This window comes from Paractinoplanes polyasparticus (assembly GCF_019710575.1).
Taxonomy (GTDB): domain Bacteria; phylum Actinomycetota; class Actinomycetes; order Mycobacteriales; family Micromonosporaceae; genus Actinoplanes; species Actinoplanes polyasparticus.
The window spans coordinates 57672-115342 of record NZ_JAHWFK010000005.1; the positions used below are offsets into that span (position 1 = coordinate 57672).

Consider the following 57671-nt stretch of genomic DNA (forward strand, 5'->3'; position numbering starts at 1 on the left):
GCTCGGCCATCACCTTCGACACCACCCGTACAGCATCCTAGGAACCTAGTTCATTTGCGTTGGCTTCGCCGCCGCGTGCAGCGCGGTGGCAGCGCATGGTGAGCGGAGGCCGGCGTATGGCGGGTGCTGGGCGCCGGCTGCCGCGTGTCGGGGGTGCCGGGCGTCACGCAGCGCACCGTCGGTGGCGCGCGCCGCTTGACCGGCGGCGCTGCATAGCGGGCGTCGGCTGCCCCCTGCCGGGTGCTGGGCCAGCTGCCGCGTGCCGTGTGGCGGGGTGCCACGCAACGCGCGTTCGGTGGCGGCCGGTGGGTGTCGGCTGCCGGGTACTGGGGGCCGCGCGCCACGTGCGGGGCGCCATGCAGCGCGCGCTCGGCGGTCGCATCGCAGGTGCCGGCTGCCCGCTACAGGCTGCTGGGGCGCGTGCCGGACACCACGCAGCGCGCTCGGCGGCCGAGTGGCGGCCGCGGCAGGGCGGGTGCTGGCCGCCCGCTGCCGGGGGCCGCGTGCCGGGCTCCACGCGGCTCCGTGCCGGTGCCGGCCGCCACGCGGCGCGGGGTGGGCAGCGGAATGGCAACCGCCGCACGGCGGGTGTCGGCTGCCGGCTGCTGGAGCCGCGCGCCGCGTGCGGGGCGCCACGCAGCTCGGTGCCGGGCATCACGTGGCGCGCGGCGCGTGGCTGGGTGCTCCGCTTGGCGGTGGCGAGAGGCGATGGCTCTGCGGCCTACCGTCTTCGCGATCGACGGCTCTGGCACGCCGTGACTTCGATCAGCAGCGAGCACTCAAACCGCGTCGTCAAGCGTTGCTTCCGGTCCCGCGTCCTCGACAGCTACTGGGCACGCGAGCCGACACTCCCCGTCCCGTCGCCTTCCGTTGGGGTCCGACGCCGGACACGGGCGGCGGAGCAGGCCTATGCGTCACGACGGTGCAGGAGCAGGGCGCCGAGTGCCAGGGCGCCGGCCGACCACGCCGCCACGACGCCGAGTGCTGACCACGGGCCCAGGGGCAGTATCGCGTTGTCGACCGTTGTGGTGAGAGCCTGGACGGCTGTTGCCGGGGTCGTGCGGTACAGGATCCGTTGCCAGTCGGGGTCGGGGAGCATGCGCAGGAGCATGGGCATCAGATAGAGCAGAGACAAAACTATGCCCATGGCCGCGGCCGAACTGCGCACGACGGCGGCCACGCCGAGGCCGAGCAGACCGATCAGGATCAGGTGCAGTACGGATCCGAAGGCGGCCCGAATCAGTCCGCTGTCCGGGCTCAGGCCGAGCACCGCGACGCCCACGCCAAGCACGGCCGCCGGAGTCACCAGTGCGGTGAGTAGAGCCGCCTTGGCTGCGAGCACGTCAAGCCGGCGCGGGACTGCGAGCAGAGTCATCCGGATCAGTCCACTGCCGTACTCGGTGGCCAAGATCTGCACGCCCGCCGCGGCCACCGCGGCCTGGCCGAGGCGGACACCCAACAGCCGCAACTGCACCGGGTCGACCGAGCTGCTGCCGAGCGCCAAGCCTCCGGCAATGAGCAGTACCGCCAGCGCCAGCGGCACTGCCAAGCCGGCTCCTCCGGTGAGCAGCTTGGCCCACTCAGCCCGCCACGCCGCCCTCACGCCGCGCTCCACGGCAGCCGCCGAACTGCCACCACAGCGCGCCCCGCCGGCCACGACGCCACAGCACGCCCCGCCAAACGCCACGCCGCCCTCCGCCGCAACCACGAGGCCACCAGCACAGCGCGTCCCGTCAAACAGCGGGCCGCCCTCACGCTGCGCTCCGGCGTAGCCGCCAGGTCGCGGCGGCCACGGCAGCCAGTGCCCACAAAGCCAGCACAGTCAGACCCGCCCAGGGCGGCAGCGGGAAGTAGCCGTCAGCCACCGTCTGCGGGCGGGACAGCTGCGGGTAGGCGGCGACGCTCTGCTGGATGGCGAACGCGGCGGCCGGGGTCAGGCGCAGCAGCCAGGCGCCCACGTCGGCGGGCAGCACCGAGGTCACGGCCAGGATCGGAGGCGCGACCAGCAGGGCGGTCACCGCCAGGACGGCGGGCACGGCCCGGCGCAGCAGGGAACCCACGCCGTACGCGAAAACGCCGGCCAGGGCCAGCAACACTGCCGTGCCGAGGGCGACCCGCAGCATGGTCGGCCACGACACGGACAGGATGACCACGGCGTTCGCCCGCAGCATCCGGGTCGCCACCGGCAGCGTCACCCCGACCGCCACCAGGCCGGCCGCCAGCGACACCGCGCCCACCACCGCGGCCTTGGCCGCCGATACCCGTGCGGGGTGCGGCATCGCGGCCAGCGTCGTGCTGATCATCCGGTGCCGGAACTCGGTCGTCCCGCACAGCACCGCCACCACGATCAGCGGCAGCAGTCCGGCGAACACCCCGGTCAGCACCCGCTCGACCGCCATGCCACCCTCGGTGTCGAGGCCGATCTCGCCCGCGCCGGCCACCGTGATCACGCCGCCGGCCTCGGTGTGGCCCGGCGGATGGGTCTGCTCCCAGGTGGTGCGGTAGTCCGAGTAGCCGACCAGGCTGCTGGTCCACCCGCCGGCCGGGCTGATCCGGGAGAACTGGGCAGTTGCCTGAGTCCAGCGGGCTTGCACGGCATGGCCGCCCTGCGGGTTCTCCTCGACGGTCAATCCGTTCGGCGACGTCACGAACAGGCCGATCTGCACGGTGGGGGGCAGGTCGTCCAGGCGTACGGTCTCGATCTTCTGCCAGGTTGCGCCGTCGGCCGACGCGTACCCGGTGATGTCGTCGCCGTCGCGGGTGAGGCGCAGCCAGGCCTCCCGCACCGGCAGCGAGGCCTTGTCGTGGGTGAAACCCGATTGCATGCGTACGCCGTGAGAACCCGTCACCAGCACGGCCGCGTAATCCGCGCCGGGTTCCGTCCCGTCCTTGACCATCAGGCCGGCCTTGGCCCACGGCACCACGCCGCGCACGATCTCGTCGTGGCCGGGCGGCGGATACGTGATGGTGCCGTCGAGGTGGCCGACCTTGGCGGTGATCGACCCGTCGCCGTCCAGGGCCCGGTGCACGAACGTGAACCGGTCGGACACCGAACGGCCGGACGAATCGGTCGGCGGCGCCGGACAGTCGACCTCGCGGGTGCCTTCCATGCACGACATCGTGACGCTGGTCGCGGCCAGGCAGCCCAGCCCGATGACGATGAGCGCGGCCGCCGCGAGGCCCGCGGCCCACCCGCGTACGGTGCGGAATTTCAGCCATTCGGCCCGCAGGATCATCGGATGCCCCCGACGCCCGCGGTGAGCTCCAGATAGGCCGCCTCGAGCGACGCGTACTCGCCGATCAGGTCGTCCACGCCGGCGTCGGCGATCACCCGTCCTTGAGCGACCACGATCACATGCGCCGCCATGTCCTGCAATTCGCTCATCAGGTGACTGGAAACGAGCACCGAACGGCCATCCTCGGCCAATCCGCGCAACAAATCGCGCATCCAGACGATGCCGGCCGGGTCGAGCCCGTTGAACGGCTCGTCGAGCAGCAGGACGGGCGGGTCGCCGAGCAACGCGGCAGCGACCCCGAGCCGCTGCCGCATGCCCAGCGAGTAGCCGCCGGCCGCCCGCCGCCCGGCCGCGGCCAGACCGGCCTGGGACAGCACCTCGTCGACCCGGCTGTCCGGCAGGTCCTGCGAGCGGGCCAGCCAGCGCAGGTGGTTGCGGCCACTGCGGGACGGGTGCAGCGCGTGCGGGTCGAGCAGCGCACCGCTGTGCCTCATCGGGCATGGGAGCTCGGCGTAGCGGTGGCCGCCGAGGGTCGCGGTCCCGGCGTCGGGCCGGTCCAATCCGACGATCATGCGCAGCGTGGTGGACTTGCCCGCGCCGTTGGGCCCGACGAAGCCGGTGACGTGGCCGGGCCGGACGACGAACGTCATCCCGTCCAGGGCGACCGACGGTCCGAACCGCTTGCGCAATCCGTTCACTTCGATGGTGGTCATGCCGCGAAGTTCTACGCAGCAACGCCTAACCCGGGCGCGACGGAAGCTGTCATACCGCTGTCACGTCCGGCCGGGCATGCTGTGCGGATGGGCGTCCGGCTGCGTTTCACCCTCCTGTACGGCGTGCTGTTCCTGGTCTCGGGGGCCGGGCTGCTGGCGATCGTCGCGGCCTTCTCCGTACGGGCGTCGCGCCCCGCCGGCGAGCCGCTGGACCCGGCGGCGTTGCAACAGATCGATGCGGCCGCCCAGGCACACAACCGGCAACTGGCGGTCGGCGTGGGAGTGGCCCTGCTCTTCATGTTCCTGACGTCGCTGCTCCTCGGCCGGGCCGCCGCGGGCCGGGTGCTGCGGCCGCTGCGCACCATCACGGCCGCCACCCGCCGCATCAGCGCCGACAACCTGCACTCGCGGCTGGCCGTGACCGGCCCGGCCGACGAGGTCAAGGACCTGGCCGACACCATCGACGACCTGCTGGGCCGCTTGGAGGAGTCGTTCGCGGCCCAGCGCCGCTTCGTGGCCGACGCCTCCCACGAGCTGCGCACGCCCCTGGCCACGATGCGCGCCGCGGTCGACGTGGCCTCGGCCAAGCCGGCGCCGCCACCCGAGGTGGTGCGGCTGAGCGGCCGCGTACGCACCGAACTCGACCAGTTGGAGCGGCTGCTCGAGGGCCTGCTGGTGCTGGCCCGCACCCAGCACGGTGCCCTCGACGGCCGCACGCCGATGGCGGTGCGCTCGCTGATCCCACCCGGGACGCCGGTCGAGGGCGACGACTTCCTCACCGTCGGCAACCCGGTGCTGCTGGCCCGGATGGTCTCCAACGTGGTCGACAACGCCACCCGCCACAGCCGTCCCGGCGGCTGGATGCGGGTGACCCTCTCCCCCGGCGCGCTGCTCATCGAGAACGACGGCCCGCTCCTCGACCCCGGCGAGGTGGCAACGCTGGGCCGCCCGTTCCGACGCCTCGGAGTGTCCCGCACCGGCGGTGCCGGGACAGGGCTCGGCCTGGCGATAGCCTCCGCGGTGGCGTCGGCGCACGGCGGCTCCCTGAGCTTGCAGCCCCGCCCGACCGGCGGGCTCCGGGTGGAGATCCGCCTGCCGCCCAGCAGCCAGCCACCAAAGAACGGCAGCCCATCACCCCAACGGAACAGCAGATCCCCGGCCGGCGCGGCGGAACAGCAAGACAGCGGCCCGCGCACCCAACACGACAGCAAATCCCCAGCCGACGCGACGGAACAGCAGCACAGCGGACCACGCGCCCAACAGGACAGCAGATCCCCGGCCGGCGCTACGGAACAGCAGCACAGCGGACCGCTGGACGCGAAAGCGGATGGTGAGCGGGAGGCTGACCGGTGAGGGTGCTGGTGGTGGAGGACGCGGTCGCCCTCGCCGAAGTGGTGGCCGAAGGGCTGCGGGACCAGGGGATGGCGGTCGACGTGGCGCTCGACGGCCTGACCGCCGCGGCGAAGCTCGACGTCAACGCGTACGACGTGGTCGTTCTGGACCGTGACCTGCCCGGCCTGAGCGGCGACACACTCTGCGAGATGATCACCAGGCGGTCCGAGCGGGCGATGGTGCTCATGCTGACCGCCGCCGGCTCGGCCGACGACCGCGTGCGCGGTCTGACGCTCGGCGCCGACGATTATCTCGCCAAGCCCTTCCACTTTCCCGAGCTGGTGCTGCGCGTGCGCTCCCTGGCCCGCCGCCGCCCCGCCGCGACACCCCGCACGCTCATCGTCGGCGACCTCGAGCTCGACCCCATCCGCCGCACCGCCACCCGTCGCGGCGCGGGCTTGAACCTGTCGGTGAAGGAGTTCGCCGTGCTCGAGGCGCTGATGCGGGCCGCGCCCGGCTACCTGAGCAGCGAGGCCCTGCTGGAGCAGGTCTGGGACGAGAACGCCGACCCGTTCACCAACACGGTCACCGTGACCGTCGGACGCCTGCGCCGCAAACTGGGCGACCCCGCAGCCATCGTCACCCTGCCCAGCGTCGGCTACCGCATCGACGGGCGGCACTGACACCGGCGTCCGCCATCCGCATTACATCGATGTTTCCGAATGGTTGACAACGCTGTCAGCGGTCACGCAATCTGGGAGCGCTCCCAAACCATCGGACCAGAGGTGATCTCATGAGCAAGCGAAGAAGTTGGCTGGGTGGGCTGGCCGCTGCGGTTGTCGTGGCCGGGCTGGCGCTGGCCGCCACCGGCCAGCCCGCGGCCGCGGCGACCGGGATCAAGGTCAGCGGCACACAGATCCTCGAAGGCAACGGCAATCCGTTCGTCATGCGCGGGGTCAACCACGCGCACACCTGGTACGCCGATCGGTTCTCGTCGCTGGCTGACATCAAGGCGATGGGTGCCAACACCGTTCGCGTCGTGCTCAGCACCGGGGACCGATGGACCAGGAACGACGCCGCCGACGTCAGCCGGGTGATCGCCGAGTGCAAGCGGTTGCGGCTGATCTGCGTACTCGAAGCCCATGACACCACCGGGTACGGCGAGGACGCGGCGGCCACCACTCTCGCGCGGGCGGCCGACTACTGGATCAGCATCAAGAGCGCGCTGGACGGGCAGGAGAACTACGTCGTCCTGAACATCGGCAACGAGCCCTACGGCAACACCAACGCCAGCGGCTGGATCGCCGACACCAAGAGCGCCATCAGCCGGCTGCGGGCGGCCGGCTTCGCGCACGCGCTGATGGTGGACGCGCCCAACTGGGGGCAGGACTGGCAGTTCATCATGCGCGACAACGCCGCCTCCGTGCTCGCGTCCGACCCCCAGCGCAACACGATCTTCAGCATCCACATGTACGGGGTCTTCGACACCGCGGCCGAGATCACCGACTACATCGGACGGTTCCAGAGCGCGGGGCTGCCGCTCGTGGTCGGCGAGTTCGGCCACAACCACTCCGACGGCAACCCGGACGAGGACGCCATCCTGGCCACCGCCCAGGCCCGCGGCATCGGCTATCTCGGCTGGTCGTGGAGCGGGAACGGCGGCGGCGTCGAATACCTCGACATGGTGACCGGGTTCAACCCGGCCGCGCTGACCTCGTGGGGCACCCGGCTCTTCAACGGCGCGAACGGCATCAAGGCCACCGCCCGCGAGGCCACCATCTACGGCGGGACGACCCCGACCACCCCGCCGACCACGCCACCCACCACGCCGCCGACGACACCGCCCACCACCCCTCCCCCGACGGGCGGCTGTACGGCCACGTACGCGGTGACCGGCTCGTGGGGCAGCGGCTTCCAGGGCGCGGTGACAGTCACCGCGGGCGCGGCCGCGATCCGCGGCTGGACCGTCACCTGGACGTGGCCGAGCGGCCAGCAGTTCAGCAACACCTGGAACGCGACGGTCACCACCGCGGGCAGCGCTGTTACTGCGCGGAACATGTCGTACAACGGCAGCCTCGCGGCCGGCGCCGCCGCCTCGTGGGGATTCACCGCCTCCACCACCGGGACCAACACCGCCCCGGCCGTCAGCTGCGCCGCCGCCTGACCGTTGGCGCCGGGCTCCCGGGTACGCATGAAAATGGGAGCCCGGCGCACATGCGCACCAGCTCCCACTTAAAGTTATAGCGGAGTGCCCGTCTTGCGGCAAGACCCCCGGTTTCGCGCACAATCTCCCCGAAGCCGAGGGGGAAGACGAACCATGACCAGCTACATCCTTGATCTGACCGAGATCCGCCCGACCGACGTCGCGCTCGCCGGCGGCAAGGGCGCCAATCTGGGGGAACTGACGCGGATCGACGGTGTCCGGGTGCCGCCCGGGTTCTGCGTGACGACCGAGGCCTTCGAGCGGGTCGTCGCGGACACACCGTCGGTCGGCGCCCTGCTCGACACATTGAGCCAGCAGATCGATGACCAGCAAGCGATCCAGGCCGTCGGCGCCGGACTCCGCGACGCCGTGCGGGCCGCCGTCCTGCCCGACGGGTTGGCCGCGGCCGTCATGCGACGGCTGGACGAGCGGTCCACGTACGCCGTCCGGTCCAGCGCGACCGCGGAGGACCTGCCCACGGCCTCGTTCGCCGGCCAGCACGACACGTACCTCAATGTGCCCGGCCCGGACGTGCTCGATCACCTCCGGCGGTGCTGGGCCTCGCTGTTCACCGACCGGGCCATCAGCTATCGCCGGCACAACAGCGTCGACCACCGCCGGGTCCGGATGGCCGTCGTCGTGCAGCGCCTGGTGAACCCGCGGGCGTCCGGCATCCTGTTCACGGCCGACCCGGTCACCTCCGACCGTACGGTCAGCTCGGTCGACGCCGGGTTCGGTGTCGGTGAGGCGCTGGTGTCGGGCCTGGTGAACCCGGACGTCTACCGGGTCCGCGACGACACGATCGTGGCACGCACGGTCGCCGCCAAGCGCATCGCGATGCATGCCGTGGCGGGTGGCGGAATCGAGGAACGGGCGGTCGAGCCGGAGCGCCAGGAGCAGGCCGCTCTGACCGATGGTGAGGTTCTTGACCTCGTACGGCTGGGAAGGCGCATCGAAGCTCACTTCGGCCGCCCCCAGGACATCGAGTGGTGCTGGGACGACGACGGGTTCGCGATCGTGCAGAGCCGCCCGATCACCACCCTGTTTCCCGTTCCCGGGACCGGCGACGACGAGAACCACGTGTACGTCTCGGTCGGCCATCAGCAGATGATGACCGACCCGATGAAGCCGCTCGGGCTGTCGTTCTGGCAGATGACCACGCCGCGGCCGATGGCCGTGGCCGGCGGCCGGCTGTTCGTGGACGTCACCGAAATCCTGGCCCGGCCCTCGAGCCGGGACAACCTGATCAATGCCCTGGGCACGTCGGATCCGCTGATCGGCGGCGCCCTGCGCAGCATCGTCGCCCGCGAGGGCTTCCTGCCGGACCGCCCGGACGAGGGCAAGGCGGCCTGGGTGCCGCCCGGCAGCGGGGCCGAGACGATCGCGACCGATCCGGCCGTCGTCACCGAGCTGATCGAGCTGGCCGAGCAGTCGCTGGCGGTCCTCAAGCGCGACATCAGCCCCCTCGAAGGGGCGGCGCTGCTCGACTTCATCCGGGCCGACCTGCCGATCCTGCGCAAGACGCTGCAGGAGCCGCGCAGCATGCAGGTGATCATGGCCGGCATGGCCGCGGCCACGTGGCTGAACGAGCACATGCGGGAGTGGCTCGGCGAAACGAACGCGGCCGACACGCTCACCCAGTCCGTGCCCCACAACATCACCTCGGAGATGGGGCTGGCGCTGCTGGACGTCGCGGACGCCGTTCGCCCGTACCCCGAGGCCGTGGCCCTTCTGGAACGCGTTGAGGGCGACGACTTCCTCGACGAGTTGCCCGCCCCGGCCCGGGACGCCGTCCGGGGTTTCCTCGACGTGTACGGCATGCGCTGCGCCGGCGAGATCGACATCACCCGGCCCCGGTGGAGTGAGCGCCCGTCGACCCTGGTGCCGCTGATCCTGGGCAACGTCCGGAACTTCGAGCCCGGCGCTCACGAGCGGCTCTTCGCGCAGGGCCGTCGTCAGGCGCTCGACAAGGAGCGGGAACTCCTGGCGCGCCTGGATGAGAAACAAGCCGAAGAGACCAAACGGATGATCGACCGCGTACGAACCTTCAGCGGCTACCGGGAGTACCCGAAGTACCACATGATCGCCCGCTACTTCGTCTACAAGCAGGCCCTGCTGGCCGAGGCCGATCGGCTGGTGGCGGCGGGCGTGCTCGCCGACCGGGAGGACATCTTCCACCTGAGCTTCGACGAACTGTCCGACGTGGACAGCGCGAAGCCTCTGATCGGCGAGCGCAAGCAGGCGTACGAGTCCTATCTGGCCCTCACGCCGCCGCGGGTCTTCACGTCGGACGGCGAGGTCGTCACCGGCGCGTACGGCCGTGACGACCTGCCTCCGGGCGCGCTGGCCGGACTGGGAGTCTCGGCCGGCGCCGTCGAGGGGCGGGCGCGCGTCGTCCGGGACATGGCCGAGGCCGACCTGGGACCCGGCGACATCCTGGTCACCGCGTACACCGATCCCAGCTGGACCCCGGTGTTCGTCACGATCGCGGGACTGGTGACCGAGGTCGGCGGCCTGATGACCCACGGCGCGGTGATCGCCCGCGAGTACGGCCTGCCCGCCGTCGTCGGCGTCGAGCAGGCCACCCGGCTGATCGCGGACGGGCAGCGGATCCGGGTGCACGGCACCGGCGGATTCGTCGAGATTCTGCGCTAGACGAGGGTTTTCCCCATTACGTACACGTACGCGGCCTACGACCGCACCTACAAGGGCCTCCCGGTCAAGGGCGGCGACTTCGTGGTGGTCACCGACGACGCCGGGCAGACCCGGTACACGTCGGTCGCGCAGAGCAGCCCGAGCGCCGAGGGCATCAGCCGCCTGACCGTCGACGTGGACGCGGCGACCGGCGCCGTGCTGGCCACCCAGGAGCACGTCACCGGGGACCCGGCACGGGCGCCGGCTGGATCAACGGCTCGGTCCCGCTCAACACCACCCAGTCCGGCACCACCTATTCGCTCAAGGACCCGGCGGTCACGAACTTGAGCTGTCAGGACGCCTCGACCCGGGCGACGTTCAGCAGTTCCGACAACGTGTGGGGCAACGGGAACGGCACCAGCAAGGAGACGGGCTGCGTGGACGCGCTCTACGTCGCCCAGAAGCAGCACGCGATGCTCTCGTCGTGGCTGGGCCGCAACGGCGCCAACGGCAGCGGCGGCGCCTGGCCGATCCGCGTCGGGCTCAACCAGCAGAGCGCGTACTACGACGGCACGCAGGTGCAGATCGGCAAGAACACCGCCGGACGCTGGATCTCGTCGCTCGACGTGGTCGGCCACGAACTCGGCCACGGCATCGACGACCGGACCCCGGGCGGCATCTCGAAGGGGCGGCATGAAGATCATGTACAACGCGATGCTGCTGAAGACCTCCAGCTCCTCGTACGCGAAGTACCGGGTGCGGACGCTGCAGGCGGCCAAGAACCTGACCCGGGCAGCTGCACCCAGTTCAACGCGGTCAAGGCCGCCCGGAACACGGTCAGCCTGCCGGCTCAGTCCGGCGAGCCCACCTGCTAGTCCGTCAGCCCACTGCTTCTCCCGCTCCAAGACCGGCCCGGGCCGGCGCGTCCCCCGACGCGCCGGCCCGGTCCCGCGTTCAGCCGGCGATACCGGTGGCAAGCAGATGGCAGCTGGCGGCGGCAAGGTCCCGCTCGGCGCTGTAGAGACGGGCGAGCTGCAATGCAGCGTCGAAGACCACTGAGGCCGAAGGGCCATGGCGGGCCGCCTCGGCCGCGGACCAGGCCGGGCCCTCGACACCGTGCAGCGCCACATCGGCCAGGCCGGCCTCCGCGCACTCGGCGAGAAGCTCGGGCACCCGGTGAAAGTACGCGTGGGTGAAGCCACCGCCGACGATGTTGTTGCCATCGCTGATCAACCGCCGCGACTCGGCGAGCATGCGATCGTCGAACCGGGCGGTGGACGCGAAGTCCACCGGCCCGGCGAACCGCGAGATCGCCGCCACGACAACCGGACCACCCCGGCGGGTCACCCGGATCGCCTCCCGGATCGCCCGCACCCGGTCGGCCCGGTCCTGCAGGTGGTAGACCGGCCCGAGCAGCAGGGTCGCGTCCCACGCCCCGTCCAGCTCGGGCAGATCCCGGGCGTCGCCGACAGCCGCGTCGATCGCCGGTGTCCCGGCCCGCGCTTGAGCGACATGAGCGGGTACGAGATCGATCAGCCGCACCTGATGGCCGTCCGCCATCAACTCACGGGCGTACGCGCCGGGCCCACCGCCGACATCGAGCACCCGGGCCGGCGCCGCCGGAAGCAGCTCGCGGAGCAGCTCGAGAGTGCGGGTCCGCTCCAGCCGGGCCTGCGGGCGCCCGTCCAGCCGCCCGGCCTCGGAGTACCTGTCCTCGTAGAAGGTGACGATCTCGGTCGTCGGCTCGCTCATTCCGGCATCCTCCGACGCCGGGCCGCGGCGGGGCCAACGGTTTACGGTGGCGCCTTCCCTAGTCGATGCGCAACCGGTCTCTTGACTAGTAGTCATGCGCACGGCATGCTGTGCGTCGCGCCGGTGGTCGGCGCGGAGGAGGAACCATGACCGACAGCGTGCCCGCCGATGTCGTCCCTCCGCCGTCGACGCCGGCCCGCGACTTCGACGGCTTGTACAAGGCGCTGCTGGAGGCCCACCCGCGCGACGCGCTGCACCTGCTGTGCGGCGCACGACTCGACGGCCGGGCTGTGGTCCTCGACGGGCCGACCGAGCAGCCGCGGCAACGCAGCCGCCAACGCGACAAGGTGTTCCTGGTGCGCCACAACAACGGCGTGCCCGCTGACATTTACCACGTCGAGGTCCAGGTCCAGCGCACCGACGACTTCCAGGAGCGGATGGTGGCCTACTGGGCGGCCCTGGCGCTCAAGTACCGCCGCGCGGATCACCGCATCCACCAAGTGGTGCTCTGGCCGCTGGGCGGAGGGTATCCGGGCCGTTTCGAGCGTGATCAGGCCCGCCTCGATTACCGGTCGGTCAGCGTTCCCGACGACCTGGACCCCGGCATGCTCCTGGCCAGCCCTCTGGCGCCACTCGCGTTGTGGTCACTGAACCCGCCCCACGACCTGGCGGAGCGGGTCGCCGATCGGATCGCCGCGACCAGCGCGCTCGAGGAACAGCTGGTCCAGATCGAGCTCGGTATGCTCGTGGGAGGGTCACTGGCGGTCCAGGTTCTCGAAGCACTGCGAAGGAGAGGCATGAACGAGGTTCTCGAGCAAACCGAGTCGGGCCGCGAGATCGCCCGCCGAAACCGGGAGCAGGGCCTGGAGCAAGGCCTGGAGCGGGGCCACATCGACGGGATGCGCGCACTCCTGCGGGCCCGATACGGCGAGCTGGCCGACCTGGACGACCTTGCCCGGCGACTGGCCGCCAGCGACCACGACGGGAACATCGCACGCATCGTCGCCGGCGCGACCCTGGCGGAGCTGCGTGCCTGAGCGGGTGCCTGGGGCGCCGCCAGATCGGTGTCGGGTACAGCAGGCTGTACCGAGAAGAGGGTAGTCAGCCGGATCGATCTTGGTCGCTGGCGTGAATAGCGTTCTTGGCATGACGACGACGAAGAATTTCCGCACACTGACGATCGGCCTCACCGCTACCGCCGTCCTCGCGGCGGGCGTGGGGGTCGCCAACGCCGGCCTCCCCGAGACCGGGACCGCAGCGGCGGCAGCTCAGCAGTCGGGGTGGGACGGCGTCACCCGCGAGCAGGTGCGGATCGACTTCGGCAAGGGCTGGGTCACCGACGCCGAGCTGACCTATCCGACCGGTTCCAACGGCCGCCTGCCGCTGGTTGTCTTCCTCCACGGCAGCGGGCACAACGACATGAACCAGACGCTGCCGGAGGGCAAGGGCTCGACGTTCGTGCCGCTGGCCCAGGCCGCGAGCCGCGAGAACTTCGCCACCCTGCGCTTCAACAAGCGCGGCGTGACCGGCATCGGCCCCGTCGAGACCACCGACCCGGCCCAGCTGAACCCGAAGAACCCGTACCGCCAGATCCAGCTCGACGCCGCCTCGGTGGTGCGGTTCGCCGCCAAGTCGCCGAAGGTGGACCCGTCGAAGATCTTCCTGCTGGGTCACAGCGAGGGCACCAACGTGGCCGCCAACCTCGCGGCCCAGCCGGCGAAGTTCGGGATCCCGAAGCCGGCCGGGGTGGTCGAGATGGGCGTGGTCGGCCTGCCCATCGAGCAGCTGCTGACCCTGCAGATCTTCGGCCGGCTGCTGCTGCAGATGCACGACGAGTTCGACGTGAACGCTGACGGCCGGCTGACCGCCGCCGAGGCGTCCGACGGCCTGGTCGGGCAGCCGAAGGAGGTCGCCGACCAGTACCGTTCCATCCTGCTCGACGGCCGGAAGGTGCTGCGCAGCACGGACAAGAACCGCGACGGTCAGATCGCCATCGACGCCGAGGCCGGCCCGGCGCTGCGGAAGATCACCCACATCGACGACTACCCGAACCTGCCCGACCTCGACCAGCCCACCATCGACTACGTCAACGACATCGCCCGCTACCCCACCGTGTCGCAGGCGCTGCCGAAGTTCGGCGGCCCGACCCTGATGCTCAACGGCGAGAACGACCTGCAGACCCCCGCCCGCGCCGCGCTGGTGGCCGACGCCGCCGTCGCCGCCGCCGGCAACAAGGACCACAAGATCGTCATCTACCCGGGCATGGCGCACACCATGAACATCACCCCGAAGTTCACCCCGGAGTTCGGCGAGCCCGACAAGCAGGTCATCACCGAGATCCAGGGCTGGCTCAAGGCCCGCCGCTGACCGATCCGACGAAGCCCGGCCCGTCCGGGACTTCGTTCGCGAATCCGCCCCGTCGCTGTGAGCGACGGGGCGGATGATGCTGACCGTCCAAGGCCGCCTCGCCCGACTGCGTCACGCGGCTCGCGCCAGGAGCGCGTGCGGAAGATCGCGCAAGTCGCCGACGACTCTTGGTGCGAATTCGGCGAAAGACTCTGATGAACCCCCTGCTACCGGCAGCTGCGTGTAGCAAGTGTGCGGCGAATCAGACCGAAGGGTTCCGGGCCCACCCCCAGTTGCACCTTCCAGCGGCGGCATACCCAGACACACATCGGGCCCCTTGTTGCCTAGATCACATGCCTGTTTGGACCGCTTCCTTGCGACCGGCACGCGCCGTTAGTTCGACGCTTAATCCATACCTTCCCAGCTAGATCACATCCCGGTGGCCTGTCCGCCGTACAGGACGGCGTACGGCCGGGAGGCCACCGCATCCCCTCACCCTCAGTTGAGGATTGCGCAGCCCATCGTCATCCATCTATGGTCAGAAAGGCCACGCAGAACCCCCTGAATGGGTTCTTTTCGGGCTATCACGGGGAGGTGACATGAAGCTTTCGACGGGTGTTTCGACCGTGCCGACGATGCCGGCCGCGCTGCGCATCGAGACCTACAAGCACTGCGCCGAGTGACCAACGCACCAGCAACGTGGCGGTGGTGGCATCTCAGCCACCACCGCCACCGCTCCACTCAGGGAGATCATCTACCCGTGCAGACGGTTACCGTCATCCCGCGCAACATCCCGTTCGCCGCTACCCGCCCCGTGCTGGCGGCTCTTGACCCCGATGGCCATGCCGGTCAGCTTCCTTTCATCTGGCACCTCGTACCGGATGCAGCCGAAGAAACCGGTGAGCTCAAAAGCCAACTGCGTTATCGCAACGCAACCCGGGCCCTGGTGGATGCCCGCGGCTATGCCGCTCGGCTTGCCGCGCGGGCCGGCCATCTGACGGTAAATCTCCGCGGGCCGGTTCACGAGAGCGATGTGACTCTGCTCGGTCTGCTGCGCGACCGGGGCGTACTCACGCTGCTGCTGCACGGCACCAGCGGCTCGGAAGAGCCGCAGCAGGTCGCCGACGAGGAGACTGCAGCCGCCGACGCCGACGCCGAGTGGGTCCGCGAAAACCTCGTAGGCAGCAGCGACTGGACGCAATTGCGCCGGCGGGTAGCCCGTTACCTGCGTTGCGGAGACTCGTGGACGGCCCGGTGGCTGCTCGAACAGGCCCTTCAGCAACCAATACGCCCGCCCGGCGCCGTACTGGACCTTTGCGGGCTGGTGTATCAGCTGCAAGAGATGCCCGAACGTGCGGCGTTCTTCTACCAGTTGGTCGTGGAGTCCGGTGGACGTGAAGCGGTGAGCGCCGCCAATAGCATCGCCATGCTCTACGCCCGCCACCTTCCGCCCTCGCTACGCGACCTGAACCGCGCCGAGCACCACCTCGCGATCTCACGCGAGCTGATCGAGCAGCTGGCCGACACGGTGGACACCGCACTGGACCAGGCGTTGAACGCCAACTCCCGGGCCTACCTCAAGCTTCTCGCCGGTCAGGCATCGGACGCGCTGGCCATCTCGCGCGCCGCGTTGCAGACGTTGCCACGCGCGGCCGAAGGGACGCAGGCGCATGCGGTGCTGGCAAACAACCTCGGCCGACTCCTGTCACGCACGGACCCGGGTTCGGCGGAGATCGAGCCGCTGCTGCGGCTGGCCACCGAGATCGAGCCCCGGCATCCCGAATTCAAGCTCGACCTGGCACTCGCTCTCACCGGACAGAACCAGTTCCACGAAGCCCTGAGCGAAGCAACCGCGGCCAACGCACTTACCGGCGTCATCGCCGAGATCCCGGCGCTGCGGGCCTATCTGTTCGGCCGGCTCGGGCAGCATCGCGACGCCATCGACGAGTATCTGCACGCCTTGATGATCGACCCCCAACAGCTGAGCCACCTGGTCGATGCGTGCCGGTCCGCCTCCGCCGCCGAGGACTACCCACGGGTCATCGAACTCGCGTCGTGGGTCGATGTCTCCGAGGCGAGCAGTGACGTGCAAGCCGCGCTCGCCGTCCTGATGCTCGAGGCCCGTTCGTTCGTCGAGGATCTGTCGATCGAGCAACTACGCGACGAACTGGACGCCCTGCATCGTCGTTACCCCGACGCCGCCGATGTCACGCGGAGCAGGATGCTGGTTGCGGAGCAGATGTCGTGACGCGCCGCTTCCTGCGGGATGCCTACCGCCGGGCGCACGTCGACCCATCCGAACTCGGCGTGGACGACGCCCGCGCGGCCGGACTCGACGTATCCGCGGAGGCCGATCGATTCGCCGCACTCGTGCAGAAGTACGGCCTGGCCCGTTCGCTACCTGTCCACTTCCGCGGACCCTACACTCGGTACGCTCTCACCGGCGCCGTCCTGGTCGTCACCGCCGCCGCCGTACCACCGGCGATCACCGCCGCGGTCACGCAGACGACCGACAGCGCGCCCGGCCAGTTCCGGGCACTGACCACAGTCTCGCTGCTGATCGTTGTCTTCTCCATCGTCCGCTGGCTGATGACCTGGCAGGTCCGGCACCTGGTCCTGCACACCACCTTGCTCACCCAACGGCTGGTGTTTCGGCGCCTGCAGCTGGTCGATCCCCAGTGGCTCGCCGCCAGCGGCAAATCAACCAGCTCCTACCTGATGGCCTGGCCCGACCAGATCTCCCAGCTGGTCTTCGCCGTCGAGTTCGTCATCTACAGCGCCCTCGCTGCGGTCCTGGCTGTCCAGCTGGTTGCCGCCTTCGGGTGGGTCGGTGTCCTGGTGATGCTGCTGGTCGCAGCCATCACCGTCGGGTTGCGGCCGCTGGGAGTCGCCACCGTGCGCACCGGCATGCGCTACCTCGACCTCGACCACGCCCGCTCACAACTGGTCGACGACATGGCCCGGCAACGGCGGCAAATTCACCGGTACTCCCTGACCACAGCCTTCCTGGCCGCCGTTACGCGGGTGCGACGACCGCAGCTCCACGTGCTGCGCCGCCGCGCGTACCTCGCCGGGGCGTACGACGCCGCCCTCGACGCACTGCCGGTAGTGTTCGCCGCTGCCCTCATCGTCGCGGTTCAGATCAACAGCGGCCTGGTGGCCAGCGCGCAACTCGCCGGCATCCTGGTGGCCAGCCGGTTGATCGTCGGGGCGATCAGCGAGAATCTGGCGACCATCCGGGTCGTTCAGAGCGGCACCGCCGCCGCGCGCGGCATCGACTCGCTACTGCGCGACGCCCCCAGCGTTCACGCGTCCGCAAGCGTTGCGGGCTCCCTGCCGGGAACAGTGGTCCTCGCCCGCGGCAGCACCGAACTGACCGTCAGACCCGGCCAGCGGGTCGCCGTCATCGGTGCCGACAGCTCACGGTTGCTGCGCAGTATCGTGGTGCCCGACTCGGCACCCGACGGCTTCCGCAGCCGCCACACCGGAACGGCGCAGTGGGTCGGACGTGACCACAGGCCCTTCGACGGCGCCATCGGGCACGTCACCACCCTGTGGGACACCGACCCCGACGACAGCCGGTACGTGTTCGCGTTGCAGCGAACGGGACTCGATCGCGAGCTGGCCGCCCGACCCTCCGGCGACGCCGACAACCTGTCCTCGAGCGGACGGATCCTGTCCGACGGCCAGTCCGTTCGTCTCGCCCTGGCCCAGGCGTTGTACGGGCGAGGCGACATCTATCTGCTGGACGACGTTTTCGCGCCGCTGGACGCGCTCAACGCCGACACGGTCGCCACCAACCTGTTCGACGGCGGAACATCGACGTGGATCTTCAGCGCGGCGCGACCGGAACTGCTTCGTCACGCCGACATCGTCGTCATCGCCACGGGCGGAACACTGCGCGCGACCACCCCGCAGGAACTGATCACCACGGGCGCCGCTTCAGAAGCCGTCCTCGACGCCGACGCCACAGCCCGGCTTGATGCCGCCCTGGCCGCAGAGCCGAACATCACCCCGGGAGCCGTGCCTGAGGCCGGCGAGCAGTACCGGCAAGCCGACTTGACCGACCGGTCCGTCGTGACAGCGTCATTGGACACCCACGCAGCCGAACCGCAGAACAGCTCCACCGCCGCGCGGCTGTTCCAGATGATCTTCGGCCTGCGGTGGTCGACCGTGATGATCATGGCCGCCGTCGCCGCTGTTCTCGGTGAGCTGTACCTGGCCAGCAACAACGGCGCAAACGGCAGGTCCGCCGCGCACGCAGCCGCTGTCTACAGCGTCGTCGCCGCGACCGTTGCCACCGCGTACCTCGTCCGGCACCTGATCTCCTACCGCGGATCCGTTACCGCCGTCGACGGTCTGCACCACAAGGCGCTGGCCCATGTCCTGCGCCGTGACGACACCACAGACCCCGCAGCGATCGGCGGGCGCATCGGGCGGGACTTCACCACCGCGGAAACCCAGGCGCCACGGGTACTGTCCCTCATCGCAGTCGGAGTCGCCGCTCTGGCCCTGAGCATCACGGTCGTCGCCGCGGGCGACCCGATCACGCTGATCCCCTCAGGCCTGCTGTGCGCCGGCCTCGGCGCCGCCTATCTCCGCAGCCGGCAGGCGACCAAGGCCGCGACACAACTGGCCGGGGCTGCGCGCGCACCGTCGGTCAACTTCGCGGTCGCCGCGATCGGATACCTCGGATTCCACATCAACGACCGGGTGCGCACCGCTGTCTCCCACCGCTTCGACGAACTGACGGCGATCCGCGCCGGCGCCGGACATCGGTTGCAATGGGTGCGGCTGCGGTTGCTGCTTCAGGTCGAACTGGTCGGCGCGGGATTCTTCGTCGCCAGCGCGTGGGCGGCGCCGCTGACCACCTCGGTCATCTCCCCCGCCGTACTGCTCTACATCGCCTACTCGCTCACCCAGCAAGTCGTCACCGTCGTCGAACGCGCTCAGTCCGGTGAAATCGCCTCACGACAAGTCAGCCGAATTCTCGCACTGCTCGGCGGGCGGACCCCGAGCCGCACCGAACTCGTTCACGCCGCTGCAGACATTGCAGCGCCCGCCGCTGCCGGGCCGGCCACTGTGACGCTGGCGCATGTGGTCGTCGAAACCGTGGGCGACAGCCGGATGACCGCAGAAGTAACCCTCACCTGCCCACCGGGAAGCACCACGTGGATCAACGGGCCGTCCGGCATCGGCAAGAGCACCCTTCTCGACACCATCGCCGGTCTGCGCCCCCCACGATCCGGACACGTCATCGTGGAGAGCGTCAGCGGAACGGCAACCACACTGCTGGTCGGCAGCGACCTACCCGCCATGGCGATCACCGTCGGCACCCTGTTCAACGACTCCCTCGGCGCCCTCGAGGAGGTCTATGCCATCGCCGGCCGATCAGCTCCCCACCCGGACACGACAGTCACCGACCTCGACCACCGCGACCGGCAACTGACGGCACTGGCCCGCGCCCTGGCTGTTCAGCCGTCCCTACTGCTGGTCGACGAAGCTACATCAACGCTGGAAGCCCCGCTCGAACGAAATCTGCTGGCCCGGCTGTCCGCCGTCGGTACCACCCTGATGGTCGTCTCGCACCGGCCGGACAACGAAGACCTTGCCGACACCGTGCTCACCCTCACCGGCTCGACCGCCGCAATCAGGTCACCGGCAACCCGCATGAAACACCCTTCGTGACTGCAAAGGACCGCTACGTTGACCCGCATCGCCGTCGCCGGGGACATCATGTTCACCCGGAGCATCGACAAAATCGCCGACGTACCGCGCCTGGCCGCGATCGCCGACAGCCTGCTCGGCGTCGACGCAGCCGTCGCCAACCTGGAGACACCGCTGCACGACTATGAGCACCCACCCGCCCACGAATCCGGCGGAACCTGGCTGCGAGGTCCGCGAACGACCGGCGCCACCATCCGGGAACTCGGATTCAGCGCCGTCGCCCTGGCCAACAACCACCTCGGCGACTACGGCGCCGGCGCCATCCACGAAACGCTGGCCACACTGCGTGACGCCGGCCTGCCCGGCGCAGGTGCTGGGCTCAACCTCAGCGACGCCGCCGCACCCACAGCTGTTGCCGGCGTCCTCAGCCTGGTCGCCGGGACCACGACGTTCCCCGCTCACAGCCTCGCCACCGACGAACTCAACGGATCCGCCAGCCGGCCAGGAGTCAACGGCATCACCGTGCCCTGGTGGTCGATCCTGCCCGACCGTTTGTTCGAACCCATGCGCGAGATCGTTGTGGCGCTGGGTGGCGACGATGGAACCGACGAAGTCGAGTTCGGCCGATACATCATCCGCCGCGGCCGGGCAGCCGGCGCCGGCACCGAGGCCGATGCGACCGACGTGGACCGGATCTGTGCCGCTGTCAGCGACGCAGCCGCCACCGGCCTGCCCGTCGTGGTCAGCATCCATTCCCACGAAGGCGACGGTCAGGAACAGAACCCGTCACCAGCACTCATCACGATCGCCCACGAGGCAATCGACGCCGGCGCGAGCATCGTGTCCTGCCACGGCCCCCACCGCCTGCGCGGCGTCGAGTTCTACCGGAAAAGGGTGATCTTCTATGGCCTGGGCTCGCTCATCTTTCAGCTGCGGCAAGTGACGCGACTACCCGCACAGCAATTCACCGCCACCGGCCTGTCGCCCGACGCGACGATGGACGATCTGTGGGCACGACGGCACGACTACCTCGCCCGCGAAGCGGGCCGAGAGACCATGATCGGGTTCTGTGATGTCGACGAACGCGGCGACGTCACTCATTGCTCAGCCGCCGCCTGGGTATTCGACCACGTCAACCACCACCACCCCGACCACGGAATCCCCCACGCCGCCACGGCAGACGAACTCATACGTATCGCCGACCGGCTCACCCAGCTCTCCCAGCCCTGGGGAACCCAGGCATCCGTGTCGGGTGCTCGACTCGACCTGCGGCCATAACTACCGAAGGCTCCCGCCGAGCGCGGCCGCTTCGGCCGGCGCACTACATCCGGATCCCCCGGCCCACTTCGCGTACAGGACGGTGGCCGCCGATATGGGCACCTTCGCTGACCATCAGCTCACCGATCCGGCTGTCAGCGTCCGGGCCGAACAGAAACCCGGCGGCGCCGCCGGCACTGCGATCTGGCAGCCGTACGGGCGGCGTCCGGTCCCTAGCCGTACTGCCCCGGCCCGCCCGGCGACCGCGACGGTGTCTTTCGCAGCTCGCGCACGAGTTGATCCGCGGCGGCCGACAGTGCCTCCGGATAATGGAGGGCGAGCTGCATGTCGCACTCCTCCGCCGATCCGCGGCTCAGGGCCAGGGCGATCAGCCGGCGGTGGTCCTGCGTAGCGTCGGGCGGCAGCGCGGCGGCGGCCGAGGCGAGAACGGCGGCCTGGTCGTCGGGGTCCGGCTGGCGCAGCGCGAGCGCCTCGGCGTACGGGGAATCGCCGATCGCCACCGCCCGGGCGGCCAGCCCGGCGAGCAGCTCGAGCCCGTCGAGGCCGGCGCCCCGCTCGACGGCACTCGTCTCCACGTCGATGAACAGGGACCGCGCGTACTCGGGCCGGCCCGCCTCGATCGCCGCGCCGATGAGCTCCAGGAGCATCGGCGCACGGTCGGCCGGGTTCTCGAGCCGGTCGATCAGCAGACCGGCTGAGTCCAGCATCTCGGGCAATTCCTCCGGATCGGCGACGGGGATCAGCATGCACATCATGGACACGATGGTGGCGAGGTCCGTGATGTGCTCGGTGACCAACTCGTCGGTGAGGATCTCCGCCCACTCGTCGTCCACCACCGCCACCACGGGTATCAGCCTGAGCAGGCACCAAGCCCGGTCGTTCGCATCGTCGATGGTCCGGACCAGTGCCTGGGTCCGCCTCAGGTCGGCCGGAGCCGTGATCAGCCGATCGAAGGCGGACCGTAATGTCTCAGAATCGGTCACGAATCGGAAGATGGTCTGGGCGAACTCGTGCTGGCCGGCTTCAAACGCCTCGTCGAACAGGTGTTCCACGCCCCGTTTCGCGTTGTCGTGCGCGCGCAGGCTCTCGCCGAACAGGCTCTCCGCCCGTTCCCGATCGTTGACGGTGATCGCGGCGGAGACCAGTTGGAGCAGGCCATGGGCCCGATGCAATGGATCCAGCCGGTCGCGAGCCATGCGTATCGCGCGCTCCGGGTCGCCGGCCTCGAAGACGGCCTTGAGGAGACTGGGGTCCCTCGGCCGGTTCGGTAGCCCGTCGGGGAAGGCCGGCACGGCCGCCTCGACCTCGGCCATGACGTCGGCGGCGAAGCCGGTCAACCCGGCCTTCGCCGCCGGATCGACCAGGCGTAGAAGGGCAACGGCCGATTCGATGTCCGGAGCCAGTTCCCGCGCCGCGTTCCGCGAGTCGGTCAGCAACGTCTCGGCAAGGGCTGGATCGTCGCCGTCGATCGTGGTGTCGGCCACGAAGAGCCATGCGGCGGCCCGCGCGGCCGGGTCCGCCAACTCGCGTACGGCCGTTCCCGCGGCCGTTGCGATGGTCCGGCCCCGGTCGCGATCACCGGCCCGGTACGCGGCATCGGCCAGGTCGCGCAGCCCCGGGTAGACGCCCACGGTATCGACCGCCTCAGGGATGAGAGGCACCGAGCCCGCCACGATGCGGGCGACCCGATCGAGGTCACCTCGCCGAGACGCGCCGATGAGGACGGTGTGCACCGCCGTCACCCGATCGTCCAGTTCCGGAATCACGGCCGCGTACGCGTACGCCCGGTCCAGGTCGCCGGTCCGCATCACGGCGGTGATGAGCCGATCCGAGGACTCCCGCCGGTCCTCCGCAAAGTCGAGGCCGGCGATCATTTCCGACGCCCGTTCCCACTCGCCCGTCTCGATGAGTGCCTCGACCAGTGCACGGCGCAGGTCCGTTGACCGGTAATAGGTCTCACTGTCGACCGTGGTGACCGCGGCGTCGACCACGGCGGCTGCCCGCTCCGCGCCGGCCACCGACGCCGTCGCCCGGATCAGGGGCCGATGGTCGGGCAGGAACCCGATTCCGCGATCGGCGTCCCGATAGGCCGCCTCGATCTCGGCGAGGATCCGGTCCGCCTTCTCGGTCCGGCCGGCCGCTACCGCCGCTACCGCCGACGATGCCAGCGCGTCCAGCCGGGCATACCCGGGCCGGAGCCGCGAGAGCAGGGCCGCCGCGACCTCCTCCCGCCCGGCGCCGAGTAGTTCGGTGACAAGCTCACCGGCCGAATTGCGGGGCCGCGCCTCCAGGAATTCGGCGAGTGCCTCGGCCCGGTCGGTCACACCGCTGCGGGCGAGCGTGAACGCGATCCGCCGGAGGGCGACGCCCCGGTCCCCGGGGTCAATGATCTGCCCGGCGGCCTCGTTCGCCACCGCCACGAGTTCCGTGGTCCGGGTCCGGCCGCTTGCCATCAGCAGCGAGCACGCCGCGGTCACCCGCTCCTGCGGATCCTCGATGGTCCGCACTGCCGCCTCGGCGGCGGCCGTCAGCGCGACCGCCCGAGAAGGGTCACGGTCCGCGATCAGTTCGGTGAGAACTCGCGCGTGATCGGCCGGGTCCTCGATCCTGGCGGCGACCTTGACCGCGCGCTCCGCGTCATCGACCGAACACAGCGCCTCGGCCAGCAGATGCAGCGCGAGGTGACGTTCCCTCCGATCGGTGATGGTCGGCGCCGTCGACTCGGCCTCGGTTGCCAGGGTCTCGGCGCGCTCGCTGTCCGTCCACCTGATGATCGCGGCCAAAGCCCGTGTCCGGGCCTCGGGATCGGTGATCCGGTGGGCCACCCTCTCCGCGTCGTCCGGGTCGCCCGAGGCCGCGATCGCGTCGGCGAGTTCGGCGATGTCCATGTCGCGTCCGCTGGGTAGGCCGTAGGCGAGCGCCTTCGCGCGGTCGCGGTGCCCGAGCAGTGCCCATACAGCCGGCAGAAGCACGGGTACGTCGTGGCCGCGCCGGGTGAGGGTGCCGCGATGGGCCATCAACCGCGCCATCGTGCTCAGGTCCGGCTCGGGCGAGGTCAGGATCCGGGCCTGCACCGCGCGGACCTCGGCCAGCCCGGCGGCGTCGCCGCCGGTGTGCGCGCGCATGCGGTCGTGCCGGACCGGATCCACGGCGGCAGCGGCGGCCCGCTCCTCGTTGCGGGTCTCGGTCAGCATCGCGAAGTAGCCGCTCAGCGCGTAGGCGGGGGTGCCCGCGGGCCAGCCGCGCTCCCGGTAGCCATCGACCCAGGCGTGCACCCGTTCGCGGTGCTCGTCGACCAGGCGGCCGAGGCGACGGGTAGCCTCTTCGCGCAGCGTCTCGTGGGCGAAGAGGTGGAGCCCTCGGCGGGAGGCCAGTAGGCGGCCCGGTAGCAGAGCCTCCACCTCGTACGGCAGCAGCCCGGTCAGCTCGCCCAGGTCGGCCGTCGCCAGGCCGCCACCCGCCGCCGTGATCAGGGCCAGCAACTCGCGGGTGCGGTGGTCGCCGCGGAGCAGTCGCTCGTCCAGTTCGCGGCGGGCCGCGCGGGCCATGTCGGTCGCCAGCGAGGACGCGGCGAGCGTGCGCAGCGGGCACAAGGCCAGAGGGTGGTCGGCCGGTACGTCCGACGGCAGTTCGGAGCTCTCCCGGCCGGCGACGATCACGCGCAGACCGTCCGGGATGTGTTTGGGCAGGATCGACGCGATGCTGGGCAGGCCCGAACCCGGCACACCACCGGTGTCCTCGTCCAAGCCGTCCACGACCAGCACCAGGCGGCGCCCCGCCGCGGCGCGATCGAGCAGCTCGCGGCGGGTGGCGTCGGCCTGGCCGGGACTCAGCGACAACGGCACCGGCTCGCCCAGCAGCACCGCCAACTGCTCGATCAGGGCCTCGGTGAACGCGGTCGCGTCGGCCTGGGCGGCCAGCCGGCCGGTGATGAAGAACGACACCACGTGCATGCCGGGCGGCGGGTGCAGCACGAACCACGCCATCAGCGCCGACCTACCGGCCCACGGCGGAGCCTGCCACCACTCGTACGGCTCGGTGCCGTCGGCCAGCGACGCCAGTTCCGCCTCGCGGCCGATCAGGCCACCGGCCGGTGCGATGTCGCGCACCTGGGCCAGGTAGCTGGAACGCCGCGCGACCGGCAGCGCCCGCAACGAACGTTCGACCAGCTGGCCGAGCTCGGCCGGGCTGCCGAACGTCTGCGTGGTCAGCCCGGAACCGCGTACGCGCTGACGGAAGGCCTCCTGCCGGGCGCCGTACTCGTGGTCGATGAGCGCAGAAGGCGGCAGGCCGAGGGTTTGGGACTCGGTGTCGAGCAGGAACATCAACCGGGGCAGGCCCGCCTCCCCGGCGGTGTCGAACTCCAACTCGGTGTACGACACGTCGGGGCGGTCGCGGACGGGGGAGCCGTAGCGGGTGCCGAGCACGCCGAGGTAGACGTCGCACCCGCGAACCCGTGCGGCGCACAGATCGGCGGACGTGTCGGCCGAGGCGGGGAACCCGGCCATCTCCACCACCGCGTGGCCGGCTGCCGAAATCGCGCGTTCCACCGCCGTCAAGTACGGACGCAGCTCGGCCGTGTGCGACACGAAGACCCGCCACGGCGGCACGGCGCCTCCCTACGTCACGCGACCGTGGCGGTAGGCGTACACCACGGCCGGCACCCGATAGCGCAGGTCGAGCTCGGTGAGGATGCGGACCAACAAGTCTTCACGGTTTCCTGGCTGATCACCAGGGTCGCGACGATGTCGCTGTCGGACTGGCCGGCGGCTGTCAGGCGCAGCACTCCAGCTCGTGGCTGAAGGCCTGCGAGCGGCGGGCGGCCGTGGATCCGCGACCCGCCAAGATCACTCTGTGTCGATGGCTCCGCCGGTTGGCAGATTTCGAAAGTGTTGCGTGGTGATGTCATGCGCACGGTGTGACGCCCGCCATAGCCTGGCAGCACCTAGTTGTTGAAGCGCTTCGACGATACGCATCACCGGCGAATTGTTCATGGTCAGCCAGTCCCGACGGTGGAACCCGCAGCTGGCCCGGCTGCGGGCCATGACCGAGCGACTCGGACCCATCGGCACCATCACCACGGACTTCTTCCGGGCTCCGCACTTCGGCGGCTTCCGCGAGCAGATGGCCCAGCCGCTACTCATCGACATGGCCATCCACGCCTTCGATGCGGTGCGGTTCCTGCTCGACTGCGAGCCGGTGTCCGTCTACTGCCAGTCCTACAACCCGGAATGGAGCTGGTATGCGGGGCACGCCAACGCGACCGCCGTATTCGAGATGGAATCCGGAACCCGATACGTGTACAACGGCAGCTGGTGCAGCGCGGGCGCGGAAACCTCGTGGAACGGCCGGTGGCGGGTCAGTGGGCAGAACGGCACCGCTCTGTGGAACGGCGACGACGACCCGACCCTGCACACCGCGACGGAATCCACGATCCCGGACACGTCGCACTACTCCGGGATCGGCGGTGCCCTGGACGTGTTCCTGCGGGCCCTGCGGACCGGACAGCGGCCCTCCGGCGAGGTGCACGAGAACGTGATGAGCCTGGCAATGGTCGAAGCGGCCGTGCAGTCCGCCAGGACCGGCCGCCCCGCCCGGATCGACGCCGTCCTCACCCGGGCGCACGCGGACGCCATCCGTGCCGAGGGCCGAGCCGACGTAGGCCACGTTCTGCAGAACTGGCCCAGCGTGCGCGACGCCCTCGCGACGCCACCGGAACCGTGACGATCAGTCCATCCCCACCGGCGACAGTCAGCGAAGCGCGTTCAGCTCGTCGAGGGCGCGGTGACCGCGCTCGACCACCCCGGCAACGACATCGTGGCGCCCGAGGCGGATGGGCCACTCGATCTGCAGGAGGATCTGTGTCGCTGCGAGCACCGCCGCCCCCTCCCAGCCGACTACGCGGAGGATTCTCGTCCACAGCCGCCTTCGGACACCGTCCAGCGAATCCTGGAAGGTGTGCCACTGAAGGGTGGTGAGATCAGTCGCCCGCGTGCCGCTACCTGCGTTCTCGATGTCCACGACCGCCACCACCGCTCCGTCGCGGACCAGGACATTGCTCGGGTTCAGATCGGCATGGACCATGTCCGGCGCCTCTCGTGGTGGTGGGACGTCGGCACACACCAGCCGCAGGCGCTCGACCAAGGCCGACACCACGGAGGAATACCCCGAGAGCCCAGCGACCGCCGCTTCCTGACCGGTGGCGACCCGCCAGGCGTACGACGAGTGGTCGTAGGGTTCGGAGGCTTGGCCGGCCTGGAGCTCGATGATCTCCATCAACTGCTCGACGAGGGACGGGGTCAGCTCCGGCACGGGTGCGGCGTCAACGAAATCCATCAGATGCCATACATGAGTGGCTGTGGCCCCCACTCCGAGCCAGGCCGGGGTGGGATAGCCGCACCGACGCATGTGCTCGACCACTCTCCGGGCTCGCAGCGTCTCGTGCAGGTGGTCGGGATGTGCCCAGGGCACTGCTTTGAGCACAGCATTTGCCCCTCCGGCCAACTGGACGCGCATGGCGCCCCCATTGACGCCTCCGGGTAGACGACCGAGAGGACTGACCACTGCTCCGACCACGCCGGCCACATCGGTCAGAACCTCGGCCGGCAGTCGCTGGCTCGCTGCGATATGTCCACTCTAGCCGCGCCGGAAGGAAGCCTCTTGACCGCTCGAAGAAAGGGCGCATAGATTCCTGTCATTACTTCCGGAAGGTTTCCGGAAGTTTCGGTCTCCATCGTCCTCATCGCAAGGAGTTCCGGTGCATCGTCTTCGACTTACCTTTGCTGCTGTCAGCGCCGCAGTGCTGCTGGGCGGACAGCTGGCCTTCGTCGGCTCGGTCTCGGCGGGAGCCGCGCCGCCCGCTGCGAAACCGTCACCGCCTCAGGCCTACCCCGCCGATTCGCTGCGCGCGCTCGCCGCCCGCGTGGGCCTGCGCGTCGGCACGGCCGTGAACATGGACCAGCTCGGCACCAACGAGAAGTACACGCAGATCACCGCGCAGCAGTTCTCCTCGGTCACGGCGGAGAACGTGATGAAATGGGCCGAAGTGGAGCCCACCCGTGGCAACTACACCTGGGAGAAGGCCGACCAGCTCGTCGCTTTCGCGAAGAAGAACAAGCAGTTGGTACGCGGCCACACGCTCCTCTGGCACAACCAGCTGCCCACGTGGCTGTCCTCCGACGGCTACACGACCACGTTGTCCAACGACGAGGTGAAGGCGGTCCTGAAGAAGCACATCTTCGAGCAGGCGCGTCACTTCAAGGGCGACATCTGGCAATGGGACGTGGTCAACGAGGCCTTCGACGACAACGGCCAGCCCCGCCAGACGATTTGGTACAAGGCGTGGGGCGGCACCGGCTACATCGCCGACGCGTTCCGCTGGGCACATCAGGCCGACCCCAAGGCCTTGCTCTTCTACAACGACTACAACCTCGAGTTCACCGGGGTGAAGAGCGACGCCGTGTACGCGCTGGTGCGCTCGCTCAAGGCCCAGCGCGTGCCGATTCACGGCCTCGGATTCCAGGGTCACCTCTCCACCCAGTACGGCTACCCCGACCTCACGAACAACCTCGAGCGCTTCGCCGCCCTGGGGCTGAAGGTCGCCCTCACCGAGGTGGACGTCCGCACGCTGACCAAGGCGGACGCGGTCAACGAGCCGGTCGACGCGCTCGCCCCGTACGCCCAGGAAAGCTACTGGTCGCGCACGCTCAAAGCATGCCTGGCCGTGCGTGCCTGCATCTCGTTCACGCCGTGGGGCTTCGGCGACGCCTACTCGTGGGTGCCCGGCGTGTTCGCCGACCCGCAGGAAGGCGCTGCTCTGATCTACGACGAGCAGCTGAACCCGAAGGGACAGTACGACGTGCTGCAGCAGGATCTGGCGCTTGCCGCGGGCGCCCCGCGCCGCTGAGAACCGCACCGCTGCCGCCGGCCCACAGCCGGCGGCAGCGTGCTGTCCGGAAGCTGCGGACACCCTGCGAGACGGCGACCCGCTCAGGGCCGGGGCTTCAGCAGCGTGATGCGCGAGGCGCCCAGTTCGGTCACGTAGAGGAAGCCGGTGGCCTGATCCTGGGTCACGTCGAGGGGCTGGCTGAAGCCGGTGAGACCGGGGATGCCGGTCGTCCGGTTGGACAGTGCGCCCGATGCGGACACGTCGAACGTCTCGATGTCCTGTCCGGCCGAGTAGCGGACCACCAGCAGCTTGCCGTCGAGCAGGCCGCCGCGGTATTCGACCGCGCCGTTGGCCGAGGCGTGCAGGCCCGCGTCGTACGTGCCGGCCAGGTCGAAGTTCGGGTCGGGAGCTGTGCCCACCGGGTAGGCGCCGACCTGGAACGGATCGGTCGCCGCGGTGGGGTTGCCGCCGGCCAGCACCCATTCGCAGCGCACCGGGTTCGGGTGCCCGTAGTAGCGGCCCGGGCGCACGTCGAAGACGTAGTCGGTCTCGGCCGTGGGCACGTTGGTCAGCGCGGGCACGGCCGGGGCGGTGTAGGCGCGGCGGGCGCACGAGGCGGGCAGCGTCGCCGGGGTGGCCGGGGTGTTGCCGCCCGCGGCCGAACCGTTGGTCGGCGCGTACAGATGGCCGTTGCGGTGCCAGACCAGATCGAAGGCATTGCGGACGCCGGTCGCGTGCAAAGTCAGAGGCGCCCCCACCGCGTACGGGTCATAGGCCCCGCCCTCCTCGGTCTTCACGGTCAACGGCAGCGTGGCCGGCAACCGGGCCGGGTCGAGGCGCAGCACGGCCGCGCTCAGCAGCCGCTCCGGCCGGTTGCCCCACGTCGAGTCGGGGGCGCCCATCGCGTTGTTGGCGCCCTGCGACACGTACAGCGCGCCGTCCGGACCGAACGCCAGCGAGTTCGTCTCGTGATCCTTCACCGACCGGGGCAGGCCGACGACCACCGGCGTGTAGGCGCCGAGGTCGGGTCCGCTGAGCCGCCCGATCCGGCCGGACCAGTCGGGCACGTTGAGCGGCCCGACGTACTCGTAGTTGTCCGTGACCCACAGGATCGGCGCGGCGGCCGTCGAGGCGGGGTCGAACGCCATGCCGATGACGGTGCGGGCGGGGGCGCCGGGCAGACCGAGGGCGGAAGCGTTCGTACGGACGGAATTGATGACCGTGGGGGTGCCGAGCGTGCCGCCGGAGGTGATCGGGAACCGGAAGATGCGCCCGTCGAGGGTGCCCGCGTAGAGGCGGTTGTCGGGGCCCTTGACCACCGTGGTGAACGGCGCGCCGGTGGCCACGCCGACCGTCTTGTCGAAGGCGATCGGGCCGCCGGTGGTGCTGCCGCTCCCGGTGGTGAAGACGATCGAGTACGGCGCGAACGGCTGCCCGGTCACGTCGGTGACGCCCGCGGTGACGGTGAACCGGTAGGGCGTCAGCGGGGCGAGCGGGGCGGTCGGCGACAGGTTGACGACGTCGCCGCCGCCGCTCGTGATGGTCGTCGCCGCCACCGGGACGCCGTCGCTCAGCCGGGTCAGGGTGACGGTCGACGCGGTCAGTGAGGCGGCCCGCACACCGCCGTTGGGCAGCACCAGATCCTCGACGACGCTGGCGGTCAGCGGCACGCCGGTCGCGCCGTTGGCGGGCGTGCTGGTGCGCACGGCCGGCACGGACCCGGCGCCCGCGACGGCGGCGATGTCGGCGTACGCGAACTTGGTGTTGACGCCACCGGCCGGGCTGACCGTGATCCGCCCGTCGGTGACCCGCACGGTCCGGGTGGCCGTGGCGAACTTCGTGGCGGCGGTGGGAGTGAAGGCGGCGATCGCGTTCTGGTCCTCGATGGACACCCAGTGCGTGCTGTTGATCGCGGCGCCCGCGTCCCCGACCGCGACAGTGACCGTGTAGAGCCCGTTCGGCACGGCGGCCTCCCACGCGCCCGGGGTGGAAACACCGGCCGAGCCGGCCGGGAGCTGCGCGTGGACGAACGTGGCGAGCCGGGCGTCGGCCTGTCCGGCGGCCGGATTGCGGTTCCGGCCGTTGCCGGTGAGGTCGACCGGGGTGCGTTCGCCCAGGTCGATCCAGCCGTAGCCGAGGGCTGCCGTGAACGCGCCACCCGAATCGCGGACATAGCCGGCCGCCGGGGCGGTGGCCGCGTCCGAGAAGTCCACCTTGAGCGGTGTGAAGTCCGCGGTGACCCGGCTGATCTCGACGTAGTTCAGCTTGGTGTTGACGCCACCGGCGGCGTCGAGGGTCAGCCGGCCGTCCCCGACCGTCACCGTCACGGTGGCCGACCGGAACTCGGCGGCGGCGGTGGAGACGAAGCCGTCGATCGCCGTGACACCCTCGGCCCGTACGGTGTGCCGGCTGTCGTACGCGGGCTGGTCGCCGGCGGACACCGTCACCTGATAGGTGCCATTGGCCACGGAGTGCTCCCAGGCCCCCTCGGTGAGCACGCCGCTGGTCCCGCCGACGTCGCCGTACTGCAGGTGCACCACGGTGTTGAGCCGCGCGTCGATGCCGGCCCGGGCCCTGTCGCGGGTGTTACGGGTCAGATCGAGGGGGGCGCCCGTCCCCCGCTGCACCCAGCCGTACCCCCGGGCGGCGGCGAATCCGGCGCCGCTGTCGGCGGCGTATCCGGCCGGCACGACGGATCCGGCGGGCTGGAAATTCACCTTCGCCAGCGGGGTGACCGCGGCTGCCGCGGGCGCCGCGGGCACCGCGATCCCGGCCACGACGAGCACGGCGGCGACAACCCGGAGACGACCCATGAGCGACAACGTCGCACACCGGCGGCCGGAGTCCGATGGGGATTCAGGCAGCCGGTAATTGCGACAGCCGACCCATCGGCCACCAACCGGGACCAACCCTTGTCAGGGGCGTGACCTGGTCAAACCGGCTACAAGCACGTCGAGCGCGTCATCGACGGCCGCCTGCTTCGCGGCCGCGGGGAGCTGGGGCAGCAGATCGAGCAACATGATCGACAACCCGTGGACGGTGGCCCAGCTCGCCATCACGGCCCGGCCCGTGTCCTCCCGTCGCAGCCGGCCGGCGGCGATGAGCCGGTCGAGCGCGCGCTCGAGGTGGAACCTCGGCCGGGGCCGGTCGTCGTCGTCCCCGCCCGGCGCCGCGGGAACCCGGATGCCGGTCGGGTCGCCGCCCATGGCCATGCGGAACAGACCGGGCTCCGCCAGGGCGTAGCCGACGTAGGCCCGGCCGACCTCCCGCAGGTACGCCTCGGCCGCCTCCCCCGGGTGGCCGGACACGGCCACGGAGTCGAGGTGGGCGCTCATCGCCTCGGCCATGGCGACCCGAGCCTCACGCGCGACGGCCCGCTTCAGCTCGGTCAGGGTCGGGAAATGACCGTACGCCGAGTTGGGCGCGACGCCGACGGCCCGGGTGACCTCGCGCAGGCCGACCGCCTGCGGGCCACCCGTGCGGGCCCGGTCGATTCCGGCCGCGATCAGGGCGGCACGCAGGTCGCCGTGGTGGTACGTGGCCCGCGCACGCGGACGTTTCTCGGCCATGACCCCGATCCTGGCACGTTGACAGCAGTGACGGGCGGCCCAATACTCACACTGTCCAGATACACCGTCAAGAAGTCGTCAAGAACAGCGCGGGCCCACCCTCAAGGTCGCTCGTGAGGCTGTGGAGGTCTTCCACTCCTGTCACGAAAGGCACTGTTGTGGCCAAGTTTCTGTATCGGCTCGGGGCTCTGGCAGCCCGGCGCCGGCTCGCCTTCCTGGGCAGTTCCCTGGCCGTCGTGGCGGCCGCCCTGCTGCTGGCGTTCGGCTCGGCCGGCTCGTTCTCGCCCGGTCACGCGATTCCCGGTTCCCCCGGCCAGGTCGCGCTGGACAAGGTGAAGCAGCACTTTCCCGGGGCCGACGGCATCGAGGGTGACGTCGTGTTCGTGGCGCCCCACGGCGCGCGGATCGACGACGAAGCAGTCACCGGACCGATGCGGGCCGTCCTCGACCGGATGCGGGCCGCGGAGCACGTCGCCGACGTGGGCGATCCGCTCGAGCGTGTCTCCGGCGACGGCCGGATCGCCGTGGCCGAGGTGGGCTTCGACCTGCCGGCCGGCACCGAGGTCGAACCCGCTCTGCAGGAGGCGGTCCGGGCCACCGGCAGCCCCTACGGCGAGCGGTTCGGCGACGAGGGCGGCCGGGTGCTGTTCGGCGGTGACGCCTTCGAGGAGGAGCTCGAGCCGTTCGGCCTGCCCGAGACGATCGGCCTCGGCGTGGCCCTGCTCGTCCTGCTGGTCACGTTCGGCTCCATGCTCGCGGCCGGGATCCCGATGCTCACCGCGGCACTCGGCGTGGGCGGCTCGGCCGCCGGCACGCTGCTCGCCGCGAACGTGTTCGACGTCTCCCAGAACGCGCTGACCCTGGCCCTCATGCTCGGGCTCGCCGTCGGGATCGACTACGCGCTGCTCATCGTCTCGCGGCACCGGGCCCAGCTCGCCCGGGGCCTGGGCGTGGCCGAATCGATCCCGCTGGCCCTCGCCACCGCGGGCAGTTCCGTGCTGTTCGCCGGCCTGACCGTGGTCATCGCCCTGGCCGGGCTGACCCTGGCCGGCGTGCCGATGCTCACCTCGATGGGGCTGGCCGCGGCCGGGGCGGTCACCGTCGCCGTCCTCCTCGCCCTGACCGCCCTGCCGGCGCTGATGGCACTCGCGGGCGAGCGGCTGCGGCCGAAGCCGGGGTCGCGCGCGGCCCGTCGTGTCCTCGACCCGGCGCAGCGCGGCCTGGCCGCACGCTGGGTGGACGGCGTGATCCGGCATCCGCGCAAGGTCGTGGTGGCCGTGGTGCTGGGTCTCGCCGTCGTCACCGTCCCGGCCGCACAGCTGCAACTGGCCCTGAACGACAACGGCTCCGCCGCACCCGGCTCGGAACCCCGGGAGGCCTACGACCTGATCGCGGGCGCGTTCGGTCCCGGCGCCAACGGCACACTGGCCGTCCTGGTCGAGGGCGATGCCGCCACGATCGCGTCGACCGCCGCAGCGGTGATCGCCGCCGCCGAGCCGCTGCGGGGCGTGGCCGAGGTCAACGGCCCGGCGACCGCCAGCGACAAGCAGGCGGCGATCATCGAGATCGTGCCGCGGACCGGTCCGCGCGACAGCGCCACCAGCGCCCTGGTCGCCGACCTGCGGGCCGCCCTCGTTCCGATCGGCGCGCGAACCGGCAACTACGTCGCCGTGACCGGCCTGACCGTGGTCGGCCTCGACGCCGTGGACAAGCTCAACGGCGCGCTGGTGCCGTTCACTGTCGTCGTGGTCGGCCTCTCGCTGCTTCTGCTGCTGGTCGCCTTCCGGTCATGGACCGTGCCGCTGAAGGCCACCGCCGGATTCCTGCTCTCGGTGGGGGCCGCCTTCGGTGCGATGGTGGCGGTCTTCCAATGGGGCTGGCTGGCCGACGCGCTGGGGGTGCCGCTGGTCGGTCCGGTGCCCAGCTTCGCGCCCATCATCGTGATGGCCGTCCTGTTCGGGCTGGCCATGGACTACGAGGTCTTCCTGGTCTCGGCGATGCGCGAGCACTACGCCCGGCACGGTGACGCGCACGAGGCGATCCGGGCCGGCAGCCGCAACGCCGGGCGGGTCGTCGTGGCCGCGGCCGTCATCATGGTCACCGTCTTCGTCAGCTTCCTGTTCTCCCGCGACCCCAACGTCATGCCGATCGCCTTCGCGCTGGCTGTCGGCGTGCTCGTCGACGCCTTCCTGGTCCGCCTGACCCTGGTTCCCGCCGTGCTGAAGCTCCTGGGCGACCGGGCCTGGCGGCTGCCACGCCGGCTCGAACGGTTCGTGCCGAAGGTGGACGTCGAAGGCCACGACGTGACCGTGGACCGGCCCGCCGGCCGCGAACCGGAACTGGTCGGCTGATGGCCGGCGCCGGACGCCCCGACCGCGTCCTCGTGGTCGACGACGATCCCGGAATCCGTGGTCTGCTGACCTCCGCCCTGCGCTTCGCCGGCTACGAGGTCGAGGTCGCCGCCGACATCCCGCAGGCGCTGGAACGGGTGCGGACCGCTTCGCCCGACGTCATCGTGCTCGACGTGATGCTGCCGGGCGGCACCGGGTTCGACGTCGTCACACTCCTGAGGTCGAAGTCGATCGGGGTGCCGGTGCTGTTCCTGACCGCGCGCGACGCCGTCGAGGACAGGGTGCGCGGGCTCCAACTGGGCGGGGACGACTACGTCGTGAAGCCGTTCAGCGTGGTCGAGATCGGGGCGCGCATCGAGGCGCTGCTACGCCGTTCCCGCGGCGCGGCCGTGCCGGCCGATGCGGCCCTGGTCTTCCACGACCTGTCGGTCGACCCCCAGCGGCACGAGGTGCACCGGGGCGACCGGCTCGTGGCGCTGTCGCCGACCGAGTTCAAGCTGCTGCACCTGCTGATCACCCACCCCGGCCAGGTTCTGTCCAAGGCGCAGATCCTCGAGGCGGTCTGGCAGTACGACTTCGGCGGCGACTCGGTGGTCGTGGAGCGGTTCATCTCGAATCTGCGGCGCAAGGTCGACGACGGGCACGAACCGCTGATCCACACCGTGCGCGGTTTCGGCTACGCCCTGCGGCACCGGCCCGGGACGAAGCAGTGAGCCGGTGGCGGGCGGGCATCCGGGGCCGGCTCCTGGCCGGCTTCCTGGTGCTGCTCGTGCTCGCGCTGGCCACCAGCGGCGTGATCACCGCCTTCGGAGTCAACGACTACATCGTCGAACGGTCGGTGGCCAAGCTGCGCGACGACGAGCACCGGATCGCGGCGCTGGTCCGGTCGGGCCCGCAGACCATCAACGCCGACCAGTTCGAGACGATGCTCGGCCCGCCGCTGGGCATCATGGGCCTGGGCCGCGACGGCGGGATCCTGTTCGCCATCGGGACGAGCGCCGGACGGGAGTACGAGCTGGCCGCGCTGGCCCGGGCCGCCACCCCCGGCGAGCTTCTCGAGACGCGGGACGAGGTGGTGGCCGTGCGGATCCCGACGCCCGGCATGCGGATGACGTATCTCGACCGGGAGACCGACGAGGTCGCCGACCTGATCCTCGTGAACGACGCCACCATCGACCGGGCCACGACGGTGGGTTTCGTCCGCACCCTGGCCACGATCGCCGCGCTCTCCGCGGTCGTCCTGGCCGCCCTGGCCGTCGTCGTGCTCCGGATCGGCCTGCGGCCCCTGTCCCGGATGGCCGAGGCGGCCGACGCCATCGCGGGGGGCTCCCGCGACGAGAGACTGCCGGTCTCGGACCGCAATGCCGAGACCGACGTGCTGGCGTCCGCGGTGAACCGGGCCTTCGACGCCCAGGCCCGCGCCGAGAGCCGCGCCCGGACGTTCGCCGCCGACGCCTCGCACGAGCTGCGCACCCCGCTCGCCACCATCTCGGGCTGGCTGGAGCTCTACCGGCAGGGCGGCCTGAGCGGCGAGGACCTCGAACAGGCGGTGGCACGGATCGAGGACGAGGTGGGCCGGATCCGGCTGCTGGTCGAGGAGCTGGGGCTGCTGGCCCGCCTGGACACCGGCCGGCCCCTGGACACCCGGCCGCTCGACCTGGCGGCGCTGGCCGAGAGCGTGGTCGAGGACGCCCGGGTGATCCATCCCGATCTGGACATCGCGCTGACGGCGCCGCCGACCGGCCTGCCGGTGCTGGGCGACGCCGCCCGGCTCCTGCAGGTTCTGCGCAACCTGGTGGGCAACGCCGTGCAGCACAACCCGCCCGGCACCCGGGTCCGCCTGACGCTCGACCGGTCGGGCGACGAGTCGCGGGTGGCGGTCACCGACGACGGGGCGGGCATCCCGGCCGGCGACCTGCCGCGCCTGTTCGACCGGTTCTGGCGGGCCGAGGCCAGTCGCAGCCGGGACTACGGCGGCTCGGGCCTGGGCCTCGCCATCGTCCAGGCGATCGCCGGCGCTCACGGCGCCCGGGTGACCGTCCGCTCCGAGGTCGGCCAGGGCACCACGGTGACCCTCGCCGGCACCGCCTGGACCGGCCCGCCGGGCTGACCCGGCTACTCCTCCCAGACCTCGACGGTCTTGGGCTCGCTGCGGCGGCCGTCGCGGTAGACCGCCACGATGGAGACGGTGTGCTGCTGGGCCGGGTCGAGGCCCTCGATCGCTGCCGACAAGGCCCACCCGTCCTCGACCAGGACGGTTGCGCCGCCCGGCTGCGCCGTGAGCTCGTAGGCCTGGATCAGGTCGGGGTCGTCCGGCCACGACCAGTGGACCCACACCTCCGGGCCGGACCAGAAGGCGACCATCCACAGAACCGGGGCCGGCGGCGGCGCCTCCGTGATCGTCCAGGTGAAGGTCACCGACGAGGTGGACCCGTCCCAGTCGGTCACCGTGGCGGTGACCTCGAACGTGCCCTCCTTGGTGGGCGAGCCGCTGATGGTGCCGTACTCGTTGGCGTTCAGCCCGTCCGGCAATCCGGTGACCGACCACGTGAAGGGGCTGTCGGGGTCTTCGGCCCGCAGACGCAGCTCCACGCTGTCGGTGACCCGGTGCTGCTGCGGTCCGGGACTTTCGATGACCGGCGGGGCCACGATCGACCACAGGAAGGTGGTCTGGTCCGAGTATCCGCCCGGATCGGTCACCCGGATACTCGTGACCGTCCGCTTGTCCTCGACCGGCGTTCCGGTGATGAGGCCGTCGTCGCTCATGGTGAGGCCCGCGGGAAGGCCCTGGGCCGTGAAGAGCAACGGCTCCCCGGCCGGATCGCCGGCCTCGACCTGCAGGCGCAGGGCCTCCCCGACGGGGTCCTTCCGGTCCTCGATCTCCACGATGGTCGGGAAGGCCGGCGGCAGCGGCTCCAGCTCGACATGGACGGCGGTCCAGGCGGCGACAACAGCGGAATATTCGGCGCTGGTCTTCCCGTACAGCTCCTCGGCGGCCTTCTGGGTGGCACGGCGCGCGTCGGAGAACGACGTCGTGGAGACCATGTAGCGGGTGAGCGCGCGGTACCAGATCGCCCCGGCTTTGTCGCGGCCGATGCCGGTCACCGCAGCGGCGCCCTCGCACGGAACGGACTCACCCCAGGCGGACTTCGCACTGCCCTCGGCCAGCGTGTAGAAGAACTTGTTCGGTACGCCCGAGAGGTAGTGCACGTCGCGCACGTCGCCGTCCCAGCAGCCGACCGACTCCCCGTCGCGGGCCGGGTCGTCCATGTAGCGCAGCGGCAACCCCGGACCGCCGAAGTCGGTCAGTTCGCCGATCAGGTAGTCGGGCGGGTCGGCCGGGTTGGCCGCGGCGAACTCGACCAGGGTGCCGAAGATGTCGCTCGTCGACTCGTTGAGGGCGCCCGACTGCCCCCAGTACTCGAGGTCGGCGGTCGCGCCGGTGACCCCGTGCGCCCACTCGTGGGCGACGATGTCCTGCGAAGTCAGCGCCTTGCTCCAGCTGTCGCCGGCGCCGAACCGCATGCAGAAGCACGCGTCGCTCCAGCTGGCGTTGCCGTCGGCGGAGCGGTCGTGGACGACGGCCAGTGCGCCCCGGCCGTCGTCGGCGATCCCGTTGCGGCCGAAGGTGCGCCGGAAGTAGTCCCAGGTCTGCTGGACGCCGTGGTGGACATCGACCGCCAGGGTGGCCGGGTCGGCGATCGTGCCGTCGCCCCAGGCGTTGTCCGCGTCGACGAAGGGCGCCGTCTCCTCGCGCGAGGGACCGACTCGGTTCTGACCGTCGCGGGTCTCGGAGTTGCCCCGGCCGGGATCGACCAGCTCGTGGTTTCCGTCGTCGCGCCGGGTGGTGCTCAGCGGCACCTGGCCCGCGAGCAGTCCGTGGCCGGTGCCGTCGGCCGTGTGGACGGTGCCGACCTTGCGCCGCAGGGCGCCGGTTGCCGCGTCCACGATGTATCTCTCGTCGCGGCCGCCGACCAGGATGCTCCAGGCCAGCGCCGGCCGGCCCGAGGTCGCGTCGACGACGAGAGCAGCGGTCCGTTTGCCGGCCGGGATCTTCGCGGTGGTGGCCGCCCTCTCTGCGGAGACGGCAGGCTTTGTCGGCACCTTGATGGCTTGTTTCTGGGCCACGGTGGCGCCGCGGAGACGGCCGTCGGCGTGGGAGTGCACGACGAAGTCGCCACCCAGCACGGGCAGCCCCCGGTAGGTGCGGTCGAGGCGCACATGTCGCGTGCCGTCGGCGTCCACCAGCACGCTGCGGGCCGTGTACTTCTCGTCCGGTCCGCCCCGCACCAGGGCCGGGTCGCGGTGGACCAGCGACTTGGCGTCGGTGGCGACCCGTTGCCGTGCCGGCGGCACCGTCGGCCCCGGAGCGGCCACGGCCGGTTGATTCGTTGTCACGACCGCGGCGCTCGCGGCGACCACCGCGATGATGCCGGCCACGCCGGTCAGAAGGCGTCGTCCCGCCACTGATTCCCCGTTCCCCCGTTGTCAGTCGAGGCAACATAGCGGACTTCTTCGATGTTTATCGTCCCGGTGCGCGGGCCCGGGTCAGCGGTGGGTGGGGTGTTCGTGGTCGGCGTGACCGGCCGGTTCGAGCTGGAACGTGGAGTGCTCGACGTCGAAGTGGCCGGTCAGGCAGGTCTGCATGGCGTCGAGCAACTGCGGGGCGTGGCCGTCGTGGAAGCAGGAGTCGTCGACGACCACGTGCGCGCTGAGCACCGGCAGGCCCGAGGTGACGGTGAGCACATGCAGGTCGTGCACGTCGAGCACGTGGTCGAGCCCGGTGAGGTGATCGCGGATCCGGTCGAGGTCGACGTGGGCCGGCGCTGTCTCGAGCAGGATGCTGAGCGACTCGCGCAGCAGTTTCCCGGCCCGCGGCACGATGACGATCCCGATCAGCACCGAGACGATCGGATCGGCGCGGGTGAACCCGGTCAGGGCGATCACGCCGGCCGCGAGGAGCACGCCGACCGAGGTCGCGGTGTCGGTGGCGACCTCGAGGAAGGCGCCCCTCATGTTCAGGCTCGCCGCGCGGGCCCGGTAGAGCAGCGCCACCCCGATCAGGTTGCCGACCAGGCCGATCACGCCGAACAGGGCCATGCCGCCCGGCTCGACGTCGGCCGGGTCGATCAGCCGGCGGACGCCCTCGATGAACACGTAGACGCCGATGCCGCTCAGGATCAGGCCGTTGAGCGCGGCGGCCAGGATCTCGGCCCGCGCCCAGCCGAAGGTGCGCCGGCCCGAGGCGGGCCGGGCGGCAAGCAGGGTGGCGCCCAGCGCCAGCGCGACCCCGCCCGCGTCGGCCAGCACGTGCCCGGCGTCGGCCAGCAGCGCGAGGCTGCCGGTGCGGATCGCGCCGACGACCTCGACGGCGAAGATGACCACCGAGATGCCGAGAACGGCCGCGAGGATCCCCCGGTGCCGGCCGGTTGCTGTCACACCGTGGTCGTGCACACCGTGGTCGTGCCCCATCCGAACCGCCGTCCAACCCATGTTTATATGCGTACTCTATTATACGTCTTCCGCGGTCTAGGCTTCCCGGGTGAGAGTTCCGCGCGTGCGCACCGAGACCGGCCAGCTCGTGATTCTGCGCTTCACCCCGGACGAGGTCGAGGTGCACGAGGTGCGGCCGGCCCGCCAGCAGGCCGCGAAGGCGAGCGCCGGCGGGCTGCTGCTGGCGGTCGGCCTGGCTCTGGTCGCCACCACGGCGGCCGACCGCGGCCCCTCCTGGCTCGACGTCGCGCTCTGGGTCGTGTGCGGCGCGGTCTTCGCGGTGGGCGTGGTCGGCGGCCTGGCCTGGTGGCTGGTCACGATCGCCAGCGACCGCGGCCGGGGCCCGGTGCGGACGATCGCGGCGGCCTCCGTGCTGAACGCCGCCAGCCGGGCCGACAACGGCGAGGTGACCGTCACCCTGCATCAGGCGGACGGTCACGACCGCACGTTCTCGGCCGTCGGCCACAGCGGCGCCCTGCTGGCGAATCAGTTCGCCCGCCTGCTGACCCCGGCCTGACGGACCGCCGTCAGCGGTCGGCGTCGATCAGGCTCTGCGGGCGCATGTCGATCCAGTGGGTGTTGACGTAGTCGACGCACTCCGGCCGCGGGGCCGGGCCGTGCGCAGTGCGCCAGCCGGCCGGGACCTCGGCGAAGGCCGGCCACAGGCTGTGCTGGTTCTCGTCGTTGACCAGCACGAGGAACGTGCCCTCGGCGTTGTCGAACGGGTTGGTGCTCATCGGTTCTCCTCGTGGTTGTCGCTGACGTGGGCCGCCAGCGCTTGCAGGGCGTCGAACCAGCCGCGGGCCAGGGTCCCGACCGATTCCGCGGTCAGGACGGCCGACGGCCAGGCCCAGGTGGCAGTCAGTTGCGGACCGCCGGCGCGGTCCTCGGTCTGCGCGTTGACGACGAGCTCGTACGTCTCGGGCATGCCGTCGTCGGCGCCGTTCTCGGCCGCCTCCGCCTCGGGCGCGTACTCCCAGTCGGCGGCCTCGGGGAAATCGAACCGGCCCATGTAGTTGAACTGGATCGGCGGGTGGGGCAGGGCGGCCAGCTCCGGCGCCGTCGAGGGGTTGAGGTAGCGCAGCAATCCGTACCCCATGCCGTTGTCCGGCAGCGACGCCAGATGCTCGCGTACGCGGCCCACAGCCTCCGCCACGGCCGCTCCCCCGGCCTCGACGTCGATGCCGGCCGTGTCCAGGCAGACCGGGAAGATGTTGGTGAACCAGCCGACCGTGCCCGACAGGTCGGCCCCGGCGACCAGGTGTTCCTCGCGGCCGTGTCCTTCCAGGGCCACGAGCACGGCGTCCCCGCCACGCCAGCGGGTGACGGCCACCCCGAGCGCGCCGAGCAGCACGTCGTTGATGGTCGCGCCCAGGGCCGCGGGCACCCGGGTCAGCAGCGCCTCGGTGACGTCGACGGGCAGCGCCAGCGAGACGTCGAGCAGCGTGGCCGCCACGTCGACCGAGGGATCGAGCGGGCGGCGTACGGGCAGGGGCTGTCCCTTACCCACGATCTCGGTCCACATCGGCAGCTCGGCCACCCGGGCCGGATCGAGGGCCTGGGTCGCGAGCCCGGTCGCCCAGCGGCGGAACGAGGTCGCCGTCGGCGTGATGTCGGGCGTGCGCCCGGCCGCCGCGTCGCGCCAGAACGCGCCCAGTTCGGGCAGCAGCACCCGCCACGAGACCCCGTCGACGGCCAGGTGGTGCACCAGCAGCAGCAACCGGCCCGGCATGGTCGGGCCGGCGTCGAGCCAGACGGCCCGGATCATCGTTCCGGTGGCCGGATCCAGCGCGGCCTGGGCGATCGTCGCCTGCGCGGCGACGGCCTCCCAGAGGTTGCGACCGGCCACGTCGACCCGGGTCGTCCAGTCGACGGCCCGCGACGAGCCCATCGGGAGCACCTCGATGGTCCAGTCCGGGTTGACGCGGGCGCGCAGCATGTCGTGCTTGTCGGCGAGGGCCTGCAGCGCGGTCAGCAGCGGCTCCCAGCCCAGGCCGGCCGGCACCTGCACCACCGCTGACTGGTTGAAGCCCGCGGTCGGCCCGTCGACCTCGCTGAGCCAGCGCATCACCGGCGTCAGCGGGAACGCGCCCACGCCGTCGCCCGCCCGGTCCTCGGCCGGCACGGCGGCCGTGGCCACGACGGCCAGGCGTTCGACCGTACGCTCGGCGAAGATCTGCCGCGGGGTGAGCCGCAGCCCGGCCGCGCGGGCCAGCCCGACCAGCCGCATGGCCACAATGCTGTCCCCGCCGAGCAGGAAGAAGTCCGTCTCGGCGTCGACCGCCGGCAGGCCCAGCGCGGTGGCGAAGACCTCGCTCAGGGCCCGCTCCCGTTCGGTCTCGGGCGCGCGTCCCTCACCGGCCGCCGCGAGCGCGGGCGCGGGCAGGGCAGCTCGGTTGATCTTGCCGTTGGCCAGGGTGGGCAGCCGGTCGAGGCGGATCAGCGCCGAGGGCACCATGTAGTCGGGCAGCTCCGCACCGATGGCGGTGCGCAACGCGTCCAGGTCGAGGTTCTCGGCTCCGACGACGTAGCCGGCCAGCAGGTGCACCCCGGGACGGTCGGCCCGGGCCAGGACGACGGCCTCGGCCACCCCGGGCTGGGCGGCCAGCACCGATTCGATCTCGCCCAGCTCGACCCGGTAGCCGCGGATCTTCACCTGCTCGTCGACCCGGCCCAGGTATTCGACCCGGCCCTGTTCGGTCCAGCGCACCAGGTCGCCGGTGCGGTACATGCGGCTGCCGGCCGGGCCGTACGGGTCGGGGACGAACCGTTCGGCGGTCTGCCCCGGGTGACCGAGATAGCCGCGGGCCAGGCCCTCGCCGGCCACGTAGAGCTCGCCCGCGATGCCGGTCGGCACGTGCCGCAGGGCGTTGTCGAGCACGTACGCGCGAGCGCCGGCCACGGCTCGGCCGATCACCGGCGCGGGCGCGTCGGCGATCCGGGCCGCGAGCGCGTCCACTGTGGCCTCGGTCGGGCCGTAGAGGTTGAACGCGTCCGTGCCGGGCAGGCTGCCGAGCCGGGCCCACAGCGCGGGCGGGATCGCCTCGCCGCCGACGCCGACCACGGCCAGCGGGCAGCGGCCGTCGCGGATCAGTCCCGCGTCGGCCACCTGCGCGAAGTGGGACGGGGTGAGCTCGATGAAGTCGATGCCCTCGTCGCGGATCTGCCGGGCCAGCAGCTCGGGGTCGCGCTGCGTCTGCTCGGTGACGATGTGCAGGGCGTGGCCGTCGAGCAGCCACAGCTGCGGCTGCCAGGAGGCGTCGAAGGCGAACGACCACGCGTGCCCGACCCGCAGGTGGCGGCGGCCGGCGCGGGCCTGGGCGGGCCGGTGCAGCTGGTCGCGATGGCTGCGGAACAGGTTGACCAGGTTGCGGTGGGTCACCACCACACCCTTGGGGCGCCCGGTCGAGCCGGAGGTGTAGATGACGTACGCCGGGTGTTGCGCCCGCGCGGGCCGGACGCGCTCGTCGTCGCCCAGGTTGTGGCCGGGCTGGGTGGTGACGGCCGCGTCGTCCACCCGCAGGCCGTCGACGCCGACCACCAGCAGCGGCCGGGCATCCTCGATCATGGCTTGGCGACGGGCCTTCGGGTACGCGGGATCGATCGGCAGATAGGCGGCTCCCGTCTTGAGGACGGCCAGGATCGCGGTGATGGCGTCGGCCGTGCGGGGCATCGCCAGGGCAACCACGTCCTCCGGGCCGGCGCCGCGGGCCACGAGCAGCCGGGCCAGCCGGTTGGCGCGGGCGTTCAGCTCGGCGAACGTCCAGCGCACGTCGCCGCAGACGACCGCGAGCTCGTCCGGCGACTCGGCCGCCTGCCGCTCGAAGATCTGCGCGACGGTCGGGTCGCCGTCGGCCCCGGGCGGCGGCGGGTTCCAGCCCGTACGGTCCTCGCCCACCACCAGGTCGAGCCGGCCCACCGGGCGCGACGGGTCGCCGGCGAACGACGTCAGCACCGCGGTCACCGCCGCCACGAGCCGGCCGGCGACCGGGGCCGGGAACAGGTCGGTGCGGTGTTCGAGACCGATCCGCAGCCGCTCCCCCGGGTCGACGACCCAGGTCAGCGGATAGTGGGTGGCGTCGCGCCCGCCCGCCTCGGCCGCGCTGAGCAGCGTTTCGGGCCCGTCCTCGTCGCGGTCCGGGTAGTTCTCGACGATCAGCAGCGTGTCGAACAGCTCGCCCGCACCGGCCAGGCGCTGGATGTCGGCCAGGCCCAGGTACTGGTGGTCGAGCAGGGCCGACTGTTCGTCCTGGACCCGGGCGAGCAGCGCCTGCGCCGGCTCGGCGGGGTCGATCCGCACCCGTACGGGAACGGTGTTGATGAACAGCCCGATCATCCGTTCGACGCCGGGCAGCTGCGCCGGGCGACCCGAGACGGTCGCGCCGAACACCACGTCGTCGCGGCCGGTGAGGCGGCCCAGCACGATGCTCCAGGCCGCCTGCACCAACGTGTTCAGGGTCAGCCCACGCGATCGGGCCAGGGCAGTCAGAGCCGCGGTCACGTCGAGCGGCAGCTCGTGCTCGATCAGCGCGGGGACGACCGGCTCGCGCTGCGGGTCGGCCGGGGCGAGCCGGGTCGCGTCGGCCACTCCGGCCAGCGCGTCGCGCCAGGCTTCCTCGGCGGCGCCGCGGTCCTGCGCCGACAGCCACGCGAGGAAGTCCCGGTAGGGAACCGGCTCCCGCTCGGCAGTCCCGGCGTACAGGGCGGCCAGCTCGTCCATGAGCGGGCCGCGCGACCAGCCGTCGAGCAGCATGTGCTGGTGGGTGAGCACGAGGCGGAAGCCCTCGCGGGTCCGCACCAGCATCATCCGCAGCAGCGGCGCGACCGCCGGGTCGAAGCGGCGGCCCTCCTCGGCCAGGCACAGCTGCCAGGCTTCCTCGAGCTCCGGCCCGTCCAGTTCGGACAGATCCGCCGAAGCCCACGGCAGTACGGCGGCGCGGGCGACCACGGCCACCGGGCGGCCGGAGCCGAGCTGGTGGAACGACGCCCGCAGGTTGGCGTGCCGCTGCAGCAACGCCTGCGCGGCGGCCCGCAGCCGGGCCGGGTCGACCGTCGCCGGCAGGTCGAAGACCATCTGCACGGTGTAGAGGTCGAGCCCGCCGTCGTCGAAGGCGGCGTGGAACAGCAGTCCCGACTGCAGCGGCGACAGCGGCAGCACCTCGGCCACGTCGAGGCCCAGGCCCGCGATCTCGGTGGTCTCGGCGTCGGTCAGCTCGACCAGGGCGCCCCCGCCGGCCGCGGTGGTGAAGGCGGCGCCGGCCGCGGCGGCCAGCGCGGCGGGCGTACGAAGCTGGAAGATCTGCCGCAGCGTGAGCGACAGCCCGGCCGCGCGGGCCCGGCCGGCGAGCTGGATCGAGACGATGCTGTCCCCGCCGAGCCGGAAGAAGTCGTCGTCGACCCCGACCGAGGGCATCCCGAGCACCTCGCCGAAGAGGTCGCACAGCAGCTGCTCGCGCGGGTTGCGGGCGACCGTGCCGGTCGAGGCGGCCGCGAAATCGGGGGCAGGCAGCGCGGCCCGGTCGAGCTTGCCGTTGACCGACACCGGCAGCGCGTCGAGACGCACGAACGCGGCCGGCACCATGTGGTCGGGCAACACCCGGCGGAGCGCGTCCTCGTCCACGGGGCCACTGCCGATGACGTACGCGACCAGGTGCGCGACACCCGGGCGGTCCTCCCGCAGCAGCACCACCGCGGTGTCGACGCCGGGCTGCGCCGTCAGGGCCGCCTCGATCTCGCCCAGCTCCACCCGCAACCCGCGGATCTTCACCTGCCCGTCGCCGCGCCCGAGGAACTCCAGCACGCCCGGTTCGATCCAACGCACCTGGTCGCCCGTGCGGTACATCCGCTCCCCGGGCGCACCGAACGGATCCGCCACGAACCTGTCCGCGGTCAGGTCGGGGCGGCCACGGTAGCCCCGGGCCAGCTGCACGCCCGAGAGGTAGAGCTCGCCGGGCACGCCGACGGGAACCGGGCGCAGGAACGCGTCGAGCACACTGACCCGGGTGTTCCAGACCGGTCCGCCGATCGGCACAGTGCCGCGGCCGGCGCCGCGCGCGGCGGGCCAGGAGGTGACGTCGACCGACGCCTCGGTGGGGCCGTAGAGGTTGTGCAGTCCGGCTTGCGGCAGCAGCTCGTGGAACCGCTCGGCGAGTGCTGTCGGCAACGCTTCGCCGCTGCAGATGACCCGGCGCAGCGAGGTGCACTCGGCGGCGGCCGGCTCGGCCAGGAAGGCGGCGAGCATCGCGGGTACGAAGTGGACGGTGGTGACGGCTTCACGCTGGATGAGGTCGGCCAGGTAGGCCGGGTCGCGGTGACCGTCGGGCCGGGCCACGACGAGCGAGGCCCCGGTGACCAGCGGCCAGAAGAATTCCCACACCGACACGTCGAACCCGGCCGGGGTCTTCTGGAGCACTCGGTCGCCGGCGGCGAGGCCGTACTCGTGCTGCATCCAGCGCAGCCGGTTCACGATGCCTGCGTGCTCGACGGCCACGCCCTTGGGCTTGCCGGTCGAACCCGAGGTGTAGATGACGTACGCGGGGTTCCGCGGCCCCGGCGGGGTCGGCCCGCGACCCGAGCCGTCGGCGGCGGCCGGGTCGATGACCGGGACGTCGAAGAGGGTGGCGTCGGCGGCGATCACGGCGACCGGCTGCGCGTCGGCGAGCATCGAGCCGAGGCGGGCACGCGGGTGGTCGAGATCGAGCGGCAGGTAGGCAGCGCCGGCCTTTTCCACGGCGTGGATCGCCACGACCAGGTCGGCCGAGCGCGGCAGGGCGATGGCCACGACCGTCTCCGGGCCCGCGCCCGAGGCCGCCAGCACGCGGGCGAGCCGGTCGGAGCGCTCGTCCAGCTCGCGATAGGTCAGTGCGATCCTGTCCGGCCCGACCACCGCGGTGGCATTCGGTGTCGCGGCCGCCTGCGCGGTCAGCAACGCCGGCAATGTGGCCGGCGGCAGGTCGGGCAAAGCGCCCTGACCGCCCTCGGGCAGAGCGGGGAGCAGCCCGATCCGGCCGACCGGCGCGTCCAGGCCGGACGCGAGAGCGTCGACGATGTTCCTCAGCGCGTCGGCCAGGCGGGTGGCGTGACCGGCGTCGAACAGGTCGGGACGGTATTCGAGGGCCAGCCGCAGGGTGGCGCCGGGCTCGGCGATCAGCGTGAGCGGGTAGTGCGTGGCGTCGTGGCCGTCGGTGCCGGTGATGGGCAGGCCGCCGTCGTCGGCGGTGTCCTCGTTGTCGGGGTAGTTCTCGAACACCAGCAGCGTGTCGAAGAGCTCGCCGCCGCCCGCGGCCCGCTGGATGTCGGTCAGGCTCAGGTACTGGTGCTCCATGAGCGCGGACTGCTCGTCCTGGAGGCGGTCGAGCAGCGTGCTCACCGCCTCGTCGGGGCGCAGCCGAACGCGTACGGGAACGGTGTTGATGAAGAGTCCGATCATCTCCTCGACGCCGGGCAGCTGAGCCGGACGACCCGAGACGGTCGCCCCGAACACCACGTCGTCCCGGCCGGTCAGCCGGGCCAGCAGCAGCGCCCACGCGGCCTGCACCACCGTGTTCAGCGTGAGTCCGCGCGAACGGGCCAGGGCGGTCAGCGCCGTCGTCCGGTCCTCGCTCAGCGTGGCCTCGACGACCGAGGGCGCGAGCGCCGCGCGCTGCCCCTCCCCCGGCGCGACCCGTGTCGGCTCGGTGAGGCCCTGCAGCCCGGCCGCCCAGGCCTGCTCGGCAACCCGGCGGTCCTGCCCGGTCAGCCAGGCCAGATAGTCGCGGTACGGCCGGATCGTCGATGCGGCATCCGGCGAGCGGTACAGCGCCGACAACTCGGCCATCAGCGGTCCGCGCGACCAGCCGTCCAGCAGCAGGTGGTGCAGGGTGATCACGAGCCGGTGCTCCGAGGGCCCGGTGCGGGCCAGCGCGAACCGCACGAGCGGCCCGGCAGCCGGATCGAACCGCCGTCCCTGCTCGACGAGCAGCTCCTCCCATGCCGCGCCGGAGGACGCGTCGACTTCGGTCCAGTTTAGGGCGGCCGAGGTGGGGACGACGCTCACCGCCGTACCGGAGGAGAGGTGGTGGAAGGAAGCGGCCAGGTTGCCGTGCCGGTCGAGCAGCCCCTGCGCGGCCGCACGCAGCCGCTGGCCGTCGACGGGGCCGGAGAGGTTCAGCACCATGCGAACCGTGTAGACGTCGGGGCCGGCTTCGTCGAGCAGCGTGTGGAACAGCAGGCCGCTCTGCAGCGGCGACAGCGGCAGCACCTCCCGCACATCCCCGGCCAGCGCGGCGAGCTCGCGCCGGTCGGCGTCGGTCAGCGTCACCAGCGACAGGGCCGCCGGCACCGCCTCGGCGCCGGACACCGTGCCCGCGACCGCCACCAGCTGGGCCGGCGTGCGCTGCTGGAACACCTGCCGCGGCGTCAGCACCAGGCCGGCCGCGCGGGCCCGGCCGACCAGCTGCATCGACATGATGCTGTCGCCGCCGAGCGCGAAGAAGTCGTCGTCGATCCCGAGCGAGGGCACGCCGAGCACGTCGGCGAACACGTCGCACAGCAGCTTCTCGCGCGGTGTGCGCGGCTGCCGCCCGCCCGCCCCGGCCCCGAATTCGGGTGCCGGCAGGGCGTTCCGGTCGAGCTTCCCGTTGACCGACACCGGCAGCGCGTCGAGCCGGACGAACGCCGAGGGCACCATGTAGTCCGGCAACACCGCGGCCACACCGGCGCGCAGGTCGTCCGGCCCCACGACGTACGCGACGATCCGCTTGACCCCGTTGTCGGTGCGCAGCACCACCGCGGCCTGCCGCACGCCCGGCTGTGCGGCCACGACCGCCTCGATCTCGCCCAGCTCGACCCGGAACCCGCGGATCTTCACCTGGTGGTCGGCCCGTCCGACGAATTCCAGCGCGCCCTCGTCGTTCCAGCGCACCAGGTCGCCCGTGCGGTACATCCGGCGGCCGGGCGCCGCGAACGGGTCGGCCACGAACCGCTCGGCGGTCAGCCCGGGCCGGTTGAGATAGCCGCGGGCCAGGCCGAGCCCGCCCAGATACAGCTCGCCCACGGTGCCCGGCGGCACCGGGTTGAGTCCGCTGTCGAGCACGTACGCCGTCTGCCCCGGGTCGGGGAAGCCGATCGGCACGGTGCCGGTGACGACGGCCGGCACCTGGTAAAGGGTGGCGTTGACGCTGGTCTCGGTCGGCCCGTACGCGTTGAACATGCGCCGCCCGGCCGCGAAGCGCTCGACCAGCCGGGCCGGCACCTCCTCGGTGCCGGCGATCAGCGTGATGCCGAGCGGCAGCCGCACCCCGGCCGGCAACGCGCCGAGCACCGACGGCGGCAGCGCCACCTGGGTGATCTCCTGCTTGGTCAGGTAGTCGACGAGCGGGGCGCCGGGCACGCGCAGCTCGGCCGGCACGACGATCAGCGTGCCGCCGGAGAGCAGCGCCCAGCACAGCTCCCAGTACGCGAGGTCGAAGCTGGGCGAGGCGAACAGCGTGCTGCGGGTGGTCTCGTCGAGGCCGAGCCGCCGCTGCTGGGTGGCGAGCAGCTTGGCCGCGCCCTCGTGGGTCACCACGACACCCTTGGGCCGCCCGGTCGAGCCGGAGGTGTAGATGACGTACGCGGCGTCGTGCCGGTCCGGTTCCCGCGGAATGGCGTCGCCCGCGGAAGCCACGTCGACCACGGGCAACCCGCCGGGGACCGACGAGCGGGTCACGACGCAGGCCGGCCGGGCGTCGTCGATCATGTAGGCGAGCCGGTCGGCCGGATAGTCGAGGTCGAGCGCGAGATAGGCCGCGCCCGACCGCAGCACGCCGACCAGCGCGGTGACCAGGTCGGTCGAGCGAGGCAGGGCGACCGCCACGACGTCGCCCGGGCCCACGCCGCGGGCCGCCAGCGCCGACGCGAGCCGGGCCGAGCGCGCGTCCAGCTCGGCGTAGCTGACCTGCTCGTCGCCGAGCACCACGGCCGCGTTGCCCGGGAACTTGGCGGCCATCTCGGCGAAGCGCTGCGGGAACGTGGTGAGCGGGATGCCGTCGACGGTGCCGGCCCAGTCGCCCAGAATGGTCGCGCGTTCGGCGTCGTCGAGCAGGCTGATCCGGCCGACCGGGGCGCCCGGATCGGCGGCGAAGGCTTCGAGGATGCGGGTCAGCCGGGCCAGCAACGCCTCCGCGGTCCCGGACGCGACGACGTCGGCGCGGTGGCGCAGCTCGAGGCCGATACGGTCGCCGGGCTCGGCGATCAGCACGAGCGGGTAGTGGGTGGCGTCCTGGTCGTCGATCTGGGTGACGCGCAGCCCCGGCACCGGGTCGCCGTCGTCGGCCGGGTAGCTCTCGAAGACGGTCAGGGTGTCGAACAGCTCGCCGTGCCCGGCCAGCCGCTGGATGTCGGCCAGGCCCAGGTACTGGTGCTCGATGAGGGCGGCCTGCTCGTCCTGCAGGCGGGCCAGCAGGTCGCACACGGCCTCGTCGGGGCGCAGCCGGACCCGTACGGGAACGGTGTTGATGAACAGGCCGATCATCGACTCGACGCCGGGCAGCTGCGGCGGGCGGCCCGAGACGGTGGCTCCGAAGACCACGTCGTCGCGGCCGGTCGTGCGGGCCAGCAGCAGGCCCCAGGCCGCCTGCACCAGAGTGTTGAGGGTCAGGCCGTGCGCGCGGGCCAAGCCGGTGAGGCGGGCGCTCAGGTTCTCGTCGAGCACGGCCCCGACCGGCTCGGGCACCACAGCCCCGGCGGACGTGCCGGCCTCGGCGAGACGAGACGGTTCGGCCAGCCCGGCGAGAGCCTGCCGCCACGCCTCGGTGGCCGCCTTCTTGTCCCATTTGGACAGCCACGCCAGGTACGCCTTGTAGGGCGTCGCCGGAGGCAGCGAGCCGGGCCGCGCGTACAGGTCGAGCAGCTCCTTGACCAGCAGCGGAGCCGACCACCCGTCGAGCAGGATGTGGTGGTGGGCGATGGTGAGCCGGTGCTGGTCGGGCCCGAGGCGCACGAGCATCATGCGCAGCAGCGGCGGCCGGGCCATGTCGAACCGGCGCTGCCGGTCCTCCTCGACGAGCCGCTCCGCCTCCGACGCCGACGATGCCTCGTGCTCCGTCCACGGCAGCCGGGCCCGGGTCGGAATGGCGGCGACCGTGGCGCCCTTGGCCGTGCGGCGGAAACCGGCGCGCAGGTTGGCGTGCCGGTCGAGCAGCGCCTGCCCGGCCTCGCGCAGCCGGTCCCGGTCGAGCGGGCCGGTGAGCTCCAGCGTCATCGAGACGGTGTAGACGTCGGGCGCGTCGGCGTCGAAGAGGGCGTGGAACAGCAGGCCCTCCTGGAGCGGCGTCAGCGGCAGGACGTCCTCGAGCCCGGACTTCTTGACGGTCACTGCGTCTCCCACTCGGCGTCGAGGTCGGCGAACTCGGCCTCGAAACTGTCGATGTCGTCCTGGCTGAGCGAGACCAGCTCGAGGTCGGACGGGGTGTGCCCGCCCGCGTCCCGGTCGGCCGCGAGCAATCGCAGCGCGGCCCGCCAGCGATCGGCCAGCTCGTGCACCCGCTCGCCGCCGAGCAGGCCGCGCGGCCAGGTGAAGGTCGCGCTGAGCCGGGGACCGTCGGGGTGGTCCTCGGCGGTGGCGTTGATCTCGAGCGGGTGGTCGGCGGGCATCGCGTCGTCGGCCCCGCCGCCCCAGCCCTCGCCGGCCGGCTGCCACGGCGCGTCCCCGGCGTCGCCGGCGGCGAACCGGCCGAGGTAGTTGAAGCCGATCAACTGCTTGTCCCGTACGCCGTCCGGCCGCAGCAGCCCGAAGCCGATCCCGTTGTCCGGAACGGCCCGGAGCCGCTCCTTCACGGTCTTCAGAGCGTCGCCCGCGTTCTCGTCGCCGAGGTCGAGCCGCACCGGGTACTCGGTGGTGAACCAGCCGACCGTGCGGGAGAGGTCGGCCTCCGCGACGAGGTGCTCCTCGCGGCCGTGGCCCTCCAGCATGATGAGCCCGCCGCCGTTCCAGTCGCGCAGAGCGAGGGCGAGGCCGGTCAGCAGCACGTCGTTGACGGTGGCGTGGAACGCGACGGGCACGCTGGTGAGCAGCGGCGCGGTCTCCTCGGGCGGCAGCTCCAGCGTGAACTCCTCGCTGGTGCCGACGGTATCGCGGGCCGGGTCCAGCGGCCGCTCGGTGAAGGCCTTCGCGGGCCCGCCGAGCACCTCGGCCCAGTACGGGGCCTGCGCGGTGGTCCGCGGATCGCCGGCCAGCCGGTTGAGCTCGCGGGCCCAGCGCCGGAACGACGTGCCGCCACGTTCGAGCGGCTTTCCGGCCCAGGCTGTCTCGAGGTCGGGCAGCAGGATGCGCCACGAGACGCCGTCGACCGCGAGGTGGTGCACGACGAGCAGCACCTTCCCCGGGTGCAGCAGCACCGCCTGAAGCAGCACGCCGGCGGCCGGATCGAGCCGGTCACGGGCGGCCGCGGCGATCGCGGGCAGGGCCTTCTCGTCGTACGGCTGCTCGGTGACCACATCGATCGGGGCACCCGGCTCGGGGATGTCGAGGCCGTCGGCGGTGATGCGGGCGCGCAGCACATCGTGGCGGTCGACGACGGCCTGGAGCACCTCGGTGAGCCGCGCGGCGGTGAGGCCGTCGGGGGCGCGCAGCAGCATCGACTGGCTGTAGCCGCGGATCGGTCCGTCCACTTCGAACAGCCGGCGCATGACCGGGGTGAGCGGCGCGCTCCCCCAGGCCTCCCGCGGGTCCTCGGCGACGACCGGCTCGTCGGCGACCTCGCGGGCCAGCGCCTCCGGGGTCTTGTGCCGGAACACGTCCCGGGGCCTGATCGCGAGACCGGCCGCGCGGGCCCGGCTGACGAGCTGGATGGAGACGATGCTGTCGCCGCCCAGCGCGAAGAAGTCGTCGTCGGCGCCGACCCGGGGCAGGCCGAGCACCTCGGCGAAGAGGTCGCACAGCCGCTGCTCCCGGTCGTCACGGGCCTCGCGGCCGGTGCTCAGCGCCGAGAAGTCCGGGTCGGGGAGCGCGGCCACGTCGAGCTTGCCCGCCACCGTCCGCGGCAACGAGTCGAGCCGAACGAACGCCGCGGGCACCATGTAGTCCGGGAGAACACCCCGCACGTCCCGCGGTTCCCCCACGGTGTAGGCCACCAGCCGGCCGTCGCGCACGATCACCGCGGACTGCCCACCCAGCGCGGCCTCGATCTCGCCGAGCTCGATGCGGAAGCCGCGCACCTTGACCTGGCCGTCGGCGCGGCCGGCGAACTCCAGCACGTGGTTCCGGTTCCACCGGGCCAGGTCGCCCGTCCGGTACATGCGGCTGCCGGCCGGACCGTAGGGGTCGGCGACGAACCGCTCCGCGCTCAGCGCAGCCCGGTTGAGGTAGCCGTGCGCGAGCCCTTCCCCGGCCACGTAGAGCTCGCCGACAACACCGGGCGGCACCGGCTGGAGCATGGCATCGAGCAGGTAGGTCCGGACGTTGGTCAGCTGATACGGCGAACGGGAAGGGCCGTGCCAGCCGTAGGCGTCGACCGAGGCCTCGGTCGGGCCGTACAGGTCGTAGCAGTCCAGGCCGGGCACGGCGCAGATCTGGGACCACAACTGCGGATCGATGGCCTCGCCGCCGACCAGCAGGGTGCTCAAACCGGCGTCGAGCACCCCGGCCGGGACGAGCTGGCGCAGATAGGTCGGCGTCACGTCGAGGACGTCCACGCCGTGCCGCCGGACGTAGCCGACGAGGGCGGCGTCGTCGCGGTACTCGTCGTCGTCCAGCACGTGCAGCGTGTGCCCGGCCAGCATCCAGAGCAGCGGCTCCCACGAGCCGTCGAAGGTGAACGACGCGACGTGGGCGACGTTGCGGTTGCTGCCCTTCAGGAACCGCTGGCGGTGGGTGGCGAGCAGGTTGACGAGGCCGCGGTGGGGCACCACCACGCCCTTGGGGCGGCCGGTCGAGCCGGAGGTGTAGATGACGTACGCCGGATCGTCCGGCCGCGGCCCGGCGGGGTCGGCGACCGGAGCGTCGAACAGCGTCGGAGCGTCCAGCAACAACCGGCCGGGGCCGTCCGGCGCCACGCGGTCGCTCGTGGTCAGCACGAGCGCGGGCCGGGCGTCGTCGAACATCGTGGCGATGCGCTCGGGTGGCTGGTGGGCGTCGTCCACGGGCAGGTAGGCCGCGCCGGTCTTCAGCACGGCCAGAAGGGAAGGCACCGTGAGCGGACGTGGCGTGGCCAGCGCGACCAGGTCACCCCGGCCGATGCCGCGCCCGGCCAGGACGGCGGCGAGCCGGTCGGACCAGTCGTCCAGCTCCGCGAACGTCCACTCCCGGGCGCCGGACACCAGAGCGCGTCCGTCCCGGTTCGCCTGCTCACGCCAGACGTCCACGATCGTCGCGGGCGACGCGCCCGCCGTCGGGGCGGCGAGCAGCCGGGCCCGCTCGTCCGGAGCGAGCACGTCGATGCGACTGAGTGGAAGCGCCGGATCGGCCGCCAGCACACGTTGGAGGCGCTCCACGAGGATGCGGGCCGTGTCGGCGTCGAACAGGTCGGTGGCGAACTCGAGGGTGCCGTCGATACCGCCGCCGGGCCCGTCGGTGAAGTCGAAGGACAGGTCGAACATGGCCGCCCGGTGCCCGACCGGCTCCGGCCGCCCGTCCAGATCGCCCAGCCGCCACGTGTCACCACCGCCGGGCAGGTAGGACACCATGGTCTGGAACAGCGGGTGCCGGCCCAGCGACCGCTGCGGGTTGATCGCCTCGACCAGGTGCTCGAACGGCACGTCCTGCCGGTCGAACGCGGCCAGATCGGTCTCCCGCACCCGGCCCAGCAGCTCCCGGAACGACGGGTCGCCCGACGTGTCGGTACGCAGCACGAGCGTGTTGACGAAGAACCCGACCAACTCGTCGACAGCCGTATCGGGACGGCCCGCGACCGGCGAGCCGAGCGGGATGTCGGTGCCCGCGCCGAGTTTGGTCAGCAGCACTGCCACCGCGGCCTGCACGACCATGAACAGGCTCGTTCCGGTGCTCCGCGACAGATCGCGCAGCCGCTCGGAAACCGCGGCGGGCACGGCGAATGCGACGACCTCGCCCCGGTGACTGGCCTCGGCCGGGCGCGGCCGGTGGAACGGCAGCTCCAGCTCCTCGGGCAGTCCGGCCAGGGCCGTGCGCCAGCCCTCGACCTGGTCGTCCAGCTCGAGATCCCGTTGCCACAGCGCGAAGTCGGCGTACTGCACGGGCAGCGGCGGGAACTGGGGCGCGCGGCCGGCCCGGCGGGACTCGTAGGCCTGGCCCAGCTCGGCCCGCAGCGGCTCCTCCGACCACTCGTCGCCCGCGACGTGGTGCAGCAGCAGGAGCAGGACGTGCTCGCCGGGCGCGACGGCGTACACGTCGACCCGCAACGGCGCCTCCCGGTCGAGCTCGAAGGCGTGCTCGGCCGCGGTGTCGTCGAACGGTTCGTCGTGGAAGGCGACCGGCACTGCCGACGGCTCGAGCAGATGCTGGTACGGCGTGCCGTCCACCTCGGGGAAGACGGTCCGTAGCGTCTCGTGCCGGGTGGCCACGTCGCGGACGGCCGCGACCAGGGCGTCCCGATCGAGGGCGCCGCGCAGCCGCCACGCGATCGGGATGTTGTAGGTCGGGTTCGGCCCCTCGAGCTTGTAGAGGAACCAGAGCCGCTGCTGGGCAAAGGAAAGCGGCACCCGGGCCGGTCGTTCCTGCCGCACCAGCGGCGCCCGGGTCGACTCGGTCAGCTTGGGCAGCAGCGTCGCCACGGTGGGGGTGTCGAACACCGCCCGCACCGGCAGGTCGACACCGAGCACCGCGCGGACGCGACCCGCCAGCCGCATGACGAGCAGCGAGTGACCGCCGAGGGCGAAGAAGTCGTCGTCGATGCTGACCGCCGGCAACCCGAGCACCTCGGCGAACAGGTCGCACAGCTGCTGTTCGCGGGTGTTCCGCGCCGCGCGCCCGCTCGACAGCCCGGAGAAGTCGGGATCGGGCAGGGCGGCGACATCGAGCTTGCCCGCCACCGTCCTCGGAAGCGACTCCACGCGGACGAAGGCCGCCGGAACCATGTAGTCGGGCAGCGCGCCCCGCACATCCTTCGGCGCGCCCACCGTGTAGGCCACGAGACGGCCATCGCGCACGACCACGGCCGCCTGCCCGCCCAGGGCGGCCTCGATCTCGCCCAGCTCGACCCGGAACCCGCGCACCTTGACCTGACCGTCCGCGCGGCCCGCGAACTCCAGGGCGCCATCACGGTTCCGCCGAGCGAGGTCGCCGGTGCGGTACATGCGGCTGCCCGCCGGGCCGTGAGGGTCGGCCACGAAGCGTTCTGCCGTCAGCGCGGCCCGGTTCAGATAGCCCTGGGCCAGCCCGTCCCCGGCCACGTACAGCTCGCCGAGCACCCCCGGCGGCACCGGCTGCAGCGCGTCGTCCAGCAGGTAGGTCCGGACGTTGGTCAGCCGATACGGCGTACGGGACGGCCCGTGCCAGCCGTAGGCGTCCACCGAGGCCTCGGTCGGCCCGTACAGGTCGTGACAGGTCAGCCCGGGCACGGCACAGACCTGCGCCCACAACTGCGGATCGATCGCCTCGCCGCCGACCAGCAGCACGGCCAGGCCCACGTCGAGCACGCCGGCCGGGATCAGCTCCCGCAGATAGGTCGGCGTCACGTCGAGCACGTCGACTCGCTGCGCGCGCAGCCGCGGCACGAGCACACCCGCGTCGCGGTACTCGTCGTCGTCCAGCACGTGCAGCGCATGCCCGTCGAGCAGCCAGATCAGCGGCTCCCAGGACCCGTCGAAGGTGAACGACGCCACGTGCGCGACCCGCCGCTTCGGCCCCGGCATGAGCGTGCGCCGGTGACTGGCGAACAGGTTGGCGATGCCCTGATGCGGCACCACCACACCCTTGGGCCGGCCGGTCGAGCCGGAGGTGTAGATGACGTACGACGCGTCGAGCGGGTCGATCGTGCGGGGCGGCAACGGTTCGGCGGCCGGAGCGCTCGCGCCGACCACCACCCGCGGCCCGCTCCACGACAGGTCGGAGCCAGCCGTCGTCACGAGCATCGCGGGCCGGGCGTCGTCGAGCATCGCCGCGATCCGGGCCGGCGGCTGGTACGAGTCGAGCGGCAGGTAGGCGGCGCCGGCCTTGAGCACGCCGAGCAGCGCCGGCACGGTGAACGGCCGCGCGGTGGCCAGCGCGACCAGGTGCCCCGCGCCCACACCGTGGGCGGCGAGCGCGCCGGCCAGCCGTGACGTCCAGTCGTCG

At 71.7% G+C, this 57671-nt stretch carries 30 protein-coding genes and 1 pseudogene (1 of these 31 only partly in view); 17 read left to right on the forward strand and 14 right to left on the reverse strand.

Annotated elements, in window-relative coordinates:
- Positions 1 to 907: 907 nt before the first annotated feature.
- The 3 genes from KXC43_RS07710 to KXC43_RS07720 form a co-directional block, all read right to left on the reverse strand.
- A complete protein-coding gene (locus tag KXC43_RS07710) occupies positions 908 to 1603 on the reverse strand; it encodes an ABC transporter permease (protein WP_221375270.1) in 696 nt (231 codons plus the stop codon).
- Between the two features lie 148 nt (positions 1604 to 1751).
- The gene (locus tag KXC43_RS07715) at positions 1752 to 3236 is read right to left on the reverse strand and encodes a DUF1349 domain-containing protein (protein WP_221375271.1); all 1485 of its coding nucleotides are present in this window, start codon (positions 3234 to 3236) and stop codon (positions 1752 to 1754) included.
- Positions 3233 to 3949: an ABC transporter ATP-binding protein gene (locus KXC43_RS07720; RefSeq protein ID WP_221375272.1), complete on the reverse strand. Its 717-nt coding sequence runs from the start codon at positions 3947 to 3949 to the stop codon at positions 3233 to 3235. The genes KXC43_RS07715 and KXC43_RS07720 overlap by 4 nt, the downstream gene beginning before the upstream one ends.
- Before the next feature lie 87 nt (positions 3950 to 4036).
- Between KXC43_RS07720 and KXC43_RS07725 the strand changes: the two genes are divergently transcribed.
- The 6 genes from KXC43_RS07725 (at position 4037) to KXC43_RS07745 (ending at position 10993) form a co-directional block, all read left to right on the forward strand.
- On the forward strand, positions 4037 to 5302 hold the full coding sequence (locus KXC43_RS07725) for a sensor histidine kinase (protein WP_221375273.1): 1266 nt from the start codon (positions 4037 to 4039) through the stop codon (positions 5300 to 5302).
- Positions 5299 to 5964, forward strand: a complete 666-nt coding sequence (locus KXC43_RS07730) for a response regulator transcription factor (protein WP_221375274.1) — start codon at positions 5299 to 5301, stop codon at positions 5962 to 5964. Before KXC43_RS07725 ends, KXC43_RS07730 begins: the two co-directional genes overlap by 4 nt.
- 110 nt (positions 5965 to 6074) lie before the next feature.
- Positions 6075 to 7445, forward strand: a complete 1371-nt coding sequence (locus KXC43_RS07735; RefSeq protein WP_221375275.1) for a cellulase family glycosylhydrolase — start codon at positions 6075 to 6077, stop codon at positions 7443 to 7445.
- Positions 7446 to 7598: 153 nt separating this feature from the next.
- Positions 7599 to 10139, forward strand: a complete 2541-nt coding sequence (gene rph, locus KXC43_RS07740) for a rifamycin-inactivating phosphotransferase (protein ID WP_221375276.1) — start codon at positions 7599 to 7601, stop codon at positions 10137 to 10139.
- 15 nt (positions 10140 to 10154) lie between these two features.
- Positions 10155 to 10466, forward strand: coding sequence for a hypothetical protein (locus tag KXC43_RS50600; RefSeq protein ID WP_308129013.1), 312 nt, complete (start codon positions 10155 to 10157; stop codon positions 10464 to 10466).
- Entirely contained in the window at positions 10388 to 10993 is a 606-nt protein-coding gene (locus KXC43_RS07745; protein WP_308129014.1) for a hypothetical protein, read from the forward strand. The genes KXC43_RS50600 and KXC43_RS07745 overlap by 79 nt, the downstream gene beginning before the upstream one ends.
- A gap of 79 nt (positions 10994 to 11072) precedes the next feature.
- Here KXC43_RS07745 and KXC43_RS07750 read toward each other — a convergent pair whose 3' ends face one another.
- Entirely contained in the window at positions 11073 to 11870 is a 798-nt protein-coding gene (locus KXC43_RS07750; RefSeq protein WP_221375277.1) for a class I SAM-dependent methyltransferase, read from the reverse strand.
- Positions 11871 to 12016: 146 nt separating this feature from the next.
- On the opposite strand from KXC43_RS07750, the gene KXC43_RS07755 reads away from it, so the two are divergent.
- The 5 genes from KXC43_RS07755 to KXC43_RS07775 all read left to right on the forward strand — a co-directional run bounded on the left by KXC43_RS07755 (position 12017) and on the right by KXC43_RS07775 (position 21161).
- Positions 12017 to 12907, forward strand: coding sequence for an RpnC/YadD family protein (locus KXC43_RS07755; RefSeq protein WP_221375278.1), 891 nt, complete (start codon positions 12017 to 12019; stop codon positions 12905 to 12907).
- 109 nt (positions 12908 to 13016) lie between these two features.
- Complete coding sequence (locus tag KXC43_RS07760; protein ID WP_221375279.1) at positions 13017 to 14237, forward strand: alpha/beta hydrolase; 1221 nt, start codon at positions 13017 to 13019, stop codon at positions 14235 to 14237.
- A 739-nt stretch (positions 14238 to 14976) separates the two neighbouring features.
- Positions 14977 to 16464 carry a tetratricopeptide repeat protein gene (locus KXC43_RS07765; protein ID WP_221375280.1) on the forward strand — a complete coding sequence of 496 codons (1488 nt, stop codon included), beginning with the start codon at positions 14977 to 14979 and terminating at the stop codon, positions 16462 to 16464.
- On the forward strand, positions 16461 to 19904 hold the full coding sequence (locus KXC43_RS52620; protein ID WP_221375281.1) for an ATP-binding cassette domain-containing protein: 3444 nt from the start codon (positions 16461 to 16463) through the stop codon (positions 19902 to 19904). The genes KXC43_RS07765 and KXC43_RS52620 overlap by 4 nt, the downstream gene beginning before the upstream one ends.
- Before the next feature lie 18 nt (positions 19905 to 19922).
- Positions 19923 to 21161 (forward strand): CapA family protein, encoded by a 1239-nt coding sequence (locus KXC43_RS07775; RefSeq protein WP_221375282.1) that lies wholly within the window; start codon positions 19923 to 19925, stop codon positions 21159 to 21161.
- Positions 21162 to 21373: 212 nt separating this feature from the next.
- Here the strand turns inward: KXC43_RS07775 and KXC43_RS07780 are convergent, their stop codons facing one another.
- Both KXC43_RS07780 and KXC43_RS50610 read right to left on the reverse strand, forming a co-directional pair.
- Entirely contained in the window at positions 21374 to 25771 is a 4398-nt protein-coding gene (locus KXC43_RS07780; RefSeq protein WP_221375283.1) for a DUF4062 domain-containing protein, read from the reverse strand.
- A 9-nt stretch (positions 25772 to 25780) separates the two neighbouring features.
- Positions 25781 to 25947: pseudogene (locus KXC43_RS50610) on the reverse strand (LuxR C-terminal-related transcriptional regulator); the annotation flags it as partial.
- Between the two features lie 206 nt (positions 25948 to 26153).
- Between KXC43_RS50610 and KXC43_RS07785 the strand changes: the two are divergent.
- Positions 26154 to 26885, forward strand: a complete 732-nt coding sequence (locus KXC43_RS07785; protein ID WP_221375284.1) for a Gfo/Idh/MocA family protein — start codon at positions 26154 to 26156, stop codon at positions 26883 to 26885.
- Between the two features lie 27 nt (positions 26886 to 26912).
- Here the strand turns inward: KXC43_RS07785 and KXC43_RS07790 are convergent, their stop codons facing one another.
- The gene (locus tag KXC43_RS07790; protein ID WP_221375285.1) at positions 26913 to 27677 is read right to left on the reverse strand and encodes a phosphotransferase family protein; all 765 of its coding nucleotides are present in this window, start codon (positions 27675 to 27677) and stop codon (positions 26913 to 26915) included.
- 241 nt (positions 27678 to 27918) lie between these two features.
- On the opposite strand from KXC43_RS07790, the gene KXC43_RS07795 reads away from it, so the two are divergent.
- Positions 27919 to 29067, forward strand: a complete 1149-nt coding sequence (locus KXC43_RS07795; RefSeq protein ID WP_221375286.1) for an endo-1,4-beta-xylanase — start codon at positions 27919 to 27921, stop codon at positions 29065 to 29067.
- 83 nt (positions 29068 to 29150) lie between these two features.
- On the opposite strand, the gene KXC43_RS07800 is transcribed toward KXC43_RS07795, so the two are convergent.
- Both KXC43_RS07800 and KXC43_RS07805 read right to left on the reverse strand, forming a co-directional pair.
- On the reverse strand, positions 29151 to 31862 hold the full coding sequence (locus KXC43_RS07800) for a PQQ-dependent sugar dehydrogenase (RefSeq protein WP_221375287.1): 2712 nt from the start codon (positions 31860 to 31862) through the stop codon (positions 29151 to 29153).
- 102 nt (positions 31863 to 31964) lie between these two features.
- On the reverse strand, positions 31965 to 32618 hold the full coding sequence (locus KXC43_RS07805) for a TetR/AcrR family transcriptional regulator (protein ID WP_221375288.1): 654 nt from the start codon (positions 32616 to 32618) through the stop codon (positions 31965 to 31967).
- A 158-nt stretch (positions 32619 to 32776) separates the two neighbouring features.
- On the opposite strand from KXC43_RS07805, the gene KXC43_RS07810 reads away from it, so the two are divergent.
- Genes KXC43_RS07810 through KXC43_RS50615 form a run of 3 tightly spaced genes read left to right on the forward strand, consistent with a single transcriptional unit; the run spans position 32777 to position 37079 of the window.
- Positions 32777 to 34969, forward strand: coding sequence for an MMPL family transporter (locus tag KXC43_RS07810; RefSeq protein ID WP_221375289.1), 2193 nt, complete (start codon positions 32777 to 32779; stop codon positions 34967 to 34969).
- Positions 34969 to 35682 carry a response regulator transcription factor gene (locus KXC43_RS07815; protein ID WP_221375290.1) on the forward strand — a complete coding sequence of 238 codons (714 nt, stop codon included), beginning with the start codon at positions 34969 to 34971 and terminating at the stop codon, positions 35680 to 35682. Before KXC43_RS07810 ends, KXC43_RS07815 begins: the two co-directional genes overlap by 1 nt.
- The gene (locus tag KXC43_RS50615; protein ID WP_221375291.1) at positions 35679 to 37079 is read left to right on the forward strand and encodes a sensor histidine kinase; all 1401 of its coding nucleotides are present in this window, start codon (positions 35679 to 35681) and stop codon (positions 37077 to 37079) included. Before KXC43_RS07815 ends, KXC43_RS50615 begins: the two co-directional genes overlap by 4 nt.
- A 5-nt stretch (positions 37080 to 37084) precedes the next feature.
- Here the strand turns inward: KXC43_RS50615 and KXC43_RS07825 are convergent, their stop codons facing one another.
- Entirely contained in the window at positions 37085 to 39436 is a 2352-nt protein-coding gene (locus tag KXC43_RS07825; protein WP_221375292.1) for a M4 family metallopeptidase, read from the reverse strand.
- 81 nt (positions 39437 to 39517) lie between these two features.
- Complete coding sequence (locus KXC43_RS07830) at positions 39518 to 40441, reverse strand: cation diffusion facilitator family transporter (RefSeq protein ID WP_221375293.1); 924 nt, start codon at positions 40439 to 40441, stop codon at positions 39518 to 39520.
- A 70-nt stretch (positions 40442 to 40511) separates the two neighbouring features.
- On the opposite strand from KXC43_RS07830, the gene KXC43_RS07835 reads away from it, so the two are divergent.
- Positions 40512 to 40979 carry a hypothetical protein gene (locus tag KXC43_RS07835; RefSeq protein WP_221375294.1) on the forward strand — a complete coding sequence of 156 codons (468 nt, stop codon included), beginning with the start codon at positions 40512 to 40514 and terminating at the stop codon, positions 40977 to 40979.
- A 10-nt stretch (positions 40980 to 40989) separates the two neighbouring features.
- On the opposite strand, the gene KXC43_RS07840 is transcribed toward KXC43_RS07835, so the two are convergent.
- The 3 genes in view from KXC43_RS07840 to KXC43_RS07850 are tightly spaced (each overlapping or abutting the next) and all read right to left on the reverse strand, a layout consistent with a single transcriptional unit that may run on beyond the window.
- Positions 40990 to 41199 (reverse strand): MbtH family protein, encoded by a 210-nt coding sequence (locus tag KXC43_RS07840; RefSeq protein WP_221375295.1) that lies wholly within the window; start codon positions 41197 to 41199, stop codon positions 40990 to 40992.
- Positions 41196 to 51797, reverse strand: coding sequence for a non-ribosomal peptide synthetase (locus KXC43_RS07845; protein WP_221375296.1), 10602 nt, complete (start codon positions 51795 to 51797; stop codon positions 41196 to 41198). Before KXC43_RS07845 ends, KXC43_RS07840 begins: the two co-directional genes overlap by 4 nt.
- Positions 51794 to 57671, reverse strand: partial view of a non-ribosomal peptide synthetase gene (locus KXC43_RS07850; RefSeq protein ID WP_221375297.1) — the 3' portion only. 4427 nt of this gene lie beyond the right edge of the window; only the last 5878 of its 10305 coding nucleotides appear in the window; its start codon lies beyond the right edge, outside the window; its stop codon occupies positions 51794 to 51796. Before KXC43_RS07850 ends, KXC43_RS07845 begins: the two co-directional genes overlap by 4 nt.

Excerpts from the sequence above, each read along its gene's own strand:
- KXC43_RS07715 (WP_221375271.1), bottom strand. The coding sequence starts at position 3,236 with ATGATCCTGCGGGCCGAATGGCTGAAATTCCGCACCGTACGCGGGTGG.
- KXC43_RS07720 (WP_221375272.1), bottom strand. The coding sequence starts at position 3,949 with ATGACCACCATCGAAGTGAACGGATTGCGCAAGCGGTTCGGACCGTCG.
- KXC43_RS07725 (WP_221375273.1), top strand. The coding sequence starts at position 4,037 with ATGGGCGTCCGGCTGCGTTTCACCCTCCTGTACGGCGTGCTGTTCCTG.
- KXC43_RS07735 (WP_221375275.1), top strand. The coding sequence starts at position 6,075 with ATGAGCAAGCGAAGAAGTTGGCTGGGTGGGCTGGCCGCTGCGGTTGTC.
- rph (WP_221375276.1), top strand. The coding sequence starts at position 7,599 with ATGACCAGCTACATCCTTGATCTGACCGAGATCCGCCCGACCGACGTC.
- KXC43_RS07750 (WP_221375277.1), bottom strand. The coding sequence starts at position 11,870 with ATGAGCGAGCCGACGACCGAGATCGTCACCTTCTACGAGGACAGGTAC.
- KXC43_RS07755 (WP_221375278.1), top strand. The coding sequence starts at position 12,017 with ATGACCGACAGCGTGCCCGCCGATGTCGTCCCTCCGCCGTCGACGCCG.
- KXC43_RS07760 (WP_221375279.1), top strand. The coding sequence starts at position 13,017 with ATGACGACGACGAAGAATTTCCGCACACTGACGATCGGCCTCACCGCT.
- KXC43_RS07785 (WP_221375284.1), top strand. The coding sequence starts at position 26,154 with ATGGTCAGCCAGTCCCGACGGTGGAACCCGCAGCTGGCCCGGCTGCGG.
- KXC43_RS07790 (WP_221375285.1), bottom strand. The coding sequence starts at position 27,677 with ATGCGCGTCCAGTTGGCCGGAGGGGCAAATGCTGTGCTCAAAGCAGTG.
- KXC43_RS07800 (WP_221375287.1), bottom strand. The coding sequence starts at position 31,862 with ATGGGTCGTCTCCGGGTTGTCGCCGCCGTGCTCGTCGTGGCCGGGATC.
- KXC43_RS07805 (WP_221375288.1), bottom strand. The coding sequence starts at position 32,618 with ATGGCCGAGAAACGTCCGCGTGCGCGGGCCACGTACCACCACGGCGAC.
- KXC43_RS07815 (WP_221375290.1), top strand. The coding sequence starts at position 34,969 with ATGGCCGGCGCCGGACGCCCCGACCGCGTCCTCGTGGTCGACGACGAT.
- KXC43_RS07830 (WP_221375293.1), bottom strand. The coding sequence starts at position 40,441 with ATGGGGCACGACCACGGTGTGCACGACCACGGTGTGACAGCAACCGGC.
- KXC43_RS07840 (WP_221375295.1), bottom strand. The coding sequence starts at position 41,199 with ATGAGCACCAACCCGTTCGACAACGCCGAGGGCACGTTCCTCGTGCTG.